This is a genomic window from Glycomyces sp. YM15 (assembly GCF_016918015.1).
GTDB lineage: Bacteria > Actinomycetota > Actinomycetes > Mycobacteriales > Micromonosporaceae > Glycomyces.
On record NZ_JAERMK010000002.1, the window covers coordinates 1 to 57,671 of the forward strand.

The following is a 57,671-nucleotide window of genomic DNA, read 5'->3' on the forward strand; positions in this document are numbered from 1 at the left end:
GCAGGAAAGCATGCCGCTCCGCGGTCAGCTTCCTCGGGCCCTGAGCTTTGGTCCGGTTCTGACGGATCTGGAAGTCCATCGCAATCCCTTGTAGATCAAGGTGTTGCAACGACTCCTAGAACCCAAGGCCTCCCGCGCGGCCCTCTGCTCGTTCCAGCTGAGAGAACTCTCAGGTGGAGAGGCACGCTCCGGTTGGGCATCCATGCACGATCCACGATAGGTTGTTGTCATGATGCAGATGCTCTGTCCGAAATGTCAGAACCCGATGCACCAGTACGAGCGCAACGGCGTCGTCGTGGAGCAGTGCACCGAATGCAAGGGCATTTTCCTCGACCGCGGCGAGCTCGAGCACCTGATGAAGTTCGAGCAGTCGTTCCACGCCGGTGCCGGTGCGCCCGTTGCCGCGGCGCCCGCCGGCCCGCCCCCGCGCGATCCGCGTTACGACGACCGTCGCCATGACGACCGCCGCTACGACGACCGCCGCCGGGACGACGACTACCGACGCGACCACTACGACGACCGCCGCAAGGACGACTACTACTACAAGAAGAAGAAAAAGAAGAGCGTCTTCGAAGACCTCTTCGACTTCTGACCCGAATCGGCGACGCAAACGGACCGACCGGCATTCGCCGCTCGGTCCTCGTCGTCTGCCCGCAGGCCCCCACGCAGCCGACGCTGCGAGTCCGGAACCGGACGGGCCGCTCGCCGGCTTACGCGGTCAGGGGGAAGGTCGCCTTCGGTGTCCAGGGAATCGGTGCGCCCGTGAGGGTCTCGGAGGTCCAGTCGCCCGGGCTCGGGTGCGTGTACAGCGTGAACGAGTCCACCAGGAACTTCGCCTCGAAACCCGCCAGGGACTGGAAGGCGCGGTCGAGCGCGGCGGTGCCGACGTTCTGCGCGATCGTCACGTGCGGGTGGTACGGGAAGTTCCGCTCGCGGCCGGCCGGTCCCCGGCAGATCGCCGACTCGAGCTGCTCGCATACGGCGATGCCGTCGACCACCGCCACGAACACCACCTCGGTGACCGGCCGGAACGAGCCGGTCCCGCGCAGGTGCAGGTCGAAGGGCGGGCACGCGGCCGCGACGCCCTCCAGGTGCTCCCGGTAGGGCCCCAGGGCCGTCGCCGGGATCTCGGTGGGCCCGAGCAGCGTCAGGTGCGCGGGGACGGTCCCGCCGAGCAGGTCGCCCGAGGCGATGCGGGCCTCGTCGAGGATCTCGCGCCACGGCGAGGGCACCGGGATCGCCACCCCGACGGTGACGACCTTCTCCCGTGGCGCGGCCGGGCTGGTCTGGCCCACTAAAGCGCCACCGGCGGGTAGAAGCCGACCTTCTTGTACGCCTTGGCGATCGTGCGGGCCGCGAGGTGGCGGGCCTTCTCGGCGCCCGAGGTGAGGATGCGGTCGAGCTCGGCTTTGTCGGCGAGGTACTCCTTGGTCCTGGCGGCGATCGGACCGAGGGTGTCGGCCACGACCTCGGCGAGGTCGCCCTTGAAGTCGCCGTAGCCCTTCCCGGCGTACTCGGCCTCGAGCTTCTCGATCGTGGTGCCCGCCAGGGCCGTGTAGATGTTCATCAGGTTCGACACGCCCGCCTTCTTCTCGGGGTCGTACCGCACCTCGGCTTCGGAGTCCGTGACCGCGCTCTTGATCTTCTTGCGCATCTGGTTCGGCTCGTCGAGCAGGTAGAGGCAGCCGCGCGGGGAGGTCGAGGACTTCGACATCTTCTTCTCGGGCTCGGCGAGGTCCTTGATCGTCGCGGTCTCCTTGACGATGTAGGGCTCGGGGACGACGAACGTCTGGCCGTACGTGGTGTTGAAGCGGCCCGCGAGGTCGCGGCTGAGCTCCAGGTGCTGGCGCTGGTCCTCGCCGACCGGGACCTGGTCGGTCTGGTACAGCAGGATGTCGGCGGCCATGAGGATCGGATAGGTGAAGAGCCCCACCGTTGTGCGTTCTTGTTTGGCCGACTTGTCCTTGAACTGGGTCATCCGGGACGCTTCGCCGAAACCGGTCTCCGTGCCGAGGATCCACGACAGCATCGTGTGCTCGGGCACCTGGGACTGGATGAACAGCGTGCACCGCTCGGGGTCGACGCCCAGCGCCAGGAGTTGAGCGGCGCTCACGCGTGAGCGCTGGTGCAATACCTTTGGGTCGTGATCGACGGTGATCGCGTGTTGGTCGACGACGCAGTAGAGCGCGTCCGTGGAGTCCTGCATCGCCACCCACTGCCGCACCGCGCCCAGGTAGTTTCCGAGGTGGAACGAGTCCGAGGTGGGCTGGATCCCGGAGAAGACGCGGGGTTTGCGGTCGGCAGTGCTCATGGACCGATTCTGACATCCACGCCGAGAAGGCGGCCACCCGGTATTGCGGCGCCGGCGATCCTGATGTTTAATTGTGTTGGATCTTGAGTACTATGCTCTCGAAACATGAGGAGGCGGCATGCTGGCGCAGCAGCGGCAGAGCCGGATCGCCGAGCGCGTCCACCGAACCGGCGCGGTCCGGGTGGCGGAGCTCGTCGAAGAGTTCGGCGTGTCCGACATGACCATCCGCCGCGACCTCGAGACCCTCGCCGACCGCGGTCTCGTCGCCAAAGTTCACGGCGGCGCCACCGCGGTCGACTTCGGCTCCACCACCGAGCCCGGCTTCGCCGTCAAGCAGGTCCGCCAGGAAGCCGAGAAGCAGGCCATCGCCGACGCCGCCGCCACCCTCGTCGGCCCCGGCCAGGCCATCGCCCTCTCCGCCGGCACCACCACCTGGACCCTCGCCCACCGCCTCACCGACGTCCCGGACCTGACCGTGGTCACCAACTCCGTGCCCGTCGCCGACGTCTTCTACCGCGCCGGCCGCGCCGACCAGACCGTCATCCTCACCGGTGGCGTGCGGACGCCTTCCGACGCCCTCGTCGGCCCCTTCGCGGTGGCCTCCCTCGAGAAGGTCAACGTCGACACCGTCTTCCTCGGCGTCCACGGCATGTCCCTGCGGGCCGGGTTCACCACCCCGAACCTCCTCGAAGCCGAGACCGTCACCACCCTCGCCGCCAAAGGCCGCCGCCTCGTGGTCGTCGCCGACCACACCAAGTACGACGTCGTCGGCATCGCCACCATCGCCTCCCTCGACGACGCCGACGTCATCGTCACCGACTCCCTCCTCGACGAGGAGGCCCGACGCCAACTGCGCGAACACGTCGACCAGATCGTGCTCGCGCCGGTCCCGACCGCGGAACACCACGGCCACGGGAAACGCACTACACCCGAGAAGAGATCATGACCGCGTTCCACATGGAGTCCGGCAGCCTCGCCGACGGCCGCCAGATCCTCTACTACTCGACCGAGCCCGAGGCCGGCCGCGCCGGCTACGCCGACAAGCGCGACCTCGGTGACCGCATGAGCGCCGGCGAGATCCGCTACGACGTGCTCCGCGACGAATGGGTGGCGGTCTCCGCCGGCCGCTCCGGCCGCCCGCAGCTGCCCGTCGCCTGCCCGCTGTGCCCCTCCCACGGAGACGAGCTCACCGAGATCCCCGCCCCCGACTACGAGGTCGCGGTCTTCGAGAACCGTTTTCCCAGCTTCGGAGGCGGAGCCGGAGAAACGCATGAGCACGGTCCGAGCCTCGGCGGGACCCGCGGCTCGCTCGCGCCCGAGGTGGACGGCGCGGCCATGGAGGTCGCGGTCCCCGCGAGCGGCCGCTGCGAGGTCGTCGTCTTCTCCGACGACCACGACTCCTCGCTCGTCGACCTCGACCCCGAACGCATCGCCCTCGTCATCCGCGCCCAGGCCCAGCGCACCGCCGACCTGTACGCCCGCGGCGACATCGCCCAGGTCTTCTGCTTCGAGAACCGCGGCGTCGAGATCGGCGTGACCCTCCACCACCCGCACGGCCAGATCTACGGCTACCCCTACGTCACCCCGCAGTCCCAGAAGTACCTCTCCGCTGCCAAGCGCCACAAGCAGACCACGGGCCGCGACCTCTTCGACGACATCATCGCCGCCGAGAGCAGGTCCGAACGCGTCATCGCCGAGAACGAGCACTGGATCGCCTTCACGCCCTTCGCCGCGCGCTGGCCCTTCGAGGTCCAGGTCTACCCGAAGGCCCGCTTCGCCGACCTCACCGAGCTGCCCGAGGCGTACATCGACTCGTTCGCGCCGCTCTACCTCGACCTGCTCAAGCGCTGCGACGCGGCCTACCCTGGGGAGCCGATGCCGTACATGTCCGGCTGGCACCAGGCCCCCGTCGGCGAACTCCGCGAGTTCGGGCGCCTGCGCCTGGAGCTCGTCTCCATCCGCCGCGGCCCCGGCCGCGTCAAGTTCCTGGCCTCATCGGAGTCCGTCATGGGCGGCTGGGTCCACGACCTCGGCCCTGAGACCTCCGCTTCAATCCTCAAGGGAGCATTGTGAAATACCTCGTCACCGGCGGCGCCGGCTACATCGGTTCGATCGTCGCCACGATGCTGCTCGAAGCCGGCCACGAAGTGGTCGTGCTCGACAACTGCTCGACCGGCTCGGCCGAGCGCGTCCCGGTCGGGGCCCTCCTGGTGCGCAAGGACATCCGCGACGCCCGCGAAGTCCTCGACGCCACCTTCGACGGGGTCCTGCACTTCGCGGGCCTCATCGCCGCGGGCGAATCGATGAGCAAGCCCGACCTCTACTGGGAGGCCAACACGGCCGGCACGTTCGCGCTCCTCGACGCCATGCGCGAGGCGAACGTGAAGACCCTCGTGTTCTCCTCCACCGCCGCGGTCTACGGCAACCCGACCGAGGTCCCGATCAAGGAGGAGGCCGTCAAGGCCCCCACCTCCACCTACGGCGCGACGAAGCTCTCCAGCGACATGGCGATCGCCTCCGAGGTCATCGCCTACGGCCTCGCCGCGGTCTCCCTGCGCTACTTCAACGTCGTCGGCGCCTACCAGGACCGGTCGGGCACCTGGCACGGGGAGAACCACGACCCGGAGACCCACATCATCCCGATCGCGTTCGACGCCGCCTCCGGCAAGCGCGAGTCCTTCGGGCTCTTCGGCGACGACTACCCGACCCCCGACGGCACCTGCATCCGCGACTACATCCACGTCGCCGACCTCGCCGACGCCCACCTGCTCGCCCTCCAGGCCGCCGAGGCCGGCGAGCACAAGATCTACAACCTCGGCAACGGCAACGGCTTCTCCAACAAGGAGGTCGTGGCCACCGTCAAGCGGGTCACCGGGACCGACTTCCCAGTGGAGATCGGGCCCCGCCGCCCCGGGGACCCGGCCGAACTCGTCGCCTCCTCGGAGCGCGCGAAGACCGAACTCGGCTGGAAGCCCAGCCGGGACAGCCTCGACCGCATGGTCGCCGACGCCTGGAAGTACTACCAGCATGCCCACTCCTGATCTCCACGCCGTCGAACTCGCCGAGACCGCCGCGCAGGCCTTCCGGGACGCGTTCGGCGCCGAGCCCGAAGGCCTCTGGGCCGCGCCCGGCCGCGTGAACCTCATCGGCGAGCACACCGACTACAACGAGGGCTTCGTGATGCCCTTCGCGCTGCCCTACTACGCCGCGGCGGCCGTCGCCAAGGCCGAGACGTGGGCCTTCCACTCGACGTACGGCGAGGGCGACACCGTCCGCGCCGACTCCCTCGACGGCGTCGAAGGCTGGGCCGCGTACATCGCCGGGGTCGCCTGGGCCATGAACGAGTCGGGCTACCCGGTCGCGCCCGCGCACATCGCCGTCAACTCCGATGTGCCGCACGGCGCGGGGCTCTCCTCGTCCGCCGCGCTCGAATGCGCGACCCTGATCGCGCTGGCCGACCTCTACGGCCACGAGATCGACCGGGCCGAGGCCGCGCGGATCGCGCAGAAGGCCGAGAACGAGTACGTCGGCGCGCCCACGGGCGTGCTCGACCAGTCGGCCTCGCTGCTGTGCACCGAAGGCAACGTCATGTTCCTGGACTGCCGTGACTTCTCGCGCGAGCAGGTGCCGTTCGACCTGGCCGCCGAGGGCCTCGTGATGCTCGTGATCGACACGCAGGCCCCGCACCGGCACGTCGACGGCGAGTACGGCGCGCGCCGCGCCGACTGCGAGGAGGCCGCCCGGCGGCTCGGGGTGCCGTTCCTTCGGGACGCGCCGCGGGACGCGACGCTGGAGGACGACCGACTGAACCGGCGGACGCGCCACATCCTCACCGAGAACGACCGCGTCCTCGCCACAGTGGACATCCTCAAGCGGGGCACCGTGTCCGGGATCGGCGACCTGCTCACCGCCTCGCACGTGTCGCTGCGCGACGACTACGAGGTCTCCTCGGTCGAGCTCGACTCGGCCGTCGACGCCGCGCTCGGCGCCGGGGCCCTGGGCGCGCGCATGACCGGCGGCGGGTTCGGCGGCAGCGCCATCGCGCTCGTCGAGTCGACCGCGGCCGCGAAAGTGGAGGCCGCCGTGCTCGAGGCCGCCGCCGAGAGGGGCCTGCCGACACCGCGGGTCTTCGTCGCCCGCGCCGCGGCAGGAGCGCACCGCGTGTCGTGAACGGCGGGGTCGAGCGGCATGACTCGACCGCTGTGACAGCGAACCAGGGACCGGTCGCGCTCACGCGTGGCCGGTCCCTTGCTCTGCAATACTCCTGAGCATGGAATTCGTCCACTTGCTGCTGCGCTACCTCCACCTGCTCGGGTTCGCCGCCGTCTTCGGCGGCTGGCTCGTCTCCCTGCTCTCCAAGAAGTTCGACTTCAACGCCGCGATGCTCTACGGCATCGCCACCCAGCTCGCCACCGGCATCGTCCTGTACGGGATCGTCGCGGCCGACGGTGACGCGAACCACGCCAAGCTCGGCGTGAAGTTCCTGCTCGCCCTGCTGCTCGCCGTCATGATCGCGATTCCGGTCTGGAAGAAGCGCGCGAAGGTCGCCGCCGGGCACTTCTACACGACCGGCGCGCTCATCGCGGTCACCGCCGGCGTGGCCGTCTTCTGGACCTAGGACGGGCGCGGATCGCGCTTTTCACGGCGTGCGGACCGCCCGGCCCGGAGGACCGAATTGTGACCCTCCAAGGGCCCGCGAGCTGCAATCGCGCCGTAGTGCGAACGAAACACCTGTTCACCGCTGGTCTCAGTCATAGGATGTTTCGGTAACGAAATCATCAAGGTCGGTGTCAAAGCCCGCCGACTGCGGCCATGATGGGGCGGGTATCGACTTACCCCTTGGATTGTCAAAGGAGACCGAGATGGCTGTCAAGCCGTTCAAGCTGGCCCTGGCGGGTCTTTCCGCCGTTGGCCTCGCCGCCCTCGCCGCTTGCGGTGAGGCACCGTCCGAGAACGGCGGCGACGACAACGCCGACGCGTCGTTCCTCGCTTGCATGGTCACCGACTCCGGTGGCGTGGACGACAAGTCCTTCAACGAGTCCTCCTGGGCCGGCATGGAAGCCGCCGCCGAGGAGAACAGCGACATCAAGGTGGACTTCAAGGAGTCGTCCTCCGAGACCGACTACGACCCGAACCTGCAGGCCTCGGTCGACGACGGCTGCAACTTCATCATCGGCGTCGGCGGCCTCATGACCGAGAACGTGAACACCGCCGCCACCGCGAACCCGGACATCCCGTTCGCCACGGTCGACGGCTTCTCCGAGGTCGAGAACGTCTACTCGATCCAGTTCGACACCGCCCAGTCGGCCTTCCTCGCCGGTTACGTCGCCGCGTCGCAGACCAAGACCGGCACCGTCGCCACCTGGGGCGGCATGAAGATCCCGCCGGTGACCATCTTCATGGACGGCTTCGCCGAGGGCATCGAGAAGCACAACGCCGACAAGGGCACCGACGTCAAGCTGCTCGGCTGGAACGCCGAGACCCAGGAAGGCACCTTCCTGAACAGCTTCGAGGACACCGCCGCGGGCAAGAGCACCACGGACACCTTCATCACGCAGAACGCGGACATCATCTTCCCGGTCGCCGGCCCCGCGGGCCTCGGCGCGCTGACCGCCGCCGCGGAGAACGACGCCGTGAACGCGATCTGGGTCGACACCGACGGCTACGAGTCCACCGAGTACGGTGCCGAGCTCATCACCTCGGCCGAGAAGGGCCTCGCGAACGCCGTCAAGGACTCCGTCCTCGCCGCTTACGACGCCGCCAACGGCGGGGAGGCCATCTCGGGCTCCTACGTGGGGACGCTCGCCAACGACGGTGTCTCGCTCGCGCCGTTCCACGACTTCGACTCGGCCGTCTCCGCCGACACCAAGGCCGAGCTCGAGGCGCTGACCCAGCAGATCATCGACGGCACGCTCGTCGTCGAGTCGCCGGCCAGCCCCGCTGCTCAGTAACCGAGCGGATCGAAGCAAAAGGACACGCACTTGCGACTCGAACTGAAGGGCCTGACGAAGAAGTTCGGCTCGTTCACCGCTGACGACGACATCGACCTCGTGGTCGAGCCCGGCCAGATCCACGCCGTCCTCGGCGAGAACGGCGCGGGCAAGTCGACGCTCATGAACATGCTCTACGGGATCCTGGCGCCGACCAGCGGCGAGATCCTGATCGACGGGGAGCCGGTCACCTTCGAAGGTCCGGGCGACGCCATCGCCGCCGGGATCGGGATGGTCCACCAGCACTTCAAACTCGTCGGTCCCTTCAGCGTCGCCGACAACGTGCAGCTCGGTCGGGAGCACACCCAGGGTCTGGGTGTGCTCTCGGCCAAGGCCGCGCGGAAGGCCGTCCTCGACGTCTCCGAGGAGTACGGCCTCAAGCTCGACCCCGACGCGATCTGCGAGGACCTGCCCGTGGGCGTCCAGCAGCGCGTCGAGATCGTCAAGGCCCTCTCGGGGCCGAAGACGGAACTGCTCATCCTCGACGAGCCGACCGCGGTGCTCACGCCCGCGGAGATCACCGAGCTCCTGCAGATCATGCGGAACCTCGCGGCGGCGGGCACGTCGATCCTGTTCATCTCCCACAAGCTCAAAGAGGTCCAGGCCGTCGCGGACACCGTCACGGTGATCCGGCGCGGCAAGGTGGTCGCCGAGCTGGAACCGACCGCCTCGGAGGCCGAGATGGCCTCCGCGATGGTCGGCCGCGCCGTCACCCTCCAGGTCGACAAGACCCCGGCCGAGCCGGGCGAGGCGCGCCTGGAGATCGAGGGCCTCACCGTCGTCTCCGACGCCGGCGTGAAGGTCCTCGACGGACTCGAACTCACCGTCCACTCTGGAGAGATCGTGGGCCTCGCGGGCGTCGAGGGCAACGGCCAGACCGAACTGGCCCGCTCGATCCTCGGCCTCATCAAGCCCGACGAGGGCCGCATCGCGATCGACGGCAAGGACGTGCACGGCGCGAGCCCCGCCCACCGCATCGCCGACGGCCTCGGCTACATCCCCGAGGACCGCGGCCGCGACGGCGTGATCACGGAGTTCTCGGTCGCCGAGAACCTCGTGCTCAACCAGTACCGCGACGCCCCGTTCGCCCGCCGCGGCGCGGTCAACGCCGGCGCGGTCCGCAAGCGCGCGGTCGACTCGATCGCCGAGTTCGACATCCGCACCCAGTCCCCGGAGGAGCCGGTCTCGGCGCTCTCCGGCGGCAACGCGCAGAAGGTCATCATCGCCCGCGAGTTCTCCCGGCCCCGCCGGCTCCTCGTCGCGGCGCAGCCGACCCGCGGCGTCGACGTCGGCGCGAGCCAGTTCATCCACTCCCGGCTCGTCGCCGAGCGCGACACCGGCACCGGTGTCCTCCTCATCTCGTCCGAACTGGACGAGATCTACGCCCTCGCCGACCGCATCGCCGTGATCTACAACGGCCGCATCGTCGGCGAGGTCGCCCCCGACACGCCGCGCGCGGTCATCGGCCGCCTCATGGTCGGCGCCGACATCGCCGGCGCGGACGACACCGCACCGGCCCCCGACGACGCCGACCAGACCGACGAGGAAGCCAACGGAGGTGACCGATGAGCACGGATACCAAGACCCCCACCGCCGACGAGCCTGAGGCGGGCGAGACCCCGGAATCGAAGCCGAACTTCATGCGGCTCTTCGGCCGCTACCTGACCGAGGCGAACTCGGTCATGGTCACGATCTACTCCCTGCTGCTGGCGTTCCTCATCGGCGCGATCCTCCTCATCGTCTCCGACGAGTACACCCGCTCGACGTTCTCCTACTTCTTCTCCCGCCCCCAGGACGCCTGGTACGCCTCCCGGGACCTGATCGTCGAGTCCTACACGGCCCTGTTCGAGGGCGCGATCCTCAACCTGAGCACGCTCGACCGGTACGCCGCCGGGACCGCCGAGTTCGGCGACCTGCTGCGGCCGCTGTCCGAGACGCTCACCTACGCGACCCCGCTGATCTTCACCGGCCTCGCCGTCGGCCTCGCGTTCCGCGCCGGGCTGTTCAACATCGGCGCCCAGGGCCAGCTGATCTTCGGCATGATGGGCGCGCTCATCATCGGCTTCGCCCTCGACCTCCCGGCCGTGATCCACCTGCCGCTCGCGGTCATCGCCGGTGCGCTCGCGGGCGCCGCGTTCGGCGCCGTCCCCGGCGTCCTCAAGGCGACCACGGGCGCCCACGAGGTCATCTCCTCGATCATGCTCAACAACATCGCGGCGCTGTTCCTGGTGTGGGCCATCAGCACCGAATTCCTCCACTCGGAGACGAAGACGGACCTCATCACCAAGCCGGTGGACGAGTCGGCGGTCATGCCGAAGCTCCTCTCCGGGCTCAGCGAGAGCCTGCGCGTCAACTGGGCGCTGCTGATCGGCATCGGCGCCGCGGTGTTCACCTGGTGGCTGCTCTCGCGATCCACGTTCGGGTTCCGCATCCGCGCCGTCGGCTTCAACGAGCACGCCTCCGCGACCGCGGGCATGCGCATCGGCTCGACGTACACGACCACGATGGCCGTCGCGGGCGGGCTCGCGGGCCTCGCGGGCGCGGCCCTGTCGCTGGGCGTCGGCTCCGCTGGCATCACCACGAACACCGCCCTGGAGTACGGCTTCGACGGCATCACCGTCGCGCTCCTCGGCCGCGCCAAGCCCGGCGGCATCGTCGCGGCGGCGCTCCTGTTCGGCGCGTTGAAGGCCGGGGCCCTGTCGGCCCAGCCGGACGTGCCGGTCGACATCTCCACGCTGCTGCAGGCGACGATCGTGCTCTTCATCGCCGCTCCCGCACTGGTCAAGGCGATCCTGCACCTGCGCACGCCGCGCGGCGGCCTGGTCACCCTCGAAGCGAAAGGCTGGTGAGCCCCATGGCAGTGGACACCATGACCGCCTCACCGGCGCTCGTCGACGAGAGCGTCCCGGTCCGCTACGCGAAGGCGGGCGCCGTCTTCGCCGCGCTCGGCCTCTTCGTGCTGATCGTCGCGTTCGCGGTGGTCGGCGGGGACGACACGACCCTGGTCAGGTTCGACCGGACCCTCACCGACGCCGAGTGGGCCATGCCCACCACCGTCGTGATGGCGATCCTCGGCGCGCTCACGGCCGCTGCGGGCGCCTGGATGCTCGCGGGGGTCCCGAAGCGCCGCTTCAAGCTCGTCTCCGCGATCGCGGTGACCGCGTTCGTGTTCAGCCTGCTGATCTGGGCCTACTCGCAGCCGGGCACCGTGTTCCGGGCCGAGTCGATCCTCGCCGGGGCGCTGTTCCTCTCGCTCCCCTACCTGTTCGGCGCCCTCTCCGGCGTCGTGTGCGAGCGCTCGGGCGTCATCAACATCGGCATCGAGGGCCAGTTCCTCATGGGCGCCTTCACCGGCGTCCTGGTCGCGAACATCACCGGGAACGTGTACGCCGGCATGGTCGGCGCGATGGTCGCGGGTCTCCTCTCGACGATGCTGCTCGCCCTCCTGGCCACCAAGTACCAGGTCAACCAGGTCGTCGTCGGCGTCATCCTCAACCTGCTGGCGCTGGGCTTCACCAGCTTCATGTACGACCAGCTCAAGAAGGCCGAGGGCCTCAACAGCGCTTTCTCGATCCCGACCATCTCGTGGGGGCCGCTCGCGGACATCCCGGTGATCGGCCCGGTCCTCTTCAACCAGAAGATCTTCGTCTACATCGGACTCGTTCTGGTGGCCGTGGTCTGGTTCCTGCTCTACCGCACCCGCTGGGGCCTGCGCACCCGCGCGGTGGGCGAGCACCCGGCCGCCGCGGACTCCATGGGCGTCAACGTGAACCGCCTCCGGTACTGGAACGTCACCCTCGCGGGTCTCATCTCCGGTTTCGGCGGCGCCTGGTTCACCATCGCGAACTCCCTGGCGTTCAGCAAGAACATGACCGCCGGGCTCGGGTTCGTGGCGCTCGCCGTCATGATCGTGGGCCGCTGGAACCCGCTCGGCGTGCTCGCCGGCGCGCTCATCTTCGGCTTCACCACGCAGGTCGCCCGCGACCTCGACGCCTCGGGCGGCTCGGTCGTCCCCGGCGAGTTCCTGCAGATGCTCCCGTACGCGGTCACGCTCGTGGTCGTCGCCGGGCTCATCGGCAAGGCCAAGGCCCCCGCGGCCGACGGCGTGCCGTACAACCCGGGGGACAAGTAGTGATGGCCGACATCGACTGGGACGCCTTGCGCGAGAAGGCTCGCGAGGCCATGCGCCGCGCGTACGCCCCGTACTCGAAGTTCCCGGTCGGCGTCGCCGGTCTCGTCGACGACGGCCGGATCGTCTCCGGCTGCAACGTCGAGAACGCCTCGTACGGCCTGACCCTGTGCGCCGAGTGCGGCATGGTCTCCCAGCTCGCGGCCACCGGCGGCGGGCGCCTGGTCGCGATCGCCTGCGTCGACCGCGCAGGACAACCCCTCACCCCCTGCGGCCGGTGCCGACAGCTCCTCTACGAGCACGGCGGCGCCGAGTGCCTGGTGGACGCCGCGCAGGAGCCGACCACCGTGGGGGCCCTGCTCCCAGGTGCGTTCGGCCCCGAATACCTGTAGGGAGAGGGCGGGTCACCTGACCCGCCCACTCACATCCGGTCCTCGAATTCCATTGTCTGTGAGGGAAATCCAATGATCACCGCTGTAGACGTCATCCGCACCAAACGGGACGGCGGCGAACTCTCGACCGCCCAGATCGACTGGCTCATCGACGCCTACACCAAGGGTCTCGTCGCCGACGAGCAGATGTCGGCCCTGGCCATGGCGATCTTCCTCAATGGAGCGAAGCCGCGCGAGATCGCCGACTGGACCGCCGCGATGATCCACTCGGGAATAACCCTCGACCTTTCGACCGTGGGCAAACCGTGCGTGGACAAGCACTCCACGGGTGGCGTGGGCGACAAGATCACCCTCCCGCTGGCCCCGCTCGTCGCGGTCTTCGACGTCGCGGTTCCGCAGCTCTCGGGCCGCGGCCTCGGCCACACCGGCGGCACGCTCGACAAGCTCGAGTCGATCCCGGGATTCCAGGTCGACATGACCGAGGCCGCGGTCATCGAGCAGCTCAAAGGCATCGGTGCCGTCATCTGCGCCGCCACCGGCGACCTCGCCCCGGCCGACAAGAAGCTGTACGCCCTGCGCGACATCACCTCCACTGTGGAGGCCATTCCGCTCATCGCGTCCTCGATCATGTGCAAGAAGATCGCCGAGGGCGCGGACGCCATCGTCCTCGACGTCAAGGTCGGCTCGGGCGCCTTCATGAAGGACTTCGCCCAAGCCCGTGAACTCGCAGAGACCATGGTCCGCCTCGGCAAGGACCACGACGTCGACACCCGCGCGCTGCTCACCGATATGTCGATCCCCTTGGGCCGCACCGCGGGCAACGCCCTTGAAGTGCGCGAGTCCGTCGAGGTCCTGGCCGGCGGCGGCCCCGAGGACGTCGTGGAGCTGACCGTGGCCCTCGCCAAGGAGATGCTCGCCGCCGCGGGCCGGATGGACGTCGACCCGGCGGCCGCTCTGAAAGACGGCCGCGCGATGGACGTCTGGCGCAAGATGATCGCCGCCCAGGGCGGCGAGGTCGACGCCGACCTGCCGGTCGCGCACGAATTCGAGGAGATCAAGGCCGACACCGGCGGCTTCATCTCGGAGATGGACGCCTACGCGGTCGGCGTCGCCGCCTGGCGTCTCGGTGCGGGCCGTGAACGCCAGGGCCAGCCCGTCCAGGCCGGCGCCGGTATCGAGATTCTCAAGACCGTCGGCGAACGCGTGGCGGCGGGCGAGGCGGTCTTCCGCCTCCACACCGACACCCCGGCGCGCTTCCCCGCGGCGATGGAGACCCTTGCGGGCCAGTGGAAGATCGGAGCAGAGCCCGCCAAGCGCGGCCCGATCATCCTCGACCGCATCGTCTAGACACTCGCACCATCAAGGGCGGCGCCGCGAAAGCGATGCCGCCCTTGGCATTACCAGCGCTTCGCAGTGCTACATGCGGGCGATCCGCCTGGCGAGGCCTTCCACGGCGGACCGCATCGGGTCGGTGCGCCAACCGGGGTGCCATTCCTCATGGTCGCCGGGTGGTTCGGTGAAGACGGCGATGAGGCGGGGTCCGGCTTTGGTCTGTTCGTCGGACGTGAGCCGGTGAAGCATCGGGTCGGTGGTGTTGCGGTAGACGGTGAGGCGGACGCGGTCGCCTCCGCCGATGCCGATGGAGAACTCGTCGAGGCGGACCCAGTCGGGTGAGTCGGCGGTGGTGTCGCGCTTACTCGGCTCGATCATCGATGTCTCGCCCTCGGCTCGGTGTGTCGGCTCGTATCGGGCTGGGGCGGCTGATGATGCGGTCGGCATAGCGGGTGAGGAAGAACGCGGCGAGCGCGGTGCGCTCGTGGTCGTTCCATTCGGCGGTGCGGTCGGAGTCGACGGTGAGGCGGCCGGTGCCGGTACCGATCATTTCGATACGGCCGATGTCGGCGGGTTCGCCGGGATAGAGCTGGCGCAGCAGGATCTGGCCGGGCTCGGAGGCGTGAAGGTAACCGGAGATGACGCGGAGGCCGAAGACTTCGGTGCCGATCTTGGTGATCGGACTGTCGGCGGCAGGAGTGCCCGTGCAGTCGTGTGTGTTCATCGCACCGCCGCGAGTTCGATATCCATGTCTGCAAGCGGATCGGCGGGGGATTGGTGGCGCGGGCTGGGCCTTCGACGGTGCCGCGCGGGAGTTCGTCGACGGCGGTTGAGGTCGTCGGCGGTGAGGTCGCCGGAGTCGAGCGCAGCGGTCTTCCGGGCACGCGAGGCGGTGGAGGCGAAGAGGCCGGCGGCCGACTCGCGGGAGGAGCAGCCGTGGCGGCCCCATGCCTCGCCCCACCGAATGCGGCGCAGGCGGTCGAAGCCCAGCCAGGTGCGGTAGGGCCGGTGCGGTTGCAGGGCGCTCTTGGCCCGGGCGGGCACACGATCGACAGGTACGCTGAGAAGACCCACGAGAAGCCTCGCTTTCTCTGGTGATGCGCGGCTCGCGCTGGGTGACTCCGCCAAGAATCCGTCCCAGCGCGGGCCGCTTTCTGTGCGGCCGGATTCATTTATGCGCTTGAGTGAAAGCCGTGTCGCGGCACGCTCCTTCGGTCCAGGGCTCCGAAGGAGCGTGCCGGGCCGCCGGACGGCTCGCCGCTCGATCCCCACCTGAACGAGCGACCTGCGAGTCAGCACCGTCGCGAACGACCTGGAATCAAATCTGCGACCCCACGGTCAACCATGACCGTACGACACAATCGACACCCATGCAAGTTGCATGTAATTCATTTGGGTGAAAGCGAATTGCTGACAGTACTTCACGATGAAATACTCATCGCATGACTGAGCTGCGAAGCCCCACGGTCAAACGACGCCGCATCGCCAAGGAGCTGGCGCGACTTCGCGAGCAGGCCGGATACAACCGATCCGCCGCAGCCAAGGCGCTCGACATGAGCCCGGGCAACCTTGGCCGCATCGAGAATCGCGAGATCACCGCCCGACCAGTGGTGGTCCGAGCGATGCTCGCTCTGTACGGTGTGACCGGTGAAGACGCCGAAGTACTGGTCGAACTCGCCCGTGGCGCGCAAGAGCGCGGCTGGTGGCAGAACTATGGCGATGTCCTCCCCGACTGGTTCAGCTTCTATGTCGGCCTGGAAGAGGAGGCCGCTTCGATAGCGACCTACGAATCAGAGATCATGCCGGGCCTGTTCCAGACCACTGACTACGCTCGCGAAATATTTCGGCTGACAACCGCCGACAGCGACATCGAAGCCAAGATCGACGCGAGGCTGCGCCGCCAACTGATCCTGACCCGGGAGCATCCGGTGGAAGTCGCCGCTGTGATCAACGAAGCGGTTCTGCTGCGGCACGTAGGATCGGCCGCTCAGTTCCGAGCGCAACTCGAGCACTTGGCAGACCTCACCGCCCTACCCAACGTCACTGTCCAGGTCCTGCCGTTCGCAGCGGGAGGTCATCCTGCAATGACCGGACCGTTCATGCTCATCAATTTCCCGGATGCGCTGGATGCGCCGATCGTCTACCTTGACAACTTCACCCGAGGACAAGTCCTCGAAGAGCCCGAGCACTTCACCGCCTACCAGGATGCTCACGCCAAGCTGCAAAAACAGTCCCTCACACCCAAGGCGTCCCTCGATCGCATTCGCACCGTCATCAGTAACATCAGCTGAGAATCAACCGAGCCTGACTCGAGGGTGCTGACATGAAATCTTCAGTTCAATGGCGAAAGTCCAGTTACAGCGGTACCGGCAACTGCGTCGAGGTGGCCTGCATTCATACGGCTCCTTGGCGGAAGTCGAGCCGCAGCGGAGGAAACGGCAACTGCGTCGAGGTCGCCCCGGTGGAGGCGACCGTTGCAGTCCGGGACTCGAAGCTCCCGACCGAGGGCGACTTCCCGCACCTCCTCGTAGACACTGCCACCTGGACCGGTCTCGTCACCGCCATGAAGGCCGGCAGTATCGCCTAGCCTGCCCGGCCCGCAAGACACGGCGCGCTTCCCAATGCAAGGGGAAGCGCGCCTTCAAGTTTCGACCGTAGAGCGTCCGCTGGTGATGTCGTGGCCGCCCGGATCGGATCTCGAAGCACCCGGGCGACTGATGTGGGACCTCCGCGACGAATCGCCCGGGTCCTCGGACGATGACCGACACGCAGGACCGTTGGGCCGGTCTGCAGGTTGCGAGCGAGAGCCCGGGCCACTAGGCGAGCTTGCTACATCTGGCCTGCCTGCCGCCGATGCACGGCATCAGCGACCGCGAGCAGCACCCGGGACCGTCTCGGACCGGGCGCCATCGCGAGTGCGATCCGCTCGGCGCGGGCAGGCGCGGACACACAGAACACTTCGACGAGGGAGGTCTGGGTGCTCAGCAGCAGCGACGGATCGCTGATCATGTCCGCGAATCGCTCTGCTCGGCGCGGGTCGGCGGGGGCCCAGGGCACCCCCCCCCCCACCAGGTCGTAATAACTGGGAACCCCAAAAACCCTGCGCCGGACGGCTTTTCAGGGCCGCTATTCGCGCGGGGGGGGGGGGGGGGGGGGCGCCCCGGCCCCCCCCCGCGACACCGAGGTCGTAATCTCGGGAACCCCAATACCCCGGCAGCTCATTGAGCAGCCGTTCGGCTTGCTTGGGCGCGACCACGGCCCAGACGACCATGATCCGCGTCAGTATCCGAGTCTGATCCGCCTCCGCCTCGGTCGTCTCCGTCGAGACGCACTGCTCGGCCTGCAAGAGCAGGCGGGAGGCCAGCGTCGGTGCGAACCCGGCGGCCACGCGCGCCACCTCGCACAACACCGAGCCCTTGAGGTTGCCGTCCTCCAACATGTTCGCCGAACTCACCGCCAGTGAGACCAGCTCCTCAGCCTGGCTCGGCTGGAGCTCGGCGATGGCCCTCGCCGCCACGCTCAACGCGCTCGCCCTCGCATAGGCGCATTTTCTTTCGGACGGAATCTGCCAAGCGAATTCCGCAGCTCGCTCAGGATGGTCTCGCGCGACTATCCGCACGATCCCGCAAAGCGTGTGGGCACGGCGAAATGGATCCTGCAATCCCCGCGCGACCTGAGCGGCTTCCTCGGGGGAACGCGCCGCCATGGTTTGGGCCGCTGCCGCGATGACCGAAGCCAGGTATGGCGAGCCCGGATCCGAGGACGCGACCCGGATCGCCCATGCGGGATCGGTCTGGGCGACGCCTTCGAAGACGCTGCTCAGTAGCCTTTCGGAAGGCTCCCCACCGGCGAACTCGTCGACGAGCGTCTGGATCTGATCCGGAGCCGACGCCGAGAGCACCTCGGCCACGTCCGCGATCGCCATCTCGCGGCGATATCCGGTCTCCGGGATCGAATGCAGTAGGCGCCTTGCGTGAGCGGGGTCGATCGCCGCGTAAGCCGCCGCGAGATCGGCGATCCGCTCGGCCTGCTCGGTCTCGTCGAGGATCGAGAGCGCCATTCGCTCCGCGGTGTCAGCCATTTGCCTGGCCGCGTAGACATCGACGTCGGCGGCCGGTCTGATGATCCTGATCAGGCCGGCCAGCACGCGGTCCTCGTCGGGATCGCACCGGAGCAATCGGGCGGCCGCGGCGGGCGCGGAGGCGACCAAGTGCTCAGCGGCGTGCGGAAGGCGCCGGAGGTCGTGGTCCGCGACCTGATCGATCGCGCGTTCCACCACGGAGACCAAGCGGTCGGCCGCCTCCAGTGACGGACCGGGCGGCGCGGCGAGCGCCTGCATCACAGTGATGAACAGTGCGGTCCAGTCCGCTTCGGAACGGCAGCGTCGCTCCGCGATCTCGAAGAGCCGGTGGCCGATCGGCGGTGCCGAGTCGATCATCGTCGCCGCGCACCGGGCGATCTGGGAGATCGGCAGATGCTCGGACGCGTTTTCCCACAGGAAGTTCCCCTCCCTCAAGAAGAACCGTCCCGCGAGCACGGGATCGAATGTCGCAAGCTGCAAGGCCACCTCGGCCTGCACGGCCGGCACCGACGACCTGTCAAGTCTCTCGATGCTGTGTTTCAGATGGCTGGACAGAGCGTCCCAGACTTCCGGTGTGGAGGCGGAAAGACGCTTCGCGGCCCGGATCAACGGCTCGTCTCCGCCGTCCGGCGTCGGTTCTCCGGCACGGGCTTCGATCTCGAGGACTCGCGCGATCATCCTTGGCGCGTGTCTGCCGCGCACCCATCCGCAGCCGGCGATCGCAGCCATGAGCAATCCCTCCCGAAGCCCCCCGGTGGCGTCGTTCAGGCTCGCAGCGACGGCCAGGTGAGCGCCGATCCGTTCGGGCTTCTCCGCGGCGAACTCGCGTGCGAAGTCGATCGCGCGATCGGGATCGCGCTCCGCGAGCCCGGCGGCCAAGCCCTCGACCACGACCTGCCGTTCCCTGTTGGAACCGAGCCGCTTGAGGACCGCATTGGCCCACTTGGCGTCGAGTCGGACGGAGTCCTTGACGACCTCGAACAGGAGCGCGTGTGGTTCCCCGTCCCCGTCGTCGCCGGACAGTGCGGACTGCGCGGCTTCGTTGAGCAGCCGCCAGAGGTGGGTTCGAGCCTCGGGCAGCACCAGACCGGGCGGCGCGGGATCCTCTTCCTCCAGTTCGTCCGCCTCAGCTTCGGGTTCATAGGGCCGGCCCGGTTCCTCCTGCCCGGCGGGCCCTGGGGAGCAGGCCGGTCCTCTCCGTGCGACCACGATCGCGCCTTCGCCGTCGAAGTAGAACTGGGGACGCGAGTTCCCCGCGGTGCCGACCTCCCCCTCGATGTAGTCGTAGAGACCGCGGGCGGTCAGATGCTCGGGTGCTTGCGCGTACCGGAGCCCGCTGACCAAGGCGTTCGTGAAGGGGCTCGTGCCTCCCGGGCCGATCGCGTCAATGGCGAGCTCGTTCGCGCTGGCGCTGGTGATGACGCACCGGCCGCTGCCGTTCGCCTCGACCTTCAAGTCGCCGCCGCGGAAGGCGCCGCTGTGGCAGCAGTCGAGGATCGTCACCGTCGCGATCGCGGGAGAGGCTTCGATCAGAGCGTCGATGTCGTCCTTGTAGCGGAGCGCGGTGACCGGAAGCGCGTTCACTCGGGTGTCGCTGGCGCACAGGTGAAGACGTCCGAGAAGGTCGAGCTTGCCGTGGCCGCTGTAGTAGAGGAACAGGACGTCGTCCCGAGTGGCGTCCTCGATGAAGAAGCGGTGCAGTTCCTCTCGGAGGTTCTGCAGGTTCCGGTCGATGAGCGCTTCGATGTCCTCAGCGCCGAACAGGCCGGATTCGGCGTCCGAGAGCGCTTCGAACAGCGCGTCCACATCGGCGCGTGGCCCTTGCAGTTTCGGGAGGCCCTGCGGGTCCCGCCTGAAGACGGCGTTGCCGATCAGGAGGGCGCGGTATCGGCGTTCGGGCATCAGCGGCCTTCGATCATGCGGCCGATCGATTCGCTCAAGGCGGTGAGCGACTGCTGGTCGATGTTCTCACCCGTGAGGGTGAACCGCTGCGTCTCGCCGTGCTCGTCGGTCCATGTGGCCGTGATCGTCCGTGTCTTGTCGCGACCGAGCCAGGCCCGGAAGACCTGCACCGCCGAGATCAACGCGCCCGAGGAGCCGAGGGCGAGGATCACTTGCACGATGCCGTCCCTGGCTCCTGGCACCGGTGTGGATCGCGTTGCGGCAGCGCCCGTTGCGCTCTGCAGTTCGCTGTGGAGCGCGGCGACCTCGCGTCGCCATTGAGGGCTGTCGGGGGCGTATTTGGCGGTCTCCGCGGAGATCACGACGTCGACGGTCGAGGACATGGCCACCTCTCAGACGAGTGTCGCTCAATGATATTTGCCCGGCGCTCTCCGTGCTGACCCCGTGAACGTCGGCAGGAGCCTCAGCTGGATCGGCGCGCCGCCGATGAGTTCTTGGGAGGCCACGGACCCATTGAACCGCAACGCGATACGGAGTGCGAGCCCCACGAACGGGCCCGATCGGAGGACTTGAACCGCTCGGCTGAAGTTTTGTTTCACTGGAGGACTTCTCAACGAAAGATTTCTTCGATATGGTTCCGTTACACGACACACGTCGCGTCGACCACCCCTCGGTGCGAAACTCCTGGAAGGGATCCATAGATGACCTCCCAAGACACACCCGACACCCGCTCCCGGCGCTGGCTCCTCCGCCGCGTCGTCATGGCCGCCGGAGGCATCGGCGCCGCAACCGTTCCCGCCGTCCTCACGGGAGGAGCGGCCGAGGCCGCGGCCACCGTCGACATGGAGCTCGTCCTCGTCGCCGCCATGGTCGACCCGCCCAAGTCCGGCACCGGCACCACGCTCACCGCCGGCCCGCACGTCAAGGTCGTCGAGCAGGCCCTCGACGCCAGGAACTTCCTCTCGTCGAGCTATGTGGACGGACACTACGGCTCGAGCACCGTCAGCGCGTACTCGGCGTACCAGAGGTCCCTCGGTTACACCGGACTCGACGCCAACGGCATCCCCGGCCCGACCTCCCTCAACAAGCTCGGGTCGAGCACCGGCCTGTTCACCGTGACCCGCACCGTGAACATCGGGTCGAGCACGGACTCATACGGCGGCAGGCGGGTCAACACCCGCACCAAGAACATGCTCGCGGCCGCCGACGCCAAGCTCTCCTGGAGCATCACGCTCACCCAAGGCTCGTACACCACCGGCAACCCGAGCTCGGCCGGGACGCACGACGGCGGCGGGGTCGTCGACGTCAACGTCAGCGGCATGACCGCCACGCAGCGCTGGCAGACGGTGAAGGCGATGCGCGACGTCGGCTTCGCTGCCTGGCTGCGCACCCCCGAGCAGGGTTTCAGCTACCACATCCACGCCAACGCGGTGTGCGACACGGACATGTCGGCCCCCGCGCAGCGGCAGGTGCACGACTACTTCTTCGGCAAGAACGGCCTCGCGAGCCACGCGGCCGACAACACCCCGTCGGCGTACAGGGGCGCCTTCACCTGGTGGGAGAAGTACAAGCGCGGTCTGTGACGACCGCCCCCGAGCCGAGCCGGCTGGTCTCCGCCCCCGTGGACCGGCCGGCTCTCCCCTTTGAACGCCGGTCATGGCGTTCATCACCGCAAACGGGGGGAATGGTCGATGCAGGCGACTCGTTGTGTCCTGGCATGAGCATCATCGGATTCATCGGCAGTGGCAACATCGGCGGCACGATCGCGCGCCTCGCGGTCGCGGCGGGCCATGAGGTCGTCCTGAGCAACCGGCGCGGACCCGACTCGCTCGCCGGGCTCGTCGCCGAGCTCGGGCCGAAGGCCCGCGCCGCGACCCCTGCCGAGGCGGCCGCCGCGGGCGAGTTCGTCATCGTGACCGTGCCGCTGCACGCCTACAAGTCCGTCCCGGTAGAAGAGCTGCGCGGCAAGGTCGTCATCGACACCGACAACTACTACCCGCAGCGCGACGAGCAGATCCCCGAGCTCGACGACGAATCCACCACCACGAGCGAACTCCTCCAGGCGCACCTCCCGGAGTCGTTCGTCGTCAAGGGCTTCAACAACATCTACTTCAAGCACATCGCCGAGCTCGCCCGGCCGAGCGGCGACGCCGAGCGCTCGGTCCTCGCGATCGCCGGTGACGACGCGGCGGCGAAGCAGACCGCGACGGCGTTCCTCGACTCGATCGGTTGGGACGCCTACGATGTGGGCCCGCTCGCCGAGGGCTGGCGCTTCCAGCGCGACACCCCGGCGTACGGCGCGGTCTACTTCGCCGTGAAGTCTCCGGACGGCGGCTTCGACGTCCCTGGCCGCCAGGTCACCGCAGCCGACCTCGAACCGCTGCTCAAGGCCGCCAAGCGCTACCGCGACATGTGAAGGGCCGCAGGACGGGACGACCAGGGCTGGCGCCGGGTCCGCCGGCCCTGCCGCAGTCTGCGAAGGATGGGCACGCGTCGGCGGAGGCGGTGCTCAGGAACGACGTTCGAGCCTCACGCCCTTGCCCACACGAAATGTCCTCTTGGGACGTCCGCGTCATGATCCGGTCTCGGCAGACCGCGCCTTCCCGGCGGCGGCGAGCAGTTCGCCGATGAGACCCCGGGCCGCATGGGCGGCGTTCTCCCCTGGGCGCCAAGTGCATGCGATGGTCATGGCGACTACGCGGCCGGTGGCGAGGGCGCCGAGGGCGGCGTCGCGGAGTAGACCGGGGGTCGGCCCGGGCGTCACGGGGTACCGGAGGCCGGGAACGGATTCGGCGTCGAGCACGTCGAGGTCGATGTGGAGGTAGATCGGTCCTTCCGGTGCCGTTGCGCTCTCGATCGGCTGGTGCGCGATGGGACTGCCGGCGAGGTACTCGATCTCGGGCGCGTCGAGGTCGCGGGCGTCGATGAGGTGCACGCGTTCGGGCGGGATCGGCGTCAGCCCGGTCGTCTCGGCCACGGTGCCGTCGCCTTCGCCGAGGAGCATCCGCAGGACCATCCCGCCCGGGTAGCCGGAGGCGCTGCTGGCGGGGGTGTGAAGGTCGCCGTGGGCGTCGAACCACATGACCGAGGGATCGAGACCGAGCCGCTGGAGGCCGGTCACGACCCCCAGGGCCACGGTGCAGTCGGCGGTGACGACCGTGGTCGGTCGCTTGGCGGTGGCGACCGCGTCGCCCACCAGGTCGTAGAGGTCGGCGACGCGGGCCCAGAAGCGCCCGCCGTGCAGCTCCTTGGCCACGACGCGGTCGGCGGCGACCGGGAACTCGTCGTCGGGCAGGCGTTCGTCGAGGTGGTAAGGCACGAGTAGCACCGTCATCGCCGGGGCCTCCAAATCACGGTCGCATCGGTCTGCGTGGTCGGAGCCATTATTACCGGAGCGCAGCCCGATCGAACAAGCTCGATCCCGCGATCTCGCGGAGGTGCGGCACCCGACTGCCGAGCGCGGTGAGGGCCGCGCGCCGCGGCGAAATACCTACTGGCCGGTAATCAAGGTGCGGGAGCATCGCGAGTTCGCTTACGTGCCGGAGTGCCGGGTATCCCGGGAGTCCGATGCGCGCCGCACGCGGCGGCGCCGCGCCGACTGGAAGGGACCGACCATGACACTCGTCGAGGACATGCTCCGCACGTATCCGGCCGACCTCGGTGGCGTCGACCGCCAGAAGCTCGCCGACTGCATCAAGGAGTGCTTCGCCTGCGCCCAGGCCTGTACCGCCTGCGCCGACGCCTGTCTCAGCGAGGACCACGTGGCCATGCTGGTCAAGTGCATCCGCACGAACCTGGACTGCGCCGACATCTGCCTCGCCACCGGCAAGACGCTCTCGCGCCACACCGGCTACGACGCCAACCTCACCCGCGCGATGCTCGAGGCCTGCGCCCGGGCCTGCAAGTCGTGCCTGGACGTGTGCGAGCAGCACTCGTCCATGGAGCACTGCGCCAAGTGCGCCGCGGAATGCCGCTCCTGCCTGAAGGCCTGCCGCGACCTGCTCGAAGCGCTCGGGTGAAGCGTGGCGCGCGAGAGGGCCGGAGCCTTGCAGCTCCGGCCCTCGCTATCAGCGTGCTAGCCAAGGAAAGCGGTGTTCAGCAGCAGGTTCGGGCTGCCGTTCGGGTCGGTCACGACGTCCGCGAGCGCGCCTTCGGTGAGGGCGGTCGCGACCTCGTCCGGCGTGGCGCCGGGGTTGGACTCGAGGTAGAGCGCGGCGACGCCCGCGACGTGCGGGGTGGCCATCGAGGTGCCCGAGATGGTCTTCTCGGCGTCCACGCCGTCGATCCAGGCGGAGGTGATGCCCACGCCGGGGGCGAGGAGGTCGACGCACTCGCCGAAGTTGGAGAACGAGGCGGCGGCGTCGTCTTCATCGGTGGCGCCCACGGTGATCGCGCTCGGCTCGGAGCCCGGGGACACGTTGCACGCGTCCTGGCCCTCGTTGCCCGCGGCGATCGCGAAGGTCACGCCGGTCTCGACCGCGGCGGCGATCGCGTCGTTGAGGGCCTGGCTGAAGGAGCCGCCGAGGCTCATGTTGGCGACGGCCGACTCGCCGGCGTTCGCGGCGACCCAGTCGATGCCGCCGATGATGGCGGCGTACGAGCCCGAGCCCTCGCAGTCGAGGACGCGGACGGGGCGGATCGTGACGTCCTTGGCGAGGCCGTAGGTGGAGCCGCCGATGGTGCCGGCGACGTGCGTGCCGTGGCCGTGGCAGTCGCTCGGGTCGGCGTCGTTGTCGATGAAGTCGAAGCCTTCGCCGACGCGGCCCTCGAACTCCTGGTGCTCGGTGTTCAGGCCGGTGTCGAGGACGAACGCCTCGACGCTCGTGCCTGACTGGTTGTACTCGTACGACGCGTCGAGCGGGAGCGCGTCCTGGTCGACCCGGTCGAGGCCCCAGGACGGCGGGTCGGCCTGCACCTCGGAGGCGTGGGCCATCTGGTTCTGCTCGATGTACGCGACCGCGTCGTCCGAGGCGAGCTCGACCGCTTCGGCCTCGCTCATCTCCGCGAGGTAGCCGTCGACGAGGCCGAGGGTGTCCTCGACGTCGATGCTGACGCCGAGGTCGTCGGCGAGCGCGTCCAGGCCGCCGGCGGCCTCGGCGCCCTGGTCTTCCATGACGACGATGTACTCGCCTGCGATCGCGTCGGGGGAGTCGGCGCCGATGATGAGGTCACTGGCGTCGGGTGCCGGGGTCTCTGCGTTGGCGAATGCGGAGGCCGCGATGAGCGAGCCTCCGGCCGCCGCGGCCGCGATGCCGATCGCTGCTGCGGTCTTGATGCGCCGTTTCGTTCCTGCCGTTGGCCCTACAGATTTGCGGCTCGCAAGCTTCGCCGAGGACATGGGAACTCCTTCGGTTGTGCGGGGTGGCCGCCTGCTTGGGGGCGGCCGTCCCCGGGGGGAGGCGGTGTGGCCCGGCGGCGCGGACCGGGCCGTGGCCCGGTCCGCTTCACCCGTCCGGGCCGAGCGGCTCTGCGACGGGCCGTCAGACCCTGGCAGTGAGCCTAAGGTGTAGAACAAAATGTGTAAACCCCGCGAATCACACTAATAGATCAGTGAATGAGTAAATACGGTGATTGGTCTAAAAGGGATGAACGGAACGAGGCCTTGCGCTCACAGAGCGCAAGGCCTCGACGGTGTTCGAGTGGTTCACAGGGAATAGAGCAGCCGGTTGGGGCTGCCGGTGCCGGCGCCGGTGACCACGCCGGTGGTGGCGTTGCCGGTCACCCAGCTCGTGACGGCCGAGGTCGACGCGCCAGGGTTGGCGTCCAGGTACAGCGCGACCGCGCCCGCGACGTGCGGGGTGGCCATCGAGGTGCCCGAGATGGTCCTGGTGGAGGTGCTGCCCGAGCGCCACGCGGAGGTGATGCTCGAACCGGGAGCGAAGATGTCGACGCAGGAACCGTAGTTGGAGTAGCTCGCCCGAGCGTCGGTCGAGGTGGTCGCGCCGACGGTGATCGCCGAAGGCGTCGAGGCCGGAGAGACGTTGCAGGCGTTCTGGTTCTCGTTGCCCGCCGCGACGGCGAAGGTGACGCCGGAGGCGACCGCGTCGGCGACGGCGTTGTTCAGCGCGGCCGAGTAGCCGCCGCCGAGGCTCATGTTCGCCACGGCCGGTTTGACGGCGTTGGCCGCGACCCAGTTGATGCCGTTGACGACCCCGGCGGTCGTGCCGGAGCCGGAGTTGTTGAGCACTCGCACGCCGTGCAGCGTGACCTCTTTGGCCACGCCGTAGGTGGTGCCGCCGATGGTCCCGGCGACGTGGGTGCCGTGCCCGTTGCCGTCCTGCGGATTCGAGTCGTTCGACACGAAGTCGTAGCCGTTGCCGACCCGCCCGGCGAACTCGGCGTGGTTCGCGTTGATGCCGGTGTCCACAATGTAGGCGTGGACGCCCGCGCCGGTGTAGTTGTACGTGTAGGTGCCCGAAAGCGGCCGGTTGCGCTGGTCGATGCGGTCGAGGCCCCAGGTCGCGCCCGACTGGGTCGCCTCGATGGAGACGACCGCGTTCTGCTCGACGAAGGCCACGCCGTCCTCGGCGGCGAGCGCCTTCGCCTCGGATTCACTGGCCTCCATGAGGAACGCGTCGACCTCGGGGAAGGTCTCGACGACCTCCTCGCCTTCGATGCTCTTCACCGCCGTCGAGACGGAGGTGCCGTCCTCCAGGACGACGATGTACTCGCCCGCGATGGCGCCCGCGGCGTCCTCGCCGACGATCTGGCCCAGGGCGGGTTTGGCCTCGGCGGCGGTGGCGGTGAACGCGAGGGCGGTGAAGGCGGTGACGCCGATGGCGGCCGCCGCTACGGATCTGTGCTTGCGTGACATGGACAGTGGTCCCTTCGGGTGGTCCGGGCCGGTCCAGGGCCGGGACGGGATGAGGGTGATGGGAATCGATGCGGTCGGCCGCCCGGGGTCGGCTCGCGCCGACGTCGGGGCGGTGGTGCGGGGCCGCGGTGCGGGCCCTGTCGCGGCGCCCGGCGGGCGACGGCTCCAGGTCGCGCCGCCGGGTACTGCTGTCGACGGGGAGGGCCCGCCCGCGGTCACCCGCTATTCAGTTGTTCGGGGGAGTCAGAGCGTGAGGGTCCAGGAGTTGAGCGTCCCCGAGTCGCCCGAGTAGACGTCGACGATGCGCAGCGTCCAAGTGCCCGTGGCGGTCTCACTGGAGAGGTTCACCGGGTAGGTGGCGATGACGTTGTCGGCGGAGTCGCTGCCCGAGGAGGACTTGAGCGTGTAGCTCGTGCCGTCGGGGGCGATCAGGTAGATCACGAGGTCCCCGCGATAGGTGTGGGTGATGTTCACGGCCACGGTGCTGCTGCTGCGCGCATTGCCGTCGCAGGTGAGCGCCAGGGTCGAGTTGACGGTGGCGCGGTCGGCGATCGGCGTGGCGGTCGACTTGGTGGCCGCGCAGTCGCTCGGGTCGGGGTCGGTGCCGCCGCCGGTGCCCGTGTACAGCAGCCGGTTCGGGCTGCCCTGGACGTCGGAGATCTTGCCGGTCCCGGCGTTGCCGGTCACCCACGAGGTGACGGCGCTGGTCGACGCGTTCGGGTTGAGGCCCAGGTAGACCGCGACGGCCCCGGCGACGTGCGGGGAGGCCATCGAGGTGCCCGAGATGGTGTTGGTCGCGCTGTTCGAGGTGTGCCATGCGGAGGTGATGTCCACGCCGGGCGCGAACACGTCCACACAGGACCCGAAGTTGGAGAAGTAGGCGCGGGTGTCCGTGTTGTCGCTGGCGGCCACGGTGATCGCGGCCGGCGCGGAGGCGGGCGAGACGTTGCAGGCGTTCTGGTCCTCGTTCCCGGCCGCGACCGCGAAGGTCACCCCCGAGTTCACCGCCGAGGTGACGGCGTTGTTCAGGGAGGCCGAGTAGCCGCCGCCGAGGCTCATGTTCGCCACGGCGGGCTTGATGGCGTTGGCGGTGACCCAGTTGATGCCGTTGACGACTCCGGCGGTGGTGCCGGACCCGGCGTTGTCGAGGACGCGGACGCCGTGCAGCGTCACGTTCTTGGCGACGCCGTAGGTGGTGCCGCCGACGGTGCCGGCGACGTGGGTGCCGTGGCCGTTGCCGTCCTGCGGGGTCGAGTCGTTCTGGATGAAGTCGTAGCCGTTGCCCACGCGCCCGGAGAACTCGGAGTGCGACGCGTTGATACCGGTGTCCACGATGTACGCGTGCACGCCCGAGCCGGTCCCGAGGTACTCGTAGCTCCCGCTCAACGGCAGGTTCGGCTGGTCGATGCGGTCGAGGCCCCAGGTGGCGGGCGTCTGCACGGCGTCGATCGAGACGACCGCGTTCTGCTCGACGAAGGCCACGCCGTCGGCGGCGGCGAGCTCGAGCGCCTCGGACTCGGAGGCGTCGACGAGGACGGTTTCGACCTCGGCGAAGTCGTCGATCACGGAAGCGCCTGCGTCACCGGCGATCTCGTCGGCCTCGCGATAGGCGGAGGCGCCCTCCATGACGACGAGGTACTCGCCTTCGATGGCGGTGGGGGAGTCGGCGCCGAAGATCTGGGCGGCCGGTTCGGCTTGCGCGGCAAGGCCGCTGAAGGTGATCGAGCCGATTGCCGCGACGCCCGCAAGGGACGCGGCCGCAGCGCGGCGGATGGCTCTGCTGCTTCGAGCAGAGGTGTGCGAGACGGTCATAGGGGGGTACTCCCTCTCGGTTCAGACGGGTTGGTGCGCAAGGGATCGATGGGGGCGCACCGCCCGTAGGGCACGGTTCGGTGGAACCGGTCCCTTTCGGGCTTTCAACCTGAGGTTAGGGAAATCACAGTGAATTGTGAAGTACCTGGAAGAGGACCATAAATCACTGAATGAAGAGTCGGTTACCAACCGGTATGGGAACGATCGCTCCAAGTACAATGCACCGTTTCGCGCCTCTCGGCCCGCTGCAATGTGGATCAATCACCATCAATGACGCGATGCCGGAGGTTTCGGCGGCCGCGATCCGCCCGTCCCGCCCGAATGGCGTGGATCCCCTACCCTTGGTGAGGGACCGAACGACGGGAGGCCCATGACCGCACCCGTACCAGCGACCCCCGCGAAGCCCGGGCGGGCGCGCAAGGCCGTCTCGAAAGGCCTGCTCACCCTCGGCCCCTCGGTCCTGCTCGTCACCGTCTTCTGGGAGCAGGTGCGCGAACGCATTCCCACGAGCATCCCGGTCCTCAGCGGATCGGCGGTCCTGCTGATCATCCTCGGCTTTCTCGGGCTCCTCGGCGAAGAAGTCGGCCGCCGCTGGGCCAAACGCGTGGCCGGGAAAGTGGACCCGCACCGCCTTCTGTGGCTCGCCCGGCAACGGCGGCTCTACCTCGCGCAACTCGCCGAGCAGGTCGCCGAGGTCCAGCTCTACGGTCTCACCGCCCGCGGCCCGTTCGCGATGCGCCTGCCCGAGCTGCACGTCGCCGCCGGACTCGTCCGCCCCGACCGCCACGCCGAGCGGCACGGCGGGCACTCGCTCCTCGAACTGCTCGACCACTCCGACCGGCGGCTCCTCGTCGTCGTCGGCCCGCCCGGCGTCGGCAAGACGACTGTGTTGCGCCACACCGCGCTCGAACTCTGCCGCAGCCGCCGCGCCCTCCGCAGGCGCCTGCCCGTCCTGATCTACCTCCGCGACCACGTGGACACGATCCTCGCCGACCCCGCCGCCGTCACCGTCGCCTCGCTCCTGGAGGAGACCCCGGCGCTGCGGCACCGGGCCATCGCCGAAGGCGTCCGCCAGCGCCTCGAAGCCGGCCGCGCGCTCGTCATGCTCGACGGCCTCGACGAGACCGCCGGAGTCGAAGCGCGCCAGGAGATCGCGCGCTGGATCAAGGTCCAGGCCGAGTGCTATCCCAAGTGCCGCTTCGTGGTCACCTCGCGCGGCCCGGGCCTCGACAACACCGTCCTCGCCGACTCCGACACCGTGCTCGTCAAGCACTTCGACTGGCCGAAGATCCAGCAGTTCGTGCGCCAGTGGTGCTACGCGGTGCGCTGCCAGGAGACCGAACGCTCGGGCCGGGCCGTGCGCGCCCAGTCCGACAAGGACGCCGGGCGGCTCCTCAAGCACATGGGCGACAGCCGCCAACTGCGCGACCTCGTCTCGAATCCCCTGCTGCTCACCATGACCTGCAACGTCGACCGGTACCGCGGCGAGCTCCCCGGCAGCCGCGCCGAGCTGTACCGCGAGATGTGCGAGATGCTGCTCCACCGGCGCCGCTCCCAGACCGGCGTCCCCTCCGCGTCCGACCCGCTTCCGGCCGCCCTCAAGGCCGCGCCGCTGCGCGAACTCGCGTTGCGCATGATGCGCTCGCGCACGCGCCGCGTCTCGGCCCGCGACGCCGAGGCGATCTTCACCGAGCGGCTGCGGGCCTCCCCGCGCCGGATCGCCGCCGAGGACTACCTGCGCGGCGCGGTCGAGGGCGGCATCCTCGTCGCGGACGCGCACGACGAGTACAGCTTCGCGCACGTGACGATCCAGGAGTACCTGGCCGCCGCCGCGCTCCGCGAGAACGGCGACGACGCGTTCCTCGCCAAACGCATCGACCAGGTGTGGTGGCGCGAGACGCTGCTGCTGTGGGCCGCCGAAGGCCCGGCCGACGCCGTCGTCCGCGCCTGCCTCGGCGCCGGGGACGTCGACTCGCTGCTCCTCGCCGAGGAGTGCATGGGCGTCGCGGCCGAACTCGACCCGCGCCTCCAGCACGAGCTCCGCGACCGGCTCGACCGGTACTCCGCGATGGACTCCGGCGACCGCGCCCTCGTCGACGAGTGGCTGCTGCGCCGCAACCTCGCCGAGGCCGTTCCCGTCGGCCCGGAAGCGGACCTGTGCACAGTGCCCGTGCGGTACGCGGTGTGGGCGAGGTTCCTCACCGACCTGCGGTTCAACGACGCGCTCGAACCGCCCGAACGGCTGCGCGACGGCGAAGCCGCCGCCGGGATGTGGCCGGTCTACGTCCGCAAATTCCTCTTGTGGGCCAACCACTACGCCGAACCCGGCCACCGGTACCGGCTCCCGGCCACGCCCGAACTCGCCGAGTACTTCAAGGCCGTCCCCGCCGAGACCGTCGGCCGTCCACTGTGGGTCGAAGCCGTCCCGCATCCCCGCCTCTACTGCCCGCCCGGCGTTGCGAACACGTTCCTCGCCGCGCTGGACGCCGTCGCCGCCGTGCTCCACGCCGACCGGGAACGCACGCGCGGCCACCGGGTCCTGGCCCTCGCCGTCCACATCGCCGCGCAGCGCGGCGACGCCCGTGTGGCCAATCCGATGCAGTTCCGCCACACGTTCCAGATGGCCCGCGCGGTCGACGCCCACCTCAGTCCGGACGCGATCTTCGCCGAGGCCTTCGAGTACCTGTGCAAGCGCGTGCGGATCGTCGCGGGCATGCGCGGCTGGCAGCCCGCCTTCGGCTGGGAACCGCACCTCGACCGCTTGGACGGCAACGACTTCGTGGACTTCCTCGTCGAACGGGGCATGTTCCCGGCGCGGCAGGCCGCCCACGACCGGCTCGCCGTCCACGCCCATCTCATCGGTGTCTCGCTGTGGATCCGCGAAGCCCTCCACCAGGTCGAGATCCCCGACGCCGACGCCGAAGAGCGGTACCTCGACGCCGCCGGAACCCCCACGGGCGAGGCCCCGGTCTACCCCGACGCGGTCGTTCCCGCGATCGACCAGGCGATCGCCGCCGCCCGCAACTGGAACGAGACCGGCGACCCCTTCGACCCGTTGCGGGACAAGACCATCGCCCTGCTTCGCGAATGCCGCAGGCTCATCGCGCCGGTCATGGAACGCCAGGCCCGCTTCGACTCCGACCTTCTCGGCGCGGCCCGGACCGCGCTCAATACCGCCGCCGCCGTCTCCCGCTCGCTCATCGGCGACGAGTCCACCGCAGACGACCTCCGCCGCGCCATCGCCGGACTCGCCGTCGCCTCACTCCGCGTCGGCACCGACGAGTCCCATCCCGGCGGCGACCTGCTCATGCTCGTGCGCGAACGCCTTCCCGCCCCCGGCGCGCCCCCGCGACGGCCTCGGCCCGAACCGCTCGTACGGCCGAGCAATGGATTCATAGCGCGTGTCCGCCGCTGGTGGCGTCGAACCACGGCACAGAAAGTCCACTAGGGACTATTCGGCGAGCGTCATCCAGCGCTCCTCGATCGAGTCCCGCTCAGTCTCGAACGCCGACACCTGGTCCTGCAGCTCCCCGAGCTTCGCCGGATCCGTCGCGTGCTCGGCCATGTCCGCGTAGAGCCCCGCGATCTTCTCCTCGACCTTCGCCAGACGCCGCTCGAGCTTCGACAGCTCCTTCTGCGTCGCCCGTTCCTCGGCCGCCGAAGACTGCGCCTTCCCGGACCCCGGAGCACTCGCGGTCCCGGCGCTCTTCGGCTGCGGCGCAGCGGTCTTGTCCGCGCGACGCTCCAGGTACTCCTCGATCCCGCGCGGCAGGTGCCGCAGCCGCCGGTCGCCCAGCAGCGCCCACGACTCGTCCGCGACCCGCTCGGTGAAGTACCGGTCGTGGCTCACCACGACCATCGTCCCGGCCCAGTCGTCGAGCAGGTCTTCGAGCTGCGTCAACGTCTCGATGTCGAGGTCGTTCGTGGGCTCGTCGAGGAACAGCACGTTCGGCTCGGCCATGAGCAGCCGCGCGAGCTGCAGACGACGGCGCTGCCCGCCCGAGAGGTCGCGCACGAACGTGCGCTGCTTCCCACCGAGGAAGCCGAGACGCTCGGCGAGCTGCCCCGCCGACATCTCCTTCTTGCCCAACTGGACCCGCTTGGCGACGTTCTCGATCGCCTCGAGCACCCGCCAGGACCCGTCCAGGTCCTCCATGTGCTGGGTGAGCCACGCGAGCTTCACCGTGCGGCCCACCTTGACGCGGCCCGCCGCGGGCTGCTCGTCCTGCAGCGCGTTCGCGAGCGTGCGCAGCAGCGAGGTCTTGCCCGCGCCGTTCACACCGAGGAGCCCGACCCGCTTGCCCGGGCCCAGGATCCAATCCAGGTCCTCGAGGAGGACCTGGTCGCCGGCCCGCACCGTGACGCCCTTCGCCTCGAACACGGTCTTGCCCAGGCGGCCCGTCGCGAAGCTCACCAGCTCGGCGGTGTCGCGCGGCGGCGGCTCGTTCGCGATCAGCTCGTTCGCCGCGTCGACGCGGTACTTCGCCTTCCCGGTGCGCGCCTTGGCGCCCCGGCGGAGCCACGCGAGCTCCTTGCGCATGAGGTTCTGGCGCTTCTCCTCGGCGACGCTCGCCTGGCGCTCGCGCTCGGCGCGGGCCAAGACGTACGCCGTATAGCCGCCGTCGTACTCGAACACGTTGCCGCGCTGCACATCCCAGATGCGGTCGCAGATCTCGTCCAGGAACCACCGGTCGTGCGTGACGACGATGATCGCCGCCCGCGTGGAGTTCAGATACGAAGCGAGCCAGGCGATCCCCTCGATGTCGAGGTGGTTCGTGGGCTCGTCGAGCAGCAGCAGGTCCGCGTCCTCGGAGAGGACCCGCGCGAGGTCCACGCGGCGGCGCTCCCCGCCGGAGAGCACGCCGATCCGGGAGTCGAGGCCCTCGGGGAGCACGGGCGCGTCGAGGCCGCCGAACAGGCCCGTCAAGATCTCGCGGACGCGCGGGTCGCGCGCCCACTCGTGGGCGTCAGCGTCGCCGAACAGCTCGTCGCGCACGGTGGCGCCGTCACGGAGGCCGTCGGTCTGGCCGAGCACGGCGATGCGGGTGCCGCCGGTGTGCACGACCCGACCGGAGTCGGGCACGTCCGCGCGGGCGATGAGGCGCAGCAGCGTCGACTTCCCGTCGCCGTTGCGGCCGACGACGCCGACGCGCTGGCCTGCGGCGATGCCGAGGGAGACCGCGTCGAGGACCACCTGGTCGGGGTAGGCCTTGGAGACGGTTTCGAGATTGACGAGATTGGGCGCTGACACGAGGCTCAACACTACCCGCGTGCGGCGGCCGGGCCCCAATCGCTGGCCCGCGGCAGTGACGGGCCGGGCCGTCGAACTGCCAGGCGACGCGTGCGGGCCCGGCCCCCGACGGCCTTTGCCATGCGCCAGAACCGTCCCGCGCTCCGATCCGGGCTTGCGAGCGCTTCCAGACTTCGCTATGGTGTCGTAGAACAGTCATCATGACGTCATGAAGGATTCATATGACACCCCCGAATGTCAATCCGGTGCGCTTCGAGGCCGGCCGGGCCGTGCTCGCCGTCGTGCGGCTGATGCCGCAGATCAGCCGCCCCCGCGCCGCAGTCCTCGTCGCCACCACGGTCCTGGTCGCGGCGCTCCCGCTCGCCATGACCATTGCCACCGGTCTCCTCATCGGCGCCGTCCCGCCCGCCGCCGAAGCCGGACCCGGCTCGCCCGAGGCCCGTCACGCCTACATGCTCCTCGCCGTCGGCGTCACCGCGCTCCTGCTCGGGCGCCTCGTCGACAACGTCCACCGCGCCAACGCCTTCAACCTCGGCCGCGAACTCGAACTGCTCCTCCAGGACCGCCTCGTCGCCGCCGTCGCCCGCCCCACCGGGGTCGCGCACCTCGAGGACGACAACGTGCTCGCCCTCCTTCGCGTCGCCCGCCAGCTCGGTGCCGACCACATCCGGCCCGAGCGCGCCGTCCGCGGCCTCGCGGCCATCGCCCCCGCGTTCCTCGCCGCCGCCGGAGCCTCGATCGTCCTGTGCGCCTTCAACATCTGGATCGGCCTCGCCTGGCTCGTCGCCTGGCCCGCGATCTTCATCGCCATGCAGAACGAGTACACGCGGGTCGGCAAGACCGCCTACATGCGCTCGACCGAGATGCGCGAGAGCGAGTACGTGCGCGACCTCGCCATCACCGCCGAGCCCGCCAAGGAGATCCGCGTCTGGGGCCTCATGGGCTGGCTGCTCGAACGCTACGACCGCCAGTGGGCCGATCGGATGGCGTACTCGGGCCGGTTCCTGCGCCTCCGGGCGCGCACCGCCGTCGGTGTCATCGGGGCCCTCCTCGTGCTCACCGCCGCCACGGCGCTGCTGCTCGTGCAGTCCGGACTCGACGGGGCCGTCGGCTTCGCCGCGCTCTCGGTCTACCTCGTCGCGCTGACCACCATGTTCAACTTCACCGCCTTCGACGACGTGGCCGCGTTCCTCGCTCTCGGTTCGCTGCCGGTGCCGAAGGTCCTCGCCCTCGAATCGGAGCTCACGGCCGACGAACGGCCCGTCACCGCCGAACTCCCGGCCTCCGCCCCCGCGAGGTCGGTGCGGTTCGAGCGCGTCGACTTCGCCTACCCCGGTTCCGAACGGCCCGTGATCGGCGGGCTCGACCTGGAGATCGAGGCCGGGACCTCGCTGGCCGTGGTGGGCCACAACGGCGCGGGCAAGACCAGCCTGGTGAAGCTCCTCGCCGGGCTCTACGAGCCCACCGGCGGTAAGATCACTGTGGACGGTGTAGATCTCGCCGGGGTCGACCCGGCCGTCTGGCGCTCGCGCCTCTCGGCCCTGTTCCAGGACTTCACCCGCTACCAGTTGACGGTGCGCGACAACATCACCCTCGGCGCCCCGCATCTCGCCGGCGACACCGATCGGATCTGGAAGGCCTGCGAGCCCATGGGCATCCGCGCCCTCATCAACGCACTCCCCAATGGACTCGACACCGTCCTGTCGAGCGAGTACCAGGACGGCACCGACCTCTCCGGCGGGCAGTGGCAGCGGATCGCGCTGGCCCGCGCCCTCTTCGCCGTCCAGGCCGGGGCGAAGATCCTCGTCCTCGACGAGCCCGCCGCCGCGCTCGACGTGCGCGCCGAAGCCGAACTCTACGAGCAGTTCCTCGACATCACCGCCGGTCTCACCACGATCGTCATCTCGCACCGCTTCTCCACGGTGCGCCGCGCCGACCGGATCGTGGTCCTCGACGGCGGCAAGGTCGTCGAAGACGGCGGCCACGACGATCTCATGGCGCTCGGCGGACGCTACGCCGAAGCCTTCACCCTCCAAGCCAACCGCCTCGCCCGGTCCCCCCTCGCATAGGAGCCCCCATGAAGCACAAGATCGCGAAGCGCCTGCGCGGCTTGAAGGACGGCCTCGCCGTCGGCTACCGCTCGCATCCGAAGGCGATCATCGCCCTGATCGTCCTGGGCATCGTCCAGGCGATCCTCATGCCCCTGCTCGTCTACCTGACCAAGGTCATCATCGACGCAGTCCAAACCGGACACCACCGCGACGCACTGACGGCCGCGGCCGGACTCGGGATCGGCGTCGCCCTGATCTGGACCGTCGTGTTCGTCTACGTCAAGTTCGTGTTCCTCGTCCTCGACCACACCGCCCGCGCCTCCGACCGCGAACTCATGGTCCTCATGGGCAGCCCGCCCGGGCTCGACCACCACGAACGGCCCGCGTATCTCGACGAGGTGCAGCGCATCCGCGAGGACCGCTGGCTCCTCGCGGGCGGCGTCAACCAGCTCGCACAGTGGCTGCGCGCCATCGTCACCATCATCGTCGGCGGCGCGCTCCTCTACCAGGTCCACCCGCTGCTGCTCGTGTTCCCGCTGCTCGCTCTGGCGGCCATGGCGATCGCGCACAAGGCCGGAATGATCGAGGACGAGGTCCACGCGGCAACGAGCGAATCCGAACGCAAGCGCCGCCACCTCTTCGAAGTCGCGACGCACGGCGAATCCGGCAAGGAACTGCGCATCTTCGGCTCCGCGGCGGCGGTCGCCGAGCGCCACCACGAGTCCGGGGCGGCGGTCGTCGCCGAACGCAACCGGGGCCAGTGGAGGGCCGCCCGGCTCGCCACCGGCGAAGGACTCCTGTCCGCACTCGGCATGGCCGCCGGGATCGGCATCGTCCTCTATCTCGCGATCCGCGGCCAGGCCACCGCCGGTGACGTGGTCCTGCTCGTCGGCCTCATCGGCATGGTCGCCGGAGCCGCCGCGAACGTCGCCTTCCAAAGCATGTTCATGGCGCGCCTCGCCAAACTGGGCGAGCGCATCGGCTGGCTGCGCGACTACGCCGAGCGGTCCAGCGGCCCGGCGGTGCCCTTCGACGTTCCCGAGTGCCTCGCCGACGGCATCACCCTCGAAGGCGTCTCCTTCTCCTACCCCGAGTCCGAGCGCCAGTCCCTCGACGACGTCACGCTGCGTCTCCCCGCCGGGAAGGTCGTCGCCCTCGTCGGCGAGAACGGCGCGGGCAAGACCACCCTCGTCAAGCTCTTGTCCGGTTTCTACCAGCCGACCTCCGGTCAGATCAAGGTCGACGACACTGCCATGACCGATTTCGAGGTGGACGCCTGGCGCGAGCGTATCGGCGCGACCTTCCAGGACTTCACCCGCTTCGAGTTCACCGCCCGCGAGACCATCGGCATCGGCGACCTCAAGGGCGGCTTCGACGACGAGACCGTTCGCGCCGCAATGGATCGCGCCGGAGCCGACGACGTCCTCGACGACCTCCCCGCCGGACTCGACACCCGCCTCGGCACCCGCTGGGACGACGGCACCGACCTCTCCGGCGGCCAATGGCAGAAACTCGCGATCGGCCGCGGCCGCATGCGGAAAGACCCGCTCCTCGTCCTCTTCGACGAACCCACCGCCGCCCTCGATCCCCAGACCGAGCACGCCCTCTTCGAGCGCTTCGCCGAAGAGGTCCATGCGGGCCGCCAGCGCGGTACCGTCACCGTCCTTGTCTCCCACCGGTTCTCGACAGTCTCCATGGCCGACCTCATCATCGTCCTGGAACAGGGCCGGGTCGCCGAGTCCGGCACCCACGACGAACTCATGGCGAGGGGCGGCGCCTACGCCGAGCTGTACTCCCTGCAGAGCTCCGCCTACCGCTGAGCCCGCCCGGCGCGTTCCCTAGAATTCGCGAGGTCCCCGCCGCACAAGGCGGGGACCTCGCCCTTTGCCTGATCGAAAGCCCCACAATGTCATACGAACCCCTTGAACCCACCCCTTCCGGACCCCGGACCGAGCCCCCGGACCGATCCGACCCGCCGATCACGGTAGAGGCCGCGCCGACCGACGACTCGACTGCGGCATGGGCCGAACCGGTCCTGACCAAGACGGAACGACGCCGCTGCCCTCATCGGGTGCGTTTCGGAAACCTCAATGCGAAGGGCCGCTTGGCGTTTGCCGGGGGCGTCGTCGCGATCTGGTCGAGTTGGCTGGGCATCATGTTCGGGACATTCTTCGGACTTGTCGGTCTATCTGTCGGATTCGAGACCAATGATCTCTTTCCCGCGGTGGCCGGCCTGCTCCTGGTGTGCAGTGCGGTGCTGCAAGCGGTCGGCGCGGTCGGGCTTGCCTTGGCCTGGAAGCGGCTGCATCGCCCGAGTGACATCGTGATCGGGCTCGCCGCCATCGGATTCCTGGTGTTCCTCGGCGCCTTGGCGATGATGCTGGTGTCCACGAGGTCCTTCGGCTCCGGCTTGGTCCCCTTTGCTTTGGCCGCGATGTCGTTCGCCTTCGTCCTTCGCCAGCTCATCTCGTTCCGGAGCATGCTGTACAGGCGGGACACCTGCCACATCCATCCCGGCTTCTCACCGGCGATCCGCGCGCTCCTCCGAAACGATCCCGGGCCGCTCGCGGCCATGCCCGAGCCCGCCCGGTTCCGTGTCGGCGACTGCCCGCACCGGATCCAATTCGGAGATCTCCGAGTGCGCTATCGGGTAGTGGCGATCGCCAACACGGTCCTGCTCATGGCGTATCTCTTGACGCTGCTCGTGCTGATGGCGGTCCTGTCCTCTCGGAGCCCGGCCACAGACGGGGTCGAAGCGATGCCGCCTGTCCTGATGTTGCTGTTCGCGATGCTCAACATGCTGAGCTTCTGGGAGATCAATGTCCGTTCGAAGCGCTTTCATCGTGCGTCGATCCGTCTCTACGTCGGAGCTTTCGCCGGTTACGCGCTTACGGTGACGATTGGCATGTGGCTGGGCGGCCTGGTGTCGTTCATAGCGGTGGCGCTGGCGATCTACTGGGCCTTCTCCGCGGCCTACGCACTGAAGGTGCTCCCTCCGCACTCCGCATGTGCCTCCATGCGTGAACTGCCGCCCGCCATTCAAAAGATGCTCCGCGCAGAGCTCGTGTCAAAGCCGCAGCCATCGCCCGTTGTCTGAGGGAGGACGCGGAGCTGTGACCCACCGCGGCTCTCGGCCCTACGCCGAGCAGGCCGCGGAGCTCCGCCTACCGGTGAGGTCGATCGACAAGACCGTAGTTACTTTCATGTTGGTATCAAGTATGTTACTATCATCTGTGTTACTAACTTGCCTGGATGGTCGAGGGGGCGCAGATGGCGGAGTTCATCGGGCGAACGCACGAGATCGAAACGCTGAACCGAGTGCTCGAGTCGGTCCGAGCCGGGGCCAGGCGCTCGAAGCCGGGCAAGTGCATCATGCTGCGCGGGCGGCGCCGCCTCGGAAAATCAAGCCTTGTCGCGGAGTTCGCGCGGCGATCCGGGGTGCCGTCGGTCTACTACACCGCAGCGGGGATGGACCCCGCGCGTGAACTCGCGGACCTCACGGACGCGGTGGCCTGGTCGGACCTTCCCGGCAGGGAGCACTACCTGGAGGACCCGCCGACGGACTGGAGATACGCCTTCCGCCAACTGGCCGACAGCCTCCCGGACGACACTCCCAGCGTGGTCGTGCTCGATGAAGTCCCGTACCTCATGGAACGGGTGCCTTCGTTCGAGGGCATCCTGCAGCGGGCTTGGGACCGCGAGCTGGTGAACAAGCCGGTCCTCCTGCTGCTGATCGGCTCTGACCTGTCGATGATGGAGGCGCTCAACAGCTACGAGCGGCCTTTCTTCATGCGCGGCACGGAGATGGTCCTGGGACCGCTCAATCCCGCCGAAGTCGGGCAGATGCTCGACCTCGCGCCGGCTGACGCTTTCGACGCGACCCTGGTGACGGGGGGATTCCCACTGGTCTGCGCCGAGTGGGAGCCGGGGGCGACCCTGTGGGAATTCCTCGGCCGCTCGCTCGAAGATCCGATCTCGGCGCTCCTGGTCTCGGCCGAGCGGGTCCTGGCCGCCGAGTTCCCCGCGACCGCGATGTCAGCGGAGGTGATGCGGGCGATCGGCAGCGGTGAGCGAACCTTCACCAATATCGCCCGCGCGGCCGGAGGCATATCGCATGTGACGTTGAATCGGGCGCTGGACGTGCTCGTGCGAAAGGGGATCGTGACAGCGAGCCTGCCGATCGCGCTCAAGCCCTCGAAGGACCGTCGCTACAGCATCAACGATCCTTACCTGCGGTTCTGGCTGGCGCTGGTCGAGCCGCATATGAGCGAGATCGAACGGCGTCGAGGAGATCTGACGCTCGACCGGATCCGCAGTTCATGGACGAGCTGGCGCGGTCGAGCGATCGAACCACTGATTCGCGAATCGGTCGCCCGCCTACTCCCGAAGGGACCGGTCCCAGAGGCCAGGTACATCGGAGGATACTGGAATCGGAGCAACAGCGTCGAGATCGACATGGTCGGTGCCGACAAAGCCCCGGTCGCGGACGAGCTGCTCTTCCTGGGCTCGATCAAATGGCTTGATCGTGACGCGTTCGACCGCCGGGATCTTACGGCACTCCAGAACCATCGAGCCGCACTGACAGCCGATGCCGTTCCGCTGGTGGCGGTCTCCCGCAGCGGATTCAATTGCGATGGCCTCGACGTCGGTTTCGGCCCTGAAGAGCTCCTGTCCTCCTGGCGCTGAACCGAGTGCCTCACCCTCCAAGGCTCCGCGTCGCGGTCCTCCGCCTGCGGCTGACGGCGCCGGACACGTTCCCTGCAATGCTCAAGGTCCCCCGGCCGGGGCCTCGGCGAGTCATGCTCCGTCGACAGACGTCGCCTCGCGCGGATCTGGGGCCCGCAGACCAGGTGCCAAGGCCATGGCGGATTCGTCGAGGCTCGGCGGATGCGTCCAGGCGGCGGGATCCGCGAAGCTCAGTGTGGTGCTTCCGGGTTCCATGCGCGTGAACGAGACCTGCGACCCCGAGAACGCCACCCGGTCGAACCGCAGGCGCCCCACCGGAGCGGACTCGCAGCCTTCGAACACCACGGTTCCGCCGACGAAGTTCGAGCCGCTGAACGAGGTGGCGTCGCCACGGAACGTCGTGTACCGGAAGTACAGGGCGCCTCCGGAGACGTTCGCCTCGGTGAAGTCGAAGTCGCCCAGGCACTTCGTGCCGTCGAAGAAGAAGCGGCCGCCGGTGAAGTAGGCCCGGCGGAAACTGACCGGTCCCATGAACGTGGCGGCGCCGAAGTCGAAGGAGCCGCGCGGGAACCTCGCGTAGTTGAACTTGACCTTCCCCTTGAACACGGCTCCGTCGAAGTCCGCTTCGTCCAGTGTCGCACCGGTGAAGTCGAAGTCGCACTCGTGCCAGGTCCGACCCCTGAACGGCTCGGCGCGCAGGCGCTCCGCGATCGCGGAGAGCATGGTGTGGCGAACCAGCCGCTCCTCCACCACGGGCCAGTACGCCTCCATCGGGCCCGCGTCGCGCTCATGCCGCGGCGGGGGTGCTTCGTACGGCATGCGCAGGTAGGCGCAGAGGACGTTGACGCAGGTTTGGCGGCCCGCATCCCATTCGTCGCCCAAGGCGGCCATGGCGTAGATCCCGGCGAGACGGTTCGTGGCCCGTTCGGAGGAGAGCTGTTCGGCCGCCGCCGCGAACCGCTCGCTGAAGAGCCTGGCCTGCTCGCGTTCGCTCTCGCCTTCGTTGAGCCGCTGCTTCCGGTAGGCGACGGTGAGGGCGATGACGCCGCCGAGCCCGGCGACCGCATAGAACGCCAGCCGGATGGTCTCGAGCGTGGTCTGGTCGTCCGGGGAGGCGCTGAGCGGCGAGGTCCGGTCGCTGGTGAGCAGCCACAGTAGACAGGCCAAGACGAGTACGGCCACGACGACCATGAGCGCGACATGCGCCGCCAATGGCAGGCGAACGCGTTCGCGGCCGCGCGCGGCACGACCGGGGATGCGTCGGGCGGTGGTCCAGAGTTGCTGCAGGCGTTCGCGAATCGGGGGCACCGCACCGTTGTATCAGAGCATCACGCTTGACAGTGCCCGCCGGTACAGTGCGCGATGATGGGCGGGAGAGACGCCGCAGGGGCGGGCCGCGGCAGCGGGCCGCCCCAGGGGGTTGCGAATTTAACAGCCAGCTAACGGCGGGGGCCGCGGGGGCGCTGGGGCTGTGTGGGGGGGGCCCCCCGCGGGGGGGGGGGCCCCCCCCCCCCCCCCGCCCCTGCGGGTTCCGATTTGACCAGCCTGCTACGCGCGGTGCTGTGCTTCCTGACAACCTTGCTATGCGCGGTTGTATGCACTCGCGACGGCTCGCATCGTGGCCAGGACGATGTTGGGGTGCACGCCTGCGCCCCATACGGTCCGGCCGTCGATGGCGCATTCGACATAGGACGCGGCCTGGGCGTTCCGGCCGGCGGACAGGGCGTGCTCGGCGTAGTCCAGGACCTCGACGTTGACGCCGACCGAGGCCAGGGCGTCGGCGAAGGCCGAGAGCGGGCCGTTGCCGGTGCCGGAGATCTTCTGCTCGACCCCGTTCAGGACGATGTGGGCGTCCAGCGTCAGCGTCTCTCCCGTATAGACGGTGGTGTGGTCCTCGACGACCAGGCGCGGCGTGGGCTGGTACTCCGGGTGGTACTCGCGGCGGAAGATCTCGTGGATCTCCTGCGTCGAGACCTCCTTGCCGGAGGCGTCGGTGTGTCGCTGGATCGCGCCGCTGAACTCGATCTGCATGCGCCGCGGCAGGTCGAAGCCGTACTCGCTCTGCATGACGTAGGCGACGCCGCCCTTGCCGGACTGGGAGTTGACGCGGATGACGGCCTCGTAGGTGCGGCCGACGTCCTTCGGGTCGATCGGCAGGTACGGTACGCCCCAAGTGAACTCGTCGACCGGGACGCCCGCGGCCTCGGCGTCGGCCTCCAGGTGCGTGAAGCCCTTCTTGATGGCGTCCTGGTGCGAACCGGAGAACGCCGTGTACACCAGGTCCCCGGCGTACGGGTGCCGCTCGGGCACCGGCAGCTGGTTGCAGTACTCGACGGCGCGCTTGATCTCGTCGATGTTGGAGAAGTCGATGCCCGGATCCACGCCCTGGCTGAACAGGTTCAGGCCCAGCGTGACCAGGCAGACGTTGCCGGTGCGCTCGCCGTTGCCGAACAGGCAGCCCTCGACGCGGTCGGCGCCGGCCTGCACGGCCAGCTCGGCGGCCGCGACACCGGTGCCGCGGTCGTTGTGCGGGTGCACCGAGAGGATCAGCGAATCGCGGTTCGGCAGGTTGCGGTGCATCCACTCGATCGAGTCGGCGTACACGTTCGGGGTGGCCATCTCGACGGTGGCGGGCAGGTTGACGATCAGGGGCCAGTCGGGGGTCGGCTGGATGACCTCGGCGACCTTGGCGCACACCTCGACCGCGTAGTCCAGTTCGGTGCCGGTGTACGACTCGGGGGAGTACTCGTAGCGGATCGCCGTGTCGGGGGTGTGGATGTCCTTGTACTTCAGGCACAGCCGCGCGCCCTGCGTGGCGATGTCGGTGATGCCGTCCTTGTCCAGGCCGAACACGACGCGGCGCTGCAGCGTCGAGGTCGAGTTGTAGAAGTGGACGATGGCCTGCTTGGCGCCGCGCAGGCTCTCGAAGGTCCGCTCGATCAGGTGCTCGCGGCACTGGGTCAGGACCTGGATGGTGACGTCGTCGGGGATGAGGTCCTGCTCGATCAGCTGCCGTACGAAGTCGAAGTCGGTCTGCGAGGCGGAGGGGAAGCCGACCTCGATCTCCTTGTAACCCATGTCGACCAGCAGCTGGAACATCTTCTTCTTGCGGTCGGGGGTCATGGGGTCGATCAGCGCCTGGTTGCCGTCGCGCAGGTCCACCGCGCACCAGATCGGCGCGGTGTCGGTGATCTTGTCCGGCCACGTGCGGTCGGGCAGATCGACCTTGAACTGGGAGTGGTACGGCCGGTAGCGCTTGGCGCGGTCTGCGAAGGGCGCTGCGTTCTTGAAAGACGAAGTCACGGATGCTCCTGTGAAGGTCGCTGGTGGTCTGAGTCGCTTCTGACTGATCCAGCCGGCATGCGAAAACCCGCGACGAGGAGCCGACCTAGTTGGCCCCGCCGCGGCAGCTAAGGAGCATCGTGAACCGCATGACCCCGAGAGCGTACACCGGAGGTGTGACACAGGTCGAATTCGACGCCCGGATGGTGGGACAGCGCTGCCGGAAAGGCCGGTACCGCATCGTCGCGGGACCGTCCCCGCTGCCTCACGGGTGGATGAGCAGGTCGTCGATCGCGATGCGCGCGCGCGGCGCGCGGTCGGGGCCCGCCACCGATTCGTGCAGGTCGGCCGGGTCGCCGGGCAGGCCGATCGCGACGACGGTGGTCGGCACGAGCGGCGCGGCGAGCGCGAACTCGGCGGCGAGCGCGCCGGCGTCGAATCCGCCCATCTGGCGGACGGCGAGCCCTTCGGCGGCGGCCTGGAACGTCAGGTGCGCCATGGCCTGCCCCAGGTCGTACATGGCGTGGGAGAGCGGGCCGCGGTCGTTGGCCTCGGTGCGGACGGCGACGAGCAGCGCGGAGGCCTGGGCGGCCCAGTCGCGGTTGCCGGGGTTGAGGGTCTCGAGGACGCGCTTGAACTCGCCGGTGTCGCGGCGGGCGAGCAGGAACCGCCACGGCTGCGTGTTGCCGGCGCTCGGTGCCCAGCGGGCGGCTTCGAGAAGGGCCGCGACCTGGGCCTCGGTGAGGTCGACGCCGGGCGCGAAGGCGCGCGTGGAGTGGCGGGAGGCGAGCAGCGGGTGGATCGGGACCGCGGTCTGGGCGTGGCGGTCGGTCGGTGCGGTCATGCGCGTTCCTTTGGGTCTCGCACGGCGCTGCCAGGGCCGGTGTCCCGGCTGGGGCGCGTCTGCTGTCCGGTCGCGGCACCGGGGTGCCGTCGCGTAGCGGCGTCGTCGCTCGCCATCGTTCATGGTGCCACGAACGGGGGCGGGAACGTCTGCTCGTGTCGCCTTCCTTACTCTTCTTCGGCCGAAGGCGGGGGCGTCGGGTCCGGTGTCGGCGTGGGTGCGGGCGCGCCGCTCGCGTCCGGTGCGGGGGTCGCGGACGGGTCGATCGAGGGGCTGGGCTCGGGGGGCGCCTTGCGTCCCAAGGGTTCGGCGTCGCTGAGTTCGCCGGGGAGCTCGACCGTGGCGACGGCCTCGGCCGGGGCGCCCGCGAGGGTCAGCGTGCCGAACGCGCCGCTCTCGACCGCGAGGATCTGCCCGCCTTCGTCGAGGCACCATTCCCCGGCGGGGATCGGCGGGTCGACGACCACGGTGCTGGGGGTGAGGGTGAAGCAGTCGCCTTCCTGCGAGATCGCGAACGGCAGGTGGCGGTCGAGGAGCTGCGGCAGCCATTCGACGAACGGCAGCTGCACCTTCGGGTCGTAGTCCTTCGGGATCTCGCCGGTGATCCCGGCGAGTTTGACGCAGCGGCCCGCCGCGCACTGGAAGAACCCGCCGGTCGTCCACGCGACCGTGACGTCGACGGTGCCGTCGAGCGCCCAACTGGGCACGTCGACGCGCCAGGTGCCGTCGGCGGCGGCCCACACCGTGACCGTGCCGCCCTCGGACCATTCGTACTCCGCGGTGAAGGCCGCGTCGAGGGCTTTGCTGACGCGACCGATCAAGGTCGCCTGGGCGCTGGTGCGCCGCGGCGCCTCCTCCGGGGTGTCCACGGCGGTCGCCGTCCCGCACCCCGCCAGGAGCGCCATGAGCGTGAGCGCTGCCACTGTCTTGCCGGTCCATGTCCATGCCACCGCCCGATTCTCTGTCTCACCCCCCAGAACGACCTGGCGACACACCGGTATGCGCAGCTAAGGTGAGGTGGCCGCCCCCGCAAGGGCGGCTTTGAGTGACCTGAGACACGAGCGAGTGAGGTGAAATCCGTGGCGCTAGTCGTGCAGAAGTACGGCGGTTCATCGGTGGAGAATGCCGAACGCGTCAAGCGCGTCGCCGAACGAGTGGTCGCGACACGAAAGCGCGGCGACGACGTTGTCGTCGTCGTATCGGCCATGGGCGACACCACCGACGAGCTGCTGGACCTCGCGGCCCAGGTCTCGCCGGTGCCAGAGCCTCGGGAACTCGACATGCTGCTGACCGCCGGCGAACGCATCTCCATGGCGCTCTTGGCGATGGCGATCAACAACCTCGGCTTCCAGGCCCGGTCCTTCACCGGTTCACAGGCCGGGATGATCACGACCGCCGCGCACGGCGTCGCCCGCATCATCGACGTCACGCCCGGACGCATCCGCTCCTCGCTCGACGAGGGGTTCATCACGATCGTCGCCGGGTTCCAGGGCGTCAGCCAGGACACCAAGGACATCACCACGCTCGGCCGCGGCGGCTCGGACACGACCGCCGTCGCGCTCGCCGCAGCGCTGGAAGCGGACGTCTGCGAGATCTACACCGACGTCGACGGCGTCTTCACCGCCGACCCGCGGATCGTGCCGAACGCGCAGAAACTCGACGCGATCACCTTCGAGGAGATGCTGGAGATGGCCGCCTCGGGCGCCAAGATCCTGCACCTGCGCAGCGTGGAATACGCCCGCCGCTACGGGCTCCCGCTGCACGTCCGTTCGTCGTACTCGACCAAGACCGGCACGATGGTGTCGGGTTACATGGAGGAGCTGCCCGTGGAGCAAGCACTCATCAGCGGCGTCGCGCACGACCGCTCCGAGGCCAAGATCACCGTCACCAGCGTCCCGGACAAGCCCGGCGCCGCGGCCTCGATCTTCCAGGTGATCGCCGACGCCGAGATCGACATCGACATGATCGTGCAGAACGTGTCGACCGCCGGGAACGGCCACACCGACATCTCCTTCACCCTGCCGAAGGAGGCCGGGCCGAAGGCGACCGGGGCGCTGAAGAAGCACCAGGCCGCGATCGGCTTCACGAAGCTCATCTACGACGAGAACATCGGCAAGATCTCGCTCATCGGCGCCGGGATGCGCTCGCACCCGGGCGTCACCGCGAACTTCTGCCAAGCGCTGGCCGACGCCGGCGTCAACATCGAGATCATCTCGACCTCGGAGATCCGCATCTCCGTGGTCTGCCGCGACACCGACCTCGACGCGGCGGTGCGCGCGGTCCACGACAAGTTCGAGCTCGGCGGCGCCGAAGAAGCCGTCGTCTACGCCGGGACGGGGCGATAAGCATGGCGCGCAAACTGAACGTGGCGATCGTAGGCGCCACCGGCGTCGTCGGATCGATCATGCGGCGGCTCATCGCCGAGGAGCGCGGCAACTGGGGCGAGGTGCGCCTCATCGCGTCCGCGCGCTCGGCCGGCAAGATCCTGTCCGTGGGCGACGAGCACCTCGAAGTGCAGGCGATCAGCGCCGACGCCTTCGACGGCATCGACATCGCCCACTTCGACCTGCCCGACGAAGTGAGCGCCGAGTGGGTGCCGATCGCCGCCGCGAAAGGCGTCGTCGTCATCGACAAGTCCGGGTACTTCCGGATGGACTCCGACGTGCCGCTCGTGTGCCGCGAGGCCAACCCCGAGGCGGCCGCGGTGCGGCCCAAGGGCATCATCGCGAACGCCAACTGCACCACCCTCGCGCTCATCCCGACGCTCGCGGCCCTGAACGCCGAGTTCGGCCTCGTGTCGATGTCCGTGGCCTCCTACCAGGCCGCGTCCGGCTCCGGCAAGGAAGGACTCGAGGCGCTCTACGCGCAGGTCCAGAAGCTCGCCGGAGTCGACAAGGTCGGCACCGAGATCGGCGACGTGCGCGCCGTCCTCGGCGAGGACTTCAACGCGCCGTTCGGGGCGCCGCTGGCGCTCAACGTCGTGCCGAAGATCGGCGGCTGGAAAGAGGACGGCTGGACCTCGGAGGAGCTGAAGGTCCGCAACGAGTCCCGCAAGATCCTCGGCCTGCCCGACCTCAAGGTCGCCTCGACCTGCGTGCGCGTGCCCGTGGCCGTCGGCCACTCGCAGGTCGTGCACGCCACGTTCGAGCGCGAGGTCACCGTCGCCGAGGCGCACCGCGTACTCGCAGCGGCCGACGGCGTCGACCTCGTCGACGACCCGGCGAACATGGTGTTCCCCATGCCGATCGACTCGGTCGGCAGGAGCGGCACCCAGGTCGGACGCGTGCGCCAGTCGATCGACTTCCCGAACTCGCTCGAGTTCTTCGTCGTCGGCGACAACCTCATGAAGGGCGCCGCCCTCAACTCGATCGAGACCGCCGACCTCGTACGCCGCGAGCTCGAAGCGAACCTGTAAGACGAAACGGGCGGCTCGCGGTGACGCGCCGCGAGCCGCCCGGCTCTGTCGGCCCATGAGCACGGGCAGCGGCCTCCGACGATGGCGACCGCCCAGCGCATCGTCGAAGCCGCCGGCCTCGAACGCAAGCTGAAACGGCGGCCCAGGGGTGCAACCCCGGGCCGCCGCTTTCGTTGCAGCCGTTTACGCGTCGCGCTTCTTGAACAGGATCCACGCCGCCGAGACGATCAAGGCCGCGAAGGCCGCGAAGACGCCGCCCGAACCCCAGCGGTCGAAGAAACCGAAGTCCGTGCCCATCCCCATATCGGTCGAGCCGACCGTCATCAGCAGCGAACCGGCCGTGAACGGCAGGAACTTCACCACCGGCACCAGCCAGTCGAGCGCCGGCACCATGGTCAGGCCCACGATGACGTTCTCGATGATCAACGGCGCCAAGAAGATCACCACCAGCGCCGACGGCACGCCCCGAAACAGCAGCCCCAGGCCGAGACCCGTCAGCGTGTAGATCAGCGCGTACACGACGTACCCCACCAGCGCCGGCCGCACCGGATCGTCGAACAGGCCCGGGATCTCACCGAAGAAGATCATGAGCACCCCGGCGTTGACCGCCATGGACACGAACGTGACCGCGACCGTGGCCGCGGAGACGACCAGGATCTTCGCCAGGATCAAACGCGAACGCTGCGGCAGCGCCGTCAGCGTCGGCTGGATCGTCCCGTGCCGGTACTCATGCCCGGTCGCGAAGATCCCGATGACCGCCATGAACACCGCCAGGAACGGGATGCCGAACGAGGCCCCGCCGTTGATCGCCACGGCGATGATCTCCGGGAACAGCGTCTCATCGCCGGCGGCGAACCCGAGGATGACCGGGATCGCGGCCGCGCACAACAGGCCGATCCCGATGAGCCAGTATGTCGAACGCAGCGTCGTCAGCCGCGTCCACTCGTAACGAAGAGCATCAAGCATTGTCGGCACCACCGGTCTTGGAAGCAGGGGTCAGGGCCGCAGCGGGATCCGCATTCCCCGCAAGCGGCTCGGCCGCGATGAACTCCTCCGACGCGCCCGTAGCGGACATGAACGCCTCCTCGAGCGAGGCACTGCGCGTCGACAGCTCCGACAACTCCACGTTCGCAGTGAACGCCAGATGCCCGACCGCGCCGATCTCCATGCCGGACACGACCAGCTCGCCGTCCGCGCCCTTCGCGACCACCGCGCCCGCGCCCTCGAGCGCCGACGCGAAACCCGCGGCCGAAGGACTGCGGACGATCACCGTCGACTGCGTGAACTCGCGCACGAACTGATCCACGTCGCCGTTGAAGATCATCGTGCCGCGGCCGATCACCACCAGTTCGTCGGCCATCAGCTGCATCTCCGACAGCAGGTGACTCGAGACGAAGATCGTGCGGCCCTCGGACGCGAGGTGTTTCAGCATGTCGCGCATCCAGTGGATGCCGTGCGGGTCGAGGCCGTTCGTCGGCTCGTCGAGCAGCAGGATGCCCGGGTCGCCGAGCAGGGCCTGCGCGAGGCCGAGCCGCTGGGCCATGCCGAGCGAGTAGCCCTTCGGCTTCTTGCGCTTCACGGAGCCGAGGCCCACGAGGTCCATCACCTCGTCGACCCGCTCGTCGCCGATGCCGTTGGCGCTGGCGAGCATCCGCAAGTGGTTGCGGGCCGAACGGGTGGGATGGAACGGCTTCGCCTCGAGGAGCGTGCCGACCTTGTTCATGGGGCGGCGGATGTCGGTGAAGGCCTCGCCGTCGAAGAGGGTCTGACCCTCGCCGTGGTCGAGGCCGAGCATCAGCCGCATGGTGGTGGACTTCCCGGAGCCGTTGGGCCCCAGGAATCCGGTGACGACGCCGGGCCGGACGTCGAACGACAGGTGGTCGACCGCGACGGTCTTCCGGTATCGCTTGTACAAGCCCTTCGCAGTGATCATCAGGCTCCAATCGGACTGAGGGGCAGGGCTGGTCTCCGGGCGGGAACGGTCCCGCGGACGCAGTCAGTCTATGAAGATCGGAGGCTTCGACACACCAACTCGCAGACGGATTTCGGTCTCGTGCCCAGGGACGAGACCGCACGGGCGGGCGGTACCGGGGTACTACGCGCGTCGCAGCGCTCCGAGGCTCGCCGGGCACGACGAACACCGGTCGTCTCGTGAATTTCGGATCCGGCCTCGGCGAAGCTCGCGAGCCGTGAATCGGCTCGGCCGACAGCCCTGCCGCACCGGTACGACGTTTCCGGGGTCGAACGGGCGGGGCGGTGAGCGATGACACGACCGCGGGGCGCGGACACGCGGACCGGGGCGGGCGCTGGGCGTGGCCAGGTTGTCTAGACTTGTCGGGTGAGCCTGCGACTGTACGACACCGGCACCCGATCCGTCCTCGACTTCCAGCCCCGGAAGCCCGGCGAGGTCGGCGTGTACCTGTGCGGCCTCACCGTCCAGGGACCGCCCCACATCGGCCACCTCCGCTCCGGCATCTCGTACGACGTGCTCATCCGCTGGCTGCGCCGCAGCGGCTACAACGTCACCTACGTGCGCAACGTCACCGACGTCGACGACAAGATCTTCGTGCGCGGCGAGGAGCAGGGCCGCCCCTGGTGGTCCATCGCCTACGCGAACGAATGCCTGCTCTCCGACGCCTACGCGGCACTCGGCGCCGAGCCGCCCACGTACGAGCCCCGCGCGACCGGCCACATCACCCAGATGATCGACCTCATCTCGGAGCTCATCGAGCGCGGCCACGCCTACGTCACCGGCGCGGGCGACGTCTGGTTCGACGTCTCTTCCTGGCCGGACTACGGCGAGCTCTCCCACCGCCGCCCCGAGGACATGCTCTCCAGCCCCGAGCCCGGCGCGAAACGCGACTCCCGCGACTTCGGCCTCTGGAAGGCCCACAAACCCGGCGAGCCCGCCGACGCCGCCTGGACCTCCCCGTGGGGCCCCGGCCGCCCCGGCTGGCACATCGAGTGCTCCGCCATGGCCCGCCGCTACCTGGGCGACGCCTTCGACATCCACGGCGGCGGCACCGACATCATGTTCCCGCACCACGAGAACGAACTCGCCCAGTCCCGCGGCGCCGGACTCGACTTCGCCAAGTACTGGGTGCACAACGGGATGCTCAATCTCGCCGGCACCAAGATGTCCAAGTCCCTCGGCAACACCCTCTCCGTCGGCGCGCTGGGCGAGAAGGGCTTCAGCAAGGCCGCCATCCGCTACTACCTCACCAGCGTCCACTACCGGTCCGCCGCCGACTTCTCCGAGGACGCCCTCGGCGAGGCCCAGGCGGCCTGGGAGCGCCTCTCGAACTTCGTGCACCGCGCGGCCGAAGCGCTCGGCACCGAGGCCACCATCGGCGGCATGATGTGCGGCGACTTCGTCAACGCCATGGATGACGACCTGAACACACCCGCCGCCATCGCCGCGATCCACGACATGGCCCGCGAGGGCAACGCGGCCCTCGACGCGGGGAACGACACCGCCGCGAGCAGCATCGCGGGCGGTGTCCGAGCTATGCTCGATCAGCTCGGCCTCGACCCGCTCGACCCGCACTGGGACGACCCGGGGGACGCGAAGCTCCACGGCGCTGTCGACGCGCTCGTGAAGCTCGCGCTCGAACAGCGCGCCGAGGCCAGGGCCCGCAAGGACTACGCGGCTGCCGACCGCATCCGCGACGAACTCGCGCACGCCGGCATCACCGTCAAGGACACCCCTCGCGGTCCCGTGTGGACAGTCGACTAGGCGAAGCCTGCGAGCCTTGAGTGTGATCTTGTGATCAGGGGCGAAGCTTGCGAGCCTGAAAATGTGACCGGCGGTGGCGCCCGCATGCCTGAGACTTCAGGCGAAGCCGCCGCCGACGACGACCGAGACCTGGGGAACCGAGACCGATGAGCACCAAGGGTGGACACCCGAACCGCCGCAAGACCTCCAAAGCCGGACCGAAGATCGGTTCCGGCGGCGGCAAGAAGGGCCTGGCCGGCAAGGGGCGCACCCTCAAAGCCGAGGACCGCCCCTGGCACAAGGAGTACCAGGGCGACGACAAGCCCCGCAAGACCCAGTGGAAGCAGTCCAAGGAGCGCGCCAAGGCCGCCGCCGAGGGCCGCACCACCAACATCGGCAGGGCCAAGCCCTCCGGTCCCGCCCGCCGCCGCCGCGACGACGAGCCCGAGCTGATCCTCGGCCGCAACCCCGTCCTCGAGGCCCTGCGCGCCAAGGTCCCCGCCACCGCCCTCTACGTGGCCTTCGGCACCGAGCTCGACGACCGCGTCGCCGAGTCCGTGCGCCTCGCCGGCAACCGCGACCTCCCCATCAAGGAGCTCGCCCGCCGTGACCTCGACCGCCGCACGAACAACGCCCTCCACCAGGGCATCGGCCTCCAGATCGAGCCGTACCAGTACAGCGAGTTCGAGGACCTGCTCCACATCAGCAAGACCTCCGGCACCGCGCCGCTGCTCGTCGCCCTCGACGGCGTCACCGACCCCCGCAACCTCGGCGCGATCATCCGCTCCGCCGCCGCCTTCGGCGGCCACGGGCTCATCATCCCGTCGAAGCGCGCGGCCTCCGTGACGGCCGTGGCCTGGCGCACCAGCGCCGGTGCCGCCGCCCGCCTGCCCGTCGCCAAGGTCGTGAACCTCACGCGCACCATCCAGGCCTGCCAGCAGGCCGGGTTCATGACCGTCGCCCTCGACGGCGGCGGCGACGTGGACGTCTTCGACCTGCCCGTCGCCACCGACCCGCTCCTCATCGTCGTCGGCGACGAGGGCAAGGGCGTCTCCCGGCTCGTCGCCGAGACCTGCGACCACATCGCGAGCATCCCGATCGCGAGCGAGGTGGAGTCGCTGAACGCCTCCGTCGCCGCCTCGATCGCCCTCGCCGAGGTCCAGCGCCAGCGCCGCTGAGGCCGGCCGGCGATACCCGCACACCGGCGTCGGCCGTCCTCGTCCGGCGAACTCGGAAGGCCCCGACGCCCAGGCGGGGCCGCCGGCGTCCGACCACAAACGGTCATCCCGTGACCGCGCGATTCGTCGCATCGGACTAACCTGGAACGACCCTGCACGCCCTAGCGCCCCCGGAGCTGCAACCACATGCCGGCTGAATACCTCCTGAGCGTCGACCTCGGCACCTCCCACACCGTGGCGGTGCTGGTGTGGCCCGACGGCCGCACCCGGCCGCTGCTGTTCGACGGCTCCCCGGTGATGCCCTCGGCCGTGTTCCTCGACCCCGGCGGGATCATCCACACGGGACGGGACGCCGAGCGGCTGGCCCTCACCGCTCCCGAGCGGTTCGAGCCGAACCCCAAGCAGCGCATCGCCGACGGCACGCTGCTCCTCGGCGACCGCGAGGTCCCCGTCGCAGGGGCGCTCGCCGCGATCCTCGCCCGCGTCGCCCGCGCCGCCGTCGAATCGGTCGGCCACCTGCCCAACGCGGTCCTCACCTGCCCGGCCGCCTGGAGTGAGCAGCGCCGCGCCACCCTGCACGACGCGGCCGCCAAAGCCGGGTACCGGCCCGTCAAGATCCTCACCGAACCCGTTGCGGCGGCGCACTACTACACTGCCCGCCTGTCCCACCCGATGCGCCCGGGCCAGGCCCTCGCGGTCTTCGACTTCGGCGGCGGCACTCTCGACGTCGCCGTCCTCGAACGCCGCCAGGACGGCTCGTTCGGCGTCCTCGCCGACGGCGGCCTCCCCGACCTCGGCGGCCTCGACTTCGACGCCGCCCTCGTCGACCACATCGGCGCCACGGTGCGCCAGCGCGAGCCCGAGATCTGGAAGCGCCTCGAGAACCCCAGCGGCGCCAGCGAAATGCGCAACCGCCGCGAGCTCTGGGAAGAAGTGCGCGCCGCCAAGGAGATGCTCTCGCGCTCCTCCGTCGCACCCGTGACGGTGCCGGACATGGCCCAGTCCCTGCATCTCACGCGCGGCGAGCTCGACCAGATCTCCCGCCCGCTCCTGGCGCGCGCCGTCGCCGAGACGCAGCGCGTCTTCGGCCTCACCGGCCGCCGCCCCGACCAGCTCGCGGGGCTGTTCCTCGTCGGCGGCTCGAGTCGGATGCCCATGGTGTCCAAGATGCTCCATGAAGGACTCGGTATCGCGCCGACGGTCCTCGAGCAGCCCGAACTGCCCGTGAGCGAGGGCGCGGCGCTCGCTTTGGCGGGCCCCGCGCCCGTCACGCCTCCGGCCCAGGTGCCTTCACCGCCGGTCCACTCCCCGACGTCGCCGCACGCGTCGCCACCGGTCCGGTCGGGCAGCCTGCCGCCGGTCACACCGGGCACGGACGAGACCGTCACATTGCGCCGCAACGAACCCGAGAGTCCGAAGCGCAGGATCCCTCCGAAGTGGATCGCTATCGCGGCGGTCGTCGCGGTGCTCGCGATCGTGCTGCCGATCGGCTGGTTCTGGCTGACGAACCCGTACAAGCAGCAGCCGTTCGACGAGGAACTGGCCCAGGTCGGCGACGTCACCCCCTTCGCGGCGGAGCCCAACGACGGCATCTTCGAGGTACGCGTCTGGGAGGACAAGACCCTGTTCGCCTACACGACCGCCTCCACCGACCTCAGCGGCGAAGAACTCCACCTGCGCGCCGTCCACACCGACTCCGGAGACCCGATCTGGGAGAGCGACACGGTCATCCCGGGCGAGGGCTGGGACGAGAGCTACTACGTGTCCGAAGACCTCCTGGCGTTCTCGCAGGAGATCGAGAGCGACCGGTACCGCTTCCACTTCCTCGACTGGAAGGACGGCGAGACCCGCAACACGATCGACAGCTCGGACCGCGCGGCCGCCCGCTCGGGCGACTTCCTCGTGATCGCCCCCATGGGCGGCAACACCTTCACCGTCTACGACGGCGACGGCGAGCAGGTCTCGAACTGGGAGCTCGGCAACGCCGAGGAGAACATCACAGTGTCCAATTGGGACCTCGTGGGCACTCCGAAGGACCTCGAGACGCCGTCGACGCGCGCCAACGGCAACGGCCGCGTCTGGGCCGTCACGAGCGACAACGTGGCGCACGTCTACGACCTCGAATCGGGCGAGCCCGTGGCCGAGAAAGAAGTCGAAACGGTCGACGACCTGTACTTCGCATGGGACAACCTCCTCTACGTGGCCGTCGACAAGGAGACCGGCTACGACCTCAACGTCTACGACATCGACAAGAGTCTGTCCCTTGTGGACGAAGAGACCGTCACTTCGGAGACCCCCGCACCCGACCAGGTCAAGGCTTGCGGCGAGCAGTTGGTTTGCGTGCGCGAACCGGTCGAAGGCGTCACGGACGTCTACACCTGGCAGGTCTACAACCCGGAGAAGGAGGAGATCGCACACGCTTTCGACGAACGCGAATACCGGTACATCTCCCCGCTGGGCGACCGCCTCATGGTCGAACTCTACGAGGGCGACGAGGTGCGGACCCAGATCTACGACAAGGGCTTCGACACGGTCGACGACGGCACCGACGACGACGACTTCGAGGCCATCGACGGCGGCAGCGCCCTCACCTGGCCCGCGGCCTCCGGATTCAGCACCAACACCGGCAACGTGGTCGGACTCGGCCGTGACGGGACCCGCACCGCGCTGCGCACCGAACTCGAGGTCTACGCCTGCGACGCCAGTGACACCCGCTTGGCCTGCCTGATCCCCGAAGGGATGCAGGTCTTCTCGTTCCGAGACGCCTAGCAAAACGGGGCCGCGCCGTGCGACTGCGCGGCCCCGTCTCTCACTCCCAGGACGCGAACGCGGCGAAGGGGCTGCGGGCCTCGCTTCAGGCGACGGCCCGGTTCTTGCGGCGCAGCCACCACAGGGTCTGGAGCAGCGCGCCGAGCGCGGGCAGCCCGAGGAAGGCCCAGGCGAACAGCTCGTCCTTCGTCACCCAGTCGATGCCCGGGTAGTAGGAGGTGTCGGAGTAGAGCACCCGCAGCCCGATCCCGAGGATCACGCACGCGAGCGCGGCGGACCCGTAGGCGATCCGCCGTCCCGGCAGCGGCCAGGCCGCTGCGACGAACACCGCCGCAGCGGCGAAGAAGACGATCATGAGCTCGACCGGCGCCGGACCGTCGTTGCCGATCATGTGGATGAGGACCGAGACGTACAGCGCGACGAACCCCGTCAGCAGCGCGCCTCCTTCGGCGATGTAGGTGTCGACGCGCGGCCGCGGCATCCCCCACGACGCCCACAGCAGCCACGGCGCGGGCAGTGCCAGCAGCACGGCGCTGGCGACCACCGATGCGGTCTCGCCGATGTTCAAGACGTCGCCCAACCAGAGCCAGCCGAAGTTCAGCCCGACCCAGACCACGGGCGATGCCGCCCACATCGCGATCGACCCGGCCGGAACGCGGTCGACGGACTTCGTTGCAGTGTTCATGGGACCAGTCTTGCAACCCTGGGCAACGGTTCCGCTACCGATTACGTGCCATCGTCGTAGGGTTCCCACAACAACGCCCCGTCCGCTGTCCGCTTCCGTCCGCCTTTTTTCTAGGTTTCCACCAAACGTCGCGATGGTCGAGGGCGAGGTCGTCAGGCTACGAACGCGTGGCCGCCGACGCACTCAATCCTGCAGTTCCCAAGTGCCGCAGTCCTGTGAAGTGAAGCCCTCGTCCGAGGATTCGATCGTGACGGTGGTCTGCAGGCCCGGCTCGGTGATGCCGTTGGCGATGATGTCGTCGAGTTCGCCGCTGAAGCCGCTGAGCCGCTCCCAGTAGCAGCCGTATGAATCGTCTGGGACCGTGGTCGAGTAGGTGCCGGGCTCGATGTCCTCACCGACCGTCCACTTCCCATCGCCGAAAACGCGATCCGACGCGGCGCCAGGGTCCTCCTGTGGCTCCGGGCTTGTCGTGGGTTCCTCGGTCGGTTCCGCGCTGGTGGTGGGTTCCTCGGTCGGTTCCGCGCTGGTAGTGGGTTCTGCAGTCGGTTCCGACTCGGTCGTGGGCGCCAGCGTTCGGGATGGCGCGTCTTCGTAATCCGCGGCATCGAACGTCGCGCCCGTGATCGCCCCGGAAATGATCATTCCGAGCGCGGCAAGAGAGATGCCGATGATCGCCATGACCTTGTGCGACTTGAGGATGCCGATGATGCCGAGCACGATCGCGGCGACGGCGAACAGTCCGCCGATGAAGAGCCCGGCGAACGGTATGAGTCCGAACAGCAGTGCGGCGCCGCCGAAAACGACGGCGAGCACCGAGATGAGTCTGGGCGGTCCCGATTGCGCGGCAGGACCGTAGTAGGGCGGGCCGGAAGACTGGGGAGGGTTGGGTACCTGGGCAGGTAGCGCCCAGCGACTCCAGGAGACCATGGAATGCCCGGCCCATCGGGGATAGCGGGCTATCCCCGGGGCGGCCCGATTGAGGCGGACGCCGACCTCGCAGGCGCAATGGCCGTGCTCGGCTCGAGAGCGCCC

At 69.1% G+C, this 57,671-nt stretch carries 47 protein-coding genes; 27 read left to right on the forward strand and 20 right to left on the reverse strand.

Annotated elements, in window-relative coordinates:
- The first annotated feature begins 229 nt into the window (after nucleotides 1–229).
- Nucleotides 230–592 carry a zf-TFIIB domain-containing protein gene (locus JHY01_RS02625; RefSeq protein WP_240192330.1) on the forward strand — a complete coding sequence of 121 codons (363 nt, stop codon included), beginning with the start codon at nucleotides 230–232 and terminating at the stop codon, nucleotides 590–592.
- 118 nt (nucleotides 593–710) lie between these two features.
- Here the strand turns inward: JHY01_RS02625 and JHY01_RS02630 are convergent, their stop codons facing one another.
- Together JHY01_RS02630 and trpS are read right to left on the reverse strand one after the other, a co-directional pair.
- Nucleotides 711–1,295, reverse strand: a complete 585-nt coding sequence (locus JHY01_RS02630; RefSeq protein ID WP_205324055.1) for a 2'-5' RNA ligase family protein — start codon at nucleotides 1,293–1,295, stop codon at nucleotides 711–713.
- Nucleotides 1,295–2,311 (reverse strand): tryptophan--tRNA ligase, encoded by a 1,017-nt coding sequence (gene trpS / locus JHY01_RS02635; RefSeq protein ID WP_205324056.1) that lies wholly within the window; start codon nucleotides 2,309–2,311, stop codon nucleotides 1,295–1,297. Before trpS ends, JHY01_RS02630 begins: the two co-directional genes overlap by 1 nt.
- Nucleotides 2,312–2,429: 118 nt before the next feature.
- Between trpS and JHY01_RS02640 the strand changes: the two genes are divergently transcribed.
- The 11 genes from JHY01_RS02640 to JHY01_RS02690 all read left to right on the forward strand — a co-directional run bounded on the left by JHY01_RS02640 (nucleotide 2,430) and on the right by JHY01_RS02690 (nucleotide 14,169).
- Nucleotides 2,430–3,257, forward strand: coding sequence for a DeoR/GlpR family DNA-binding transcription regulator (locus JHY01_RS02640; protein ID WP_205324057.1), 828 nt, complete (start codon nucleotides 2,430–2,432; stop codon nucleotides 3,255–3,257).
- Nucleotides 3,254–4,384: a galactose-1-phosphate uridylyltransferase gene (gene galT, locus JHY01_RS02645; RefSeq protein ID WP_205324058.1), complete on the forward strand. Its 1,131-nt coding sequence runs from the start codon at nucleotides 3,254–3,256 to the stop codon at nucleotides 4,382–4,384. Before JHY01_RS02640 ends, galT begins: the two co-directional genes overlap by 4 nt.
- A complete protein-coding gene (gene galE / locus JHY01_RS02650; protein WP_205324059.1) occupies nucleotides 4,381–5,352 on the forward strand; it encodes a UDP-glucose 4-epimerase GalE in 972 nt (323 codons plus the stop codon). The genes galT and galE overlap by 4 nt, the downstream gene beginning before the upstream one ends.
- Nucleotides 5,339–6,481 (forward strand): galactokinase, encoded by a 1,143-nt coding sequence (galK, locus tag JHY01_RS02655; protein ID WP_205324060.1) that lies wholly within the window; start codon nucleotides 5,339–5,341, stop codon nucleotides 6,479–6,481. The genes galE and galK overlap by 14 nt, the downstream gene beginning before the upstream one ends.
- 100 nt (nucleotides 6,482–6,581) lie before the next feature.
- The gene (locus JHY01_RS02660) at nucleotides 6,582–6,929 is read left to right on the forward strand and encodes a hypothetical protein (protein WP_205324061.1); all 348 of its coding nucleotides are present in this window, start codon (nucleotides 6,582–6,584) and stop codon (nucleotides 6,927–6,929) included.
- A gap of 244 nt (nucleotides 6,930–7,173) precedes the next feature.
- Complete coding sequence (locus tag JHY01_RS02665; RefSeq protein WP_205324062.1) at nucleotides 7,174–8,262, forward strand: BMP family protein; 1,089 nt, start codon at nucleotides 7,174–7,176, stop codon at nucleotides 8,260–8,262.
- Nucleotides 8,263–8,292: 30 nt separating this feature from the next.
- Entirely contained in the window at nucleotides 8,293–9,870 is a 1,578-nt protein-coding gene (locus JHY01_RS02670) for an ABC transporter ATP-binding protein (protein ID WP_205324063.1), read from the forward strand.
- Nucleotides 9,867–11,150 (forward strand): ABC transporter permease, encoded by a 1,284-nt coding sequence (locus tag JHY01_RS02675; RefSeq protein ID WP_205324064.1) that lies wholly within the window; start codon nucleotides 9,867–9,869, stop codon nucleotides 11,148–11,150. The genes JHY01_RS02670 and JHY01_RS02675 overlap by 4 nt, the downstream gene beginning before the upstream one ends.
- A 5-nt stretch (nucleotides 11,151–11,155) precedes the next feature.
- A complete protein-coding gene (locus JHY01_RS02680; protein WP_205324065.1) occupies nucleotides 11,156–12,433 on the forward strand; it encodes an ABC transporter permease in 1,278 nt (425 codons plus the stop codon).
- A gap of 2 nt (nucleotides 12,434–12,435) precedes the next feature.
- Nucleotides 12,436–12,822 (forward strand): cytidine deaminase, encoded by a 387-nt coding sequence (locus JHY01_RS02685; protein WP_205324066.1) that lies wholly within the window; start codon nucleotides 12,436–12,438, stop codon nucleotides 12,820–12,822.
- A gap of 72 nt (nucleotides 12,823–12,894) precedes the next feature.
- On the forward strand, nucleotides 12,895–14,169 hold the full coding sequence (locus JHY01_RS02690; RefSeq protein ID WP_205324067.1) for a thymidine phosphorylase: 1,275 nt from the start codon (nucleotides 12,895–12,897) through the stop codon (nucleotides 14,167–14,169).
- Nucleotides 14,170–14,238: 69 nt separating this feature from the next.
- On the opposite strand, the gene JHY01_RS02695 is transcribed toward JHY01_RS02690, so the two are convergent.
- From JHY01_RS02695 to JHY01_RS02705, 3 genes are read right to left on the reverse strand one after another with little or no spacing between them, the layout of a single operon-like run.
- The gene (locus tag JHY01_RS02695) at nucleotides 14,239–14,532 is read right to left on the reverse strand and encodes a hypothetical protein (RefSeq protein ID WP_205324068.1); all 294 of its coding nucleotides are present in this window, start codon (nucleotides 14,530–14,532) and stop codon (nucleotides 14,239–14,241) included.
- Nucleotides 14,516–14,878 carry a hypothetical protein gene (locus tag JHY01_RS02700; RefSeq protein ID WP_205324069.1) on the reverse strand — a complete coding sequence of 121 codons (363 nt, stop codon included), beginning with the start codon at nucleotides 14,876–14,878 and terminating at the stop codon, nucleotides 14,516–14,518. Before JHY01_RS02700 ends, JHY01_RS02695 begins: the two co-directional genes overlap by 17 nt.
- The gene (locus JHY01_RS02705; RefSeq protein ID WP_205324070.1) at nucleotides 14,875–15,198 is read right to left on the reverse strand and encodes a hypothetical protein; all 324 of its coding nucleotides are present in this window, start codon (nucleotides 15,196–15,198) and stop codon (nucleotides 14,875–14,877) included. Before JHY01_RS02705 ends, JHY01_RS02700 begins: the two co-directional genes overlap by 4 nt.
- 398 nt (nucleotides 15,199–15,596) lie before the next feature.
- On the opposite strand from JHY01_RS02705, the gene JHY01_RS02710 reads away from it, so the two are divergent.
- Nucleotides 15,597–16,445 carry a helix-turn-helix transcriptional regulator gene (locus tag JHY01_RS02710; RefSeq protein WP_205324071.1) on the forward strand — a complete coding sequence of 283 codons (849 nt, stop codon included), beginning with the start codon at nucleotides 15,597–15,599 and terminating at the stop codon, nucleotides 16,443–16,445.
- Nucleotides 16,446–16,477: 32 nt separating this feature from the next.
- Nucleotides 16,478–16,741 carry a DUF397 domain-containing protein gene (locus tag JHY01_RS02715; protein WP_205324072.1) on the forward strand — a complete coding sequence of 88 codons (264 nt, stop codon included), beginning with the start codon at nucleotides 16,478–16,480 and terminating at the stop codon, nucleotides 16,739–16,741.
- Nucleotides 16,742–17,017: 276 nt separating this feature from the next.
- Here JHY01_RS02715 and JHY01_RS02720 read toward each other — a convergent pair whose 3' ends face one another.
- Nucleotides 17,018–20,137 (reverse strand): caspase family protein, encoded by a 3,120-nt coding sequence (locus tag JHY01_RS02720; protein ID WP_205324073.1) that lies wholly within the window; start codon nucleotides 20,135–20,137, stop codon nucleotides 17,018–17,020.
- A complete protein-coding gene (locus JHY01_RS02725) occupies nucleotides 20,137–20,520 on the reverse strand; it encodes a hypothetical protein (RefSeq protein WP_205324074.1) in 384 nt (127 codons plus the stop codon). The genes JHY01_RS02720 and JHY01_RS02725 overlap by 1 nt, the downstream gene beginning before the upstream one ends.
- A 318-nt stretch (nucleotides 20,521–20,838) precedes the next feature.
- On the opposite strand from JHY01_RS02725, the gene JHY01_RS02730 reads away from it, so the two are divergent.
- Together JHY01_RS02730 and JHY01_RS02735 are read left to right on the forward strand one after the other, a co-directional pair.
- Entirely contained in the window at nucleotides 20,839–21,720 is an 882-nt protein-coding gene (locus JHY01_RS02730; protein ID WP_205324075.1) for a peptidoglycan-binding protein, read from the forward strand.
- Between the two features lie 134 nt (nucleotides 21,721–21,854).
- Entirely contained in the window at nucleotides 21,855–22,553 is a 699-nt protein-coding gene (locus tag JHY01_RS02735; protein WP_205324076.1) for an NADPH-dependent F420 reductase, read from the forward strand.
- Nucleotides 22,554–22,709: 156 nt separating this feature from the next.
- On the opposite strand, the gene JHY01_RS02740 is transcribed toward JHY01_RS02735, so the two are convergent.
- Nucleotides 22,710–23,471, reverse strand: coding sequence for an arginase family protein (locus tag JHY01_RS02740; protein ID WP_205324077.1), 762 nt, complete (start codon nucleotides 23,469–23,471; stop codon nucleotides 22,710–22,712).
- 280 nt (nucleotides 23,472–23,751) lie between these two features.
- Here JHY01_RS02740 and JHY01_RS02745 point away from each other — a divergent pair, with 280 nt between their 5' ends.
- Complete coding sequence (locus tag JHY01_RS02745; protein WP_205324078.1) at nucleotides 23,752–24,156, forward strand: four-helix bundle copper-binding protein; 405 nt, start codon at nucleotides 23,752–23,754, stop codon at nucleotides 24,154–24,156.
- Between the two features lie 56 nt (nucleotides 24,157–24,212).
- Here JHY01_RS02745 and JHY01_RS02750 read toward each other — a convergent pair whose 3' ends face one another.
- The 3 genes from JHY01_RS02750 to JHY01_RS02760 form a co-directional block, all read right to left on the reverse strand.
- The gene (locus JHY01_RS02750; RefSeq protein ID WP_205324079.1) at nucleotides 24,213–25,475 is read right to left on the reverse strand and encodes a S8 family peptidase; all 1,263 of its coding nucleotides are present in this window, start codon (nucleotides 25,473–25,475) and stop codon (nucleotides 24,213–24,215) included.
- 306 nt (nucleotides 25,476–25,781) lie between these two features.
- The gene (locus JHY01_RS02755; RefSeq protein ID WP_205324080.1) at nucleotides 25,782–26,951 is read right to left on the reverse strand and encodes a S8 family peptidase; all 1,170 of its coding nucleotides are present in this window, start codon (nucleotides 26,949–26,951) and stop codon (nucleotides 25,782–25,784) included.
- 243 nt (nucleotides 26,952–27,194) lie between these two features.
- Nucleotides 27,195–28,763 (reverse strand): S8 family serine peptidase, encoded by a 1,569-nt coding sequence (locus JHY01_RS02760; protein WP_205324081.1) that lies wholly within the window; start codon nucleotides 28,761–28,763, stop codon nucleotides 27,195–27,197.
- Between the two features lie 370 nt (nucleotides 28,764–29,133).
- Here JHY01_RS02760 and JHY01_RS02765 point away from each other — a divergent pair, with 370 nt between their 5' ends.
- Nucleotides 29,134–32,211, forward strand: coding sequence for an NACHT domain-containing NTPase (locus JHY01_RS02765; protein ID WP_205324082.1), 3,078 nt, complete (start codon nucleotides 29,134–29,136; stop codon nucleotides 32,209–32,211).
- 3 nt (nucleotides 32,212–32,214) lie between these two features.
- Here the strand turns inward: JHY01_RS02765 and JHY01_RS02770 are convergent, their stop codons facing one another.
- Complete coding sequence (locus JHY01_RS02770; protein WP_205324083.1) at nucleotides 32,215–34,014, reverse strand: ABC-F family ATP-binding cassette domain-containing protein; 1,800 nt, start codon at nucleotides 34,012–34,014, stop codon at nucleotides 32,215–32,217.
- A 221-nt stretch (nucleotides 34,015–34,235) separates the two neighbouring features.
- Between JHY01_RS02770 and JHY01_RS02775 the strand changes: the two genes are divergently transcribed.
- From JHY01_RS02775 to JHY01_RS02790, 4 genes are all read left to right on the forward strand, one after another.
- Nucleotides 34,236–36,083: an ABC transporter ATP-binding protein gene (locus JHY01_RS02775; protein ID WP_205324084.1), complete on the forward strand. Its 1,848-nt coding sequence runs from the start codon at nucleotides 34,236–34,238 to the stop codon at nucleotides 36,081–36,083.
- An 8-nt stretch (nucleotides 36,084–36,091) separates the two neighbouring features.
- On the forward strand, nucleotides 36,092–37,885 hold the full coding sequence (locus JHY01_RS02780) for an ABC transporter ATP-binding protein (protein WP_205324085.1): 1,794 nt from the start codon (nucleotides 36,092–36,094) through the stop codon (nucleotides 37,883–37,885).
- Between the two features lie 251 nt (nucleotides 37,886–38,136).
- The gene (locus JHY01_RS02785; RefSeq protein WP_205324086.1) at nucleotides 38,137–39,162 is read left to right on the forward strand and encodes a hypothetical protein; all 1,026 of its coding nucleotides are present in this window, start codon (nucleotides 38,137–38,139) and stop codon (nucleotides 39,160–39,162) included.
- A gap of 173 nt (nucleotides 39,163–39,335) precedes the next feature.
- Nucleotides 39,336–40,751 (forward strand): DUF234 domain-containing protein, encoded by a 1,416-nt coding sequence (locus tag JHY01_RS02790; RefSeq protein ID WP_205324087.1) that lies wholly within the window; start codon nucleotides 39,336–39,338, stop codon nucleotides 40,749–40,751.
- A gap of 111 nt (nucleotides 40,752–40,862) precedes the next feature.
- On the opposite strand, the gene JHY01_RS27575 is transcribed toward JHY01_RS02790, so the two are convergent.
- From JHY01_RS27575 to JHY01_RS02810, 4 genes are all read right to left on the reverse strand, one after another.
- On the reverse strand, nucleotides 40,863–42,059 hold the full coding sequence (locus tag JHY01_RS27575) for a pentapeptide repeat-containing protein (RefSeq protein WP_205324088.1): 1,197 nt from the start codon (nucleotides 42,057–42,059) through the stop codon (nucleotides 40,863–40,865).
- A gap of 273 nt (nucleotides 42,060–42,332) precedes the next feature.
- The gene (gene leuA / locus JHY01_RS02800; RefSeq protein WP_307814180.1) at nucleotides 42,333–44,054 is read right to left on the reverse strand and encodes a 2-isopropylmalate synthase; all 1,722 of its coding nucleotides are present in this window, start codon (nucleotides 44,052–44,054) and stop codon (nucleotides 42,333–42,335) included.
- A gap of 244 nt (nucleotides 44,055–44,298) precedes the next feature.
- A complete protein-coding gene (locus tag JHY01_RS02805) occupies nucleotides 44,299–44,877 on the reverse strand; it encodes a nitroreductase family protein (protein WP_205324089.1) in 579 nt (192 codons plus the stop codon).
- Nucleotides 44,878–45,044: 167 nt separating this feature from the next.
- Nucleotides 45,045–45,827, reverse strand: a complete 783-nt coding sequence (locus tag JHY01_RS02810) for a hypothetical protein (RefSeq protein ID WP_205324090.1) — start codon at nucleotides 45,825–45,827, stop codon at nucleotides 45,045–45,047.
- A gap of 129 nt (nucleotides 45,828–45,956) precedes the next feature.
- On the opposite strand from JHY01_RS02810, the gene JHY01_RS02815 reads away from it, so the two are divergent.
- Both JHY01_RS02815 and JHY01_RS02820 read left to right on the forward strand, forming a co-directional pair.
- Nucleotides 45,957–47,222 carry an aspartate kinase gene (locus JHY01_RS02815; RefSeq protein ID WP_205324091.1) on the forward strand — a complete coding sequence of 422 codons (1,266 nt, stop codon included), beginning with the start codon at nucleotides 45,957–45,959 and terminating at the stop codon, nucleotides 47,220–47,222.
- Between the two features lie 2 nt (nucleotides 47,223–47,224).
- Complete coding sequence (locus JHY01_RS02820; protein ID WP_205324092.1) at nucleotides 47,225–48,292, forward strand: aspartate-semialdehyde dehydrogenase; 1,068 nt, start codon at nucleotides 47,225–47,227, stop codon at nucleotides 48,290–48,292.
- Between the two features lie 183 nt (nucleotides 48,293–48,475).
- Here JHY01_RS02820 and JHY01_RS02825 read toward each other — a convergent pair whose 3' ends face one another.
- Complete coding sequence (locus tag JHY01_RS02825; protein ID WP_205324093.1) at nucleotides 48,476–49,258, reverse strand: hypothetical protein; 783 nt, start codon at nucleotides 49,256–49,258, stop codon at nucleotides 48,476–48,478.
- On the reverse strand, nucleotides 49,251–50,225 hold the full coding sequence (locus JHY01_RS02830) for an ATP-binding cassette domain-containing protein (RefSeq protein WP_205324094.1): 975 nt from the start codon (nucleotides 50,223–50,225) through the stop codon (nucleotides 49,251–49,253). Before JHY01_RS02830 ends, JHY01_RS02825 begins: the two co-directional genes overlap by 8 nt.
- 405 nt (nucleotides 50,226–50,630) lie before the next feature.
- Here JHY01_RS02830 and cysS point away from each other — a divergent pair, with 405 nt between their 5' ends.
- The 3 genes from cysS (at nucleotide 50,631) to JHY01_RS02845 (ending at nucleotide 55,954) form a co-directional block, all read left to right on the forward strand.
- Nucleotides 50,631–52,028: a cysteine--tRNA ligase gene (gene cysS, locus JHY01_RS02835; protein ID WP_205324095.1), complete on the forward strand. Its 1,398-nt coding sequence runs from the start codon at nucleotides 50,631–50,633 to the stop codon at nucleotides 52,026–52,028.
- 146 nt (nucleotides 52,029–52,174) lie between these two features.
- Nucleotides 52,175–53,185 (forward strand): 23S rRNA (guanosine(2251)-2'-O)-methyltransferase RlmB, encoded by a 1,011-nt coding sequence (gene rlmB, locus JHY01_RS02840; protein ID WP_205324096.1) that lies wholly within the window; start codon nucleotides 52,175–52,177, stop codon nucleotides 53,183–53,185.
- Between the two features lie 186 nt (nucleotides 53,186–53,371).
- Nucleotides 53,372–55,954, forward strand: a complete 2,583-nt coding sequence (locus JHY01_RS02845) for an Hsp70 family protein (RefSeq protein WP_205324097.1) — start codon at nucleotides 53,372–53,374, stop codon at nucleotides 55,952–55,954.
- A gap of 85 nt (nucleotides 55,955–56,039) precedes the next feature.
- Here the strand turns inward: JHY01_RS02845 and JHY01_RS02850 are convergent, their stop codons facing one another.
- Both JHY01_RS02850 and JHY01_RS02855 read right to left on the reverse strand, forming a co-directional pair.
- Nucleotides 56,040–56,639: a hypothetical protein gene (locus JHY01_RS02850; protein WP_205324098.1), complete on the reverse strand. Its 600-nt coding sequence runs from the start codon at nucleotides 56,637–56,639 to the stop codon at nucleotides 56,040–56,042.
- A gap of 183 nt (nucleotides 56,640–56,822) precedes the next feature.
- Nucleotides 56,823–57,452: an IgG-binding virulence factor TspB family protein gene (locus JHY01_RS02855; RefSeq protein ID WP_205324099.1), complete on the reverse strand. Its 630-nt coding sequence runs from the start codon at nucleotides 57,450–57,452 to the stop codon at nucleotides 56,823–56,825.
- Nucleotides 57,453–57,671: the final 219 nt, after the last annotated feature.

Excerpts from the sequence above, each read along its gene's own strand:
- JHY01_RS02625 (WP_240192330.1), top strand. The coding sequence starts at position 230 with ATGATGCAGATGCTCTGTCCGAAATGTCAGAACCCGATGCACCAGTAC.
- trpS (WP_205324056.1), bottom strand. The coding sequence starts at position 2,311 with ATGAGCACTGCCGACCGCAAACCCCGCGTCTTCTCCGGGATCCAGCCC.
- JHY01_RS02640 (WP_205324057.1), top strand. The coding sequence starts at position 2,430 with ATGCTGGCGCAGCAGCGGCAGAGCCGGATCGCCGAGCGCGTCCACCGA.
- galT (WP_205324058.1), top strand. The coding sequence starts at position 3,254 with ATGACCGCGTTCCACATGGAGTCCGGCAGCCTCGCCGACGGCCGCCAG.
- galK (WP_205324060.1), top strand. The coding sequence starts at position 5,339 with ATGCCCACTCCTGATCTCCACGCCGTCGAACTCGCCGAGACCGCCGCG.
- JHY01_RS02660 (WP_205324061.1), top strand. The coding sequence starts at position 6,582 with ATGGAATTCGTCCACTTGCTGCTGCGCTACCTCCACCTGCTCGGGTTC.
- JHY01_RS02665 (WP_205324062.1), top strand. The coding sequence starts at position 7,174 with ATGGCTGTCAAGCCGTTCAAGCTGGCCCTGGCGGGTCTTTCCGCCGTT.
- JHY01_RS02675 (WP_205324064.1), top strand. The coding sequence starts at position 9,867 with ATGAGCACGGATACCAAGACCCCCACCGCCGACGAGCCTGAGGCGGGC.
- JHY01_RS02680 (WP_205324065.1), top strand. The coding sequence starts at position 11,156 with ATGGCAGTGGACACCATGACCGCCTCACCGGCGCTCGTCGACGAGAGC.
- JHY01_RS02685 (WP_205324066.1), top strand. The coding sequence starts at position 12,436 with ATGGCCGACATCGACTGGGACGCCTTGCGCGAGAAGGCTCGCGAGGCC.
- JHY01_RS02690 (WP_205324067.1), top strand. The coding sequence starts at position 12,895 with ATGATCACCGCTGTAGACGTCATCCGCACCAAACGGGACGGCGGCGAA.
- JHY01_RS02695 (WP_205324068.1), bottom strand. The coding sequence starts at position 14,532 with ATGATCGAGCCGAGTAAGCGCGACACCACCGCCGACTCACCCGACTGG.
- JHY01_RS02700 (WP_205324069.1), bottom strand. The coding sequence starts at position 14,878 with ATGAACACACACGACTGCACGGGCACTCCTGCCGCCGACAGTCCGATC.
- JHY01_RS02710 (WP_205324071.1), top strand. The coding sequence starts at position 15,597 with ATGACTGAGCTGCGAAGCCCCACGGTCAAACGACGCCGCATCGCCAAG.
- JHY01_RS02715 (WP_205324072.1), top strand. The coding sequence starts at position 16,478 with ATGAAATCTTCAGTTCAATGGCGAAAGTCCAGTTACAGCGGTACCGGC.
- JHY01_RS02720 (WP_205324073.1), bottom strand. The coding sequence starts at position 20,137 with ATGCCCGAACGCCGATACCGCGCCCTCCTGATCGGCAACGCCGTCTTC.
- JHY01_RS02725 (WP_205324074.1), bottom strand. The coding sequence starts at position 20,520 with ATGTCCTCGACCGTCGACGTCGTGATCTCCGCGGAGACCGCCAAATAC.
- JHY01_RS02730 (WP_205324075.1), top strand. The coding sequence starts at position 20,839 with ATGACCTCCCAAGACACACCCGACACCCGCTCCCGGCGCTGGCTCCTC.
- JHY01_RS02735 (WP_205324076.1), top strand. The coding sequence starts at position 21,855 with ATGAGCATCATCGGATTCATCGGCAGTGGCAACATCGGCGGCACGATC.
- JHY01_RS02740 (WP_205324077.1), bottom strand. The coding sequence starts at position 23,471 with ATGACGGTGCTACTCGTGCCTTACCACCTCGACGAACGCCTGCCCGAC.
- JHY01_RS02745 (WP_205324078.1), top strand. The coding sequence starts at position 23,752 with ATGACACTCGTCGAGGACATGCTCCGCACGTATCCGGCCGACCTCGGT.
- JHY01_RS02750 (WP_205324079.1), bottom strand. The coding sequence starts at position 25,475 with ATGTCCTCGGCGAAGCTTGCGAGCCGCAAATCTGTAGGGCCAACGGCA.
- JHY01_RS02755 (WP_205324080.1), bottom strand. The coding sequence starts at position 26,951 with ATGTCACGCAAGCACAGATCCGTAGCGGCGGCCGCCATCGGCGTCACC.
- JHY01_RS02760 (WP_205324081.1), bottom strand. The coding sequence starts at position 28,763 with ATGACCGTCTCGCACACCTCTGCTCGAAGCAGCAGAGCCATCCGCCGC.
- JHY01_RS02765 (WP_205324082.1), top strand. The coding sequence starts at position 29,134 with ATGACCGCACCCGTACCAGCGACCCCCGCGAAGCCCGGGCGGGCGCGC.
- JHY01_RS02775 (WP_205324084.1), top strand. The coding sequence starts at position 34,236 with ATGACACCCCCGAATGTCAATCCGGTGCGCTTCGAGGCCGGCCGGGCC.
- JHY01_RS02780 (WP_205324085.1), top strand. The coding sequence starts at position 36,092 with ATGAAGCACAAGATCGCGAAGCGCCTGCGCGGCTTGAAGGACGGCCTC.
- JHY01_RS02790 (WP_205324087.1), top strand. The coding sequence starts at position 39,336 with ATGGCGGAGTTCATCGGGCGAACGCACGAGATCGAAACGCTGAACCGA.
- JHY01_RS02805 (WP_205324089.1), bottom strand. The coding sequence starts at position 44,877 with ATGACCGCACCGACCGACCGCCACGCCCAGACCGCGGTCCCGATCCAC.
- JHY01_RS02820 (WP_205324092.1), top strand. The coding sequence starts at position 47,225 with ATGGCGCGCAAACTGAACGTGGCGATCGTAGGCGCCACCGGCGTCGTC.
- JHY01_RS02825 (WP_205324093.1), bottom strand. The coding sequence starts at position 49,258 with ATGCTTGATGCTCTTCGTTACGAGTGGACGCGGCTGACGACGCTGCGT.
- JHY01_RS02830 (WP_205324094.1), bottom strand. The coding sequence starts at position 50,225 with ATGATCACTGCGAAGGGCTTGTACAAGCGATACCGGAAGACCGTCGCG.
- rlmB (WP_205324096.1), top strand. The coding sequence starts at position 52,175 with ATGAGCACCAAGGGTGGACACCCGAACCGCCGCAAGACCTCCAAAGCC.
- JHY01_RS02845 (WP_205324097.1), top strand. The coding sequence starts at position 53,372 with ATGCCGGCTGAATACCTCCTGAGCGTCGACCTCGGCACCTCCCACACC.
- JHY01_RS02850 (WP_205324098.1), bottom strand. The coding sequence starts at position 56,639 with ATGAACACTGCAACGAAGTCCGTCGACCGCGTTCCGGCCGGGTCGATC.